At 54.3% G+C, this 57,671-nt stretch carries 51 protein-coding genes and 1 pseudogene (1 of these 52 running past the window's edge); 24 read left to right on the forward strand and 28 right to left on the reverse strand.

The annotated features are described in order from the left end of the window. Window positions 1-93: 93 nt before the first annotated feature. Window positions 94-540: pseudogene (locus tag H4684_RS15410) on the forward strand (integrase core domain-containing protein); the annotation flags it as partial. A 150-nt stretch (window positions 541-690) separates the two neighbouring features. Here the strand turns inward: H4684_RS15410 and H4684_RS15415 are convergent. The 8 genes from H4684_RS15415 to H4684_RS15450 all read right to left on the reverse strand — a co-directional run bounded on the left by H4684_RS15415 (window position 691) and on the right by H4684_RS15450 (window position 5,385). After that, on the reverse strand, window positions 691-1,362 hold the full coding sequence (locus H4684_RS15415) for an ankyrin repeat domain-containing protein (RefSeq protein ID WP_192624435.1): 672 nt from the start codon (window positions 1,360-1,362) through the stop codon (window positions 691-693). Window positions 1,363-1,377: 15 nt separating this feature from the next. Then, window positions 1,378-2,241 (reverse strand): metallophosphoesterase family protein, encoded by an 864-nt coding sequence (locus tag H4684_RS15420; RefSeq protein WP_192624436.1) that lies wholly within the window; start codon window positions 2,239-2,241, stop codon window positions 1,378-1,380. Next, on the reverse strand, window positions 2,238-2,921 hold the full coding sequence (locus H4684_RS15425) for a metallophosphoesterase family protein (RefSeq protein WP_192624437.1): 684 nt from the start codon (window positions 2,919-2,921) through the stop codon (window positions 2,238-2,240). Before H4684_RS15425 ends, H4684_RS15420 begins: the two co-directional genes overlap by 4 nt. Next, entirely contained in the window at window positions 2,918-3,208 is a 291-nt protein-coding gene (locus H4684_RS15430) for a nucleotidyltransferase family protein (RefSeq protein ID WP_192624438.1), read from the reverse strand. The genes H4684_RS15425 and H4684_RS15430 overlap by 4 nt, the downstream gene beginning before the upstream one ends. Then, entirely contained in the window at window positions 3,205-3,459 is a 255-nt protein-coding gene (locus H4684_RS15435; RefSeq protein WP_192624439.1) for a hypothetical protein, read from the reverse strand. Before H4684_RS15435 ends, H4684_RS15430 begins: the two co-directional genes overlap by 4 nt. Beyond that, entirely contained in the window at window positions 3,449-4,246 is a 798-nt protein-coding gene (locus H4684_RS15440) for a DUF6088 family protein (RefSeq protein WP_192624440.1), read from the reverse strand. Before H4684_RS15440 ends, H4684_RS15435 begins: the two co-directional genes overlap by 11 nt. 72 nt (window positions 4,247-4,318) lie before the next feature. Further along, window positions 4,319-5,041 carry a metallophosphoesterase family protein gene (locus H4684_RS15445; RefSeq protein ID WP_192624441.1) on the reverse strand — a complete coding sequence of 241 codons (723 nt, stop codon included), beginning with the start codon at window positions 5,039-5,041 and terminating at the stop codon, window positions 4,319-4,321. An 8-nt stretch (window positions 5,042-5,049) separates the two neighbouring features. After that, window positions 5,050-5,385, reverse strand: coding sequence for a hypothetical protein (locus tag H4684_RS15450; RefSeq protein ID WP_192624442.1), 336 nt, complete (start codon window positions 5,383-5,385; stop codon window positions 5,050-5,052). Between the two features lie 139 nt (window positions 5,386-5,524). Here H4684_RS15450 and H4684_RS15455 point away from each other — a divergent pair, with 139 nt between their 5' ends. Continuing rightward, window positions 5,525-5,752: a helix-turn-helix domain-containing protein gene (locus H4684_RS15455; RefSeq protein WP_192624443.1), complete on the forward strand. Its 228-nt coding sequence runs from the start codon at window positions 5,525-5,527 to the stop codon at window positions 5,750-5,752. A 119-nt stretch (window positions 5,753-5,871) separates the two neighbouring features. Here H4684_RS15455 and H4684_RS15460 read toward each other — a convergent pair whose 3' ends face one another. Genes H4684_RS15460 through H4684_RS15475 form a run of 4 tightly spaced genes read right to left on the reverse strand, consistent with a single transcriptional unit; the run spans window position 5,872 to window position 12,290 of the window. Continuing rightward, on the reverse strand, window positions 5,872-7,353 hold the full coding sequence (locus H4684_RS15460; protein ID WP_192624444.1) for a site-specific integrase: 1,482 nt from the start codon (window positions 7,351-7,353) through the stop codon (window positions 5,872-5,874). Next, the gene (locus H4684_RS15465; RefSeq protein WP_192624445.1) at window positions 7,346-7,933 is read right to left on the reverse strand and encodes a hypothetical protein; all 588 of its coding nucleotides are present in this window, start codon (window positions 7,931-7,933) and stop codon (window positions 7,346-7,348) included. The genes H4684_RS15460 and H4684_RS15465 overlap by 8 nt, the downstream gene beginning before the upstream one ends. Beyond that, complete coding sequence (locus tag H4684_RS15470) at window positions 7,930-10,149, reverse strand: hypothetical protein (RefSeq protein WP_192624446.1); 2,220 nt, start codon at window positions 10,147-10,149, stop codon at window positions 7,930-7,932. The genes H4684_RS15465 and H4684_RS15470 overlap by 4 nt, the downstream gene beginning before the upstream one ends. A gap of 2 nt (window positions 10,150-10,151) precedes the next feature. Then, window positions 10,152-12,290 (reverse strand): hypothetical protein, encoded by a 2,139-nt coding sequence (locus H4684_RS15475; RefSeq protein ID WP_192624447.1) that lies wholly within the window; start codon window positions 12,288-12,290, stop codon window positions 10,152-10,154. A 111-nt stretch (window positions 12,291-12,401) separates the two neighbouring features. Between H4684_RS15475 and H4684_RS15480 the strand changes: the two genes are divergently transcribed. Genes H4684_RS15480 through H4684_RS15505 form a run of 6 tightly spaced genes read left to right on the forward strand, consistent with a single transcriptional unit; the run spans window position 12,402 to window position 20,941 of the window. Further along, window positions 12,402-12,890 carry an N-6 DNA methylase gene (locus tag H4684_RS15480; protein WP_192624448.1) on the forward strand — a complete coding sequence of 163 codons (489 nt, stop codon included), beginning with the start codon at window positions 12,402-12,404 and terminating at the stop codon, window positions 12,888-12,890. Next, window positions 12,880-14,172, forward strand: a complete 1,293-nt coding sequence (locus H4684_RS15485) for a restriction endonuclease subunit S (RefSeq protein ID WP_192624449.1) — start codon at window positions 12,880-12,882, stop codon at window positions 14,170-14,172. Before H4684_RS15480 ends, H4684_RS15485 begins: the two co-directional genes overlap by 11 nt. Before the next feature lie 20 nt (window positions 14,173-14,192). Beyond that, the gene (locus H4684_RS15490) at window positions 14,193-16,457 is read left to right on the forward strand and encodes an ATP-binding protein (protein WP_192624450.1); all 2,265 of its coding nucleotides are present in this window, start codon (window positions 14,193-14,195) and stop codon (window positions 16,455-16,457) included. Next, a complete protein-coding gene (locus H4684_RS15495; RefSeq protein WP_092194659.1) occupies window positions 16,454-16,693 on the forward strand; it encodes a hypothetical protein in 240 nt (79 codons plus the stop codon). Before H4684_RS15490 ends, H4684_RS15495 begins: the two co-directional genes overlap by 4 nt. After that, window positions 16,650-17,762, forward strand: a complete 1,113-nt coding sequence (locus H4684_RS15500; protein ID WP_225940482.1) for a virulence RhuM family protein — start codon at window positions 16,650-16,652, stop codon at window positions 17,760-17,762. The genes H4684_RS15495 and H4684_RS15500 overlap by 44 nt, the downstream gene beginning before the upstream one ends. Window positions 17,763-17,764: 2 nt before the next feature. Beyond that, window positions 17,765-20,941 (forward strand): type I restriction endonuclease subunit R, encoded by a 3,177-nt coding sequence (locus tag H4684_RS15505; protein ID WP_192624451.1) that lies wholly within the window; start codon window positions 17,765-17,767, stop codon window positions 20,939-20,941. A 144-nt stretch (window positions 20,942-21,085) separates the two neighbouring features. Here H4684_RS15505 and H4684_RS21280 read toward each other — a convergent pair whose 3' ends face one another. The 6 genes from H4684_RS21280 to H4684_RS15535 all read right to left on the reverse strand — a co-directional run bounded on the left by H4684_RS21280 (window position 21,086) and on the right by H4684_RS15535 (window position 24,206). Next, window positions 21,086-21,364, reverse strand: coding sequence for a type II toxin-antitoxin system RelE/ParE family toxin (locus H4684_RS21280; RefSeq protein ID WP_192624452.1), 279 nt, complete (start codon window positions 21,362-21,364; stop codon window positions 21,086-21,088). 1 nt (window position 21,365) lies between these two features. After that, a complete protein-coding gene (locus H4684_RS15515) occupies window positions 21,366-21,611 on the reverse strand; it encodes a CopG family ribbon-helix-helix protein (protein ID WP_192624453.1) in 246 nt (81 codons plus the stop codon). A gap of 341 nt (window positions 21,612-21,952) precedes the next feature. Further along, on the reverse strand, window positions 21,953-22,426 hold the full coding sequence (locus tag H4684_RS15520; RefSeq protein ID WP_192624454.1) for a hypothetical protein: 474 nt from the start codon (window positions 22,424-22,426) through the stop codon (window positions 21,953-21,955). 4 nt (window positions 22,427-22,430) lie between these two features. Then, complete coding sequence (locus H4684_RS15525; RefSeq protein ID WP_092194370.1) at window positions 22,431-22,793, reverse strand: tlde1 domain-containing protein; 363 nt, start codon at window positions 22,791-22,793, stop codon at window positions 22,431-22,433. 284 nt (window positions 22,794-23,077) lie between these two features. Continuing rightward, entirely contained in the window at window positions 23,078-23,494 is a 417-nt protein-coding gene (locus tag H4684_RS15530) for a DUF2062 domain-containing protein (RefSeq protein ID WP_192624455.1), read from the reverse strand. Between the two features lie 181 nt (window positions 23,495-23,675). Beyond that, window positions 23,676-24,206 (reverse strand): chalcone isomerase family protein, encoded by a 531-nt coding sequence (locus H4684_RS15535; protein WP_192624456.1) that lies wholly within the window; start codon window positions 24,204-24,206, stop codon window positions 23,676-23,678. 519 nt (window positions 24,207-24,725) lie between these two features. Between H4684_RS15535 and H4684_RS15540 the strand changes: the two genes are divergently transcribed. From H4684_RS15540 to H4684_RS15570, 7 genes are all read left to right on the forward strand, one after another. Then, window positions 24,726-25,559, forward strand: a complete 834-nt coding sequence (locus tag H4684_RS15540; RefSeq protein ID WP_192624457.1) for an ion transporter — start codon at window positions 24,726-24,728, stop codon at window positions 25,557-25,559. Between the two features lie 288 nt (window positions 25,560-25,847). Beyond that, window positions 25,848-27,158 carry a hemolysin family protein gene (locus tag H4684_RS15545; RefSeq protein WP_192624458.1) on the forward strand — a complete coding sequence of 437 codons (1,311 nt, stop codon included), beginning with the start codon at window positions 25,848-25,850 and terminating at the stop codon, window positions 27,156-27,158. A 349-nt stretch (window positions 27,159-27,507) separates the two neighbouring features. Further along, entirely contained in the window at window positions 27,508-27,807 is a 300-nt protein-coding gene (locus tag H4684_RS15550; RefSeq protein ID WP_143077956.1) for a hypothetical protein, read from the forward strand. A 193-nt stretch (window positions 27,808-28,000) separates the two neighbouring features. Next, window positions 28,001-28,630, forward strand: a complete 630-nt coding sequence (locus tag H4684_RS15555) for a LysE family translocator (RefSeq protein ID WP_092194378.1) — start codon at window positions 28,001-28,003, stop codon at window positions 28,628-28,630. Window positions 28,631-28,721: 91 nt separating this feature from the next. Further along, window positions 28,722-29,681 (forward strand): ornithine cyclodeaminase family protein, encoded by a 960-nt coding sequence (locus tag H4684_RS15560; RefSeq protein WP_192624459.1) that lies wholly within the window; start codon window positions 28,722-28,724, stop codon window positions 29,679-29,681. A gap of 198 nt (window positions 29,682-29,879) precedes the next feature. Then, complete coding sequence (locus H4684_RS15565) at window positions 29,880-30,341, forward strand: cytidine deaminase (protein ID WP_192624460.1); 462 nt, start codon at window positions 29,880-29,882, stop codon at window positions 30,339-30,341. A 132-nt stretch (window positions 30,342-30,473) separates the two neighbouring features. After that, entirely contained in the window at window positions 30,474-31,037 is a 564-nt protein-coding gene (locus H4684_RS15570) for an LOG family protein (protein ID WP_092194354.1), read from the forward strand. An 87-nt stretch (window positions 31,038-31,124) separates the two neighbouring features. Here the strand turns inward: H4684_RS15570 and H4684_RS15575 are convergent, their stop codons facing one another. Together H4684_RS15575 and H4684_RS15580 are read right to left on the reverse strand one after the other, a co-directional pair. Further along, window positions 31,125-31,520 (reverse strand): response regulator, encoded by a 396-nt coding sequence (locus H4684_RS15575; protein WP_092194352.1) that lies wholly within the window; start codon window positions 31,518-31,520, stop codon window positions 31,125-31,127. Between the two features lie 54 nt (window positions 31,521-31,574). Then, on the reverse strand, window positions 31,575-32,966 hold the full coding sequence (locus H4684_RS15580; protein ID WP_161949238.1) for an HD domain-containing phosphohydrolase: 1,392 nt from the start codon (window positions 32,964-32,966) through the stop codon (window positions 31,575-31,577). Window positions 32,967-33,257: 291 nt separating this feature from the next. Here H4684_RS15580 and H4684_RS15585 point away from each other — a divergent pair, with 291 nt between their 5' ends. From H4684_RS15585 to H4684_RS15595, 3 genes are all read left to right on the forward strand, one after another. After that, window positions 33,258-36,077, forward strand: a complete 2,820-nt coding sequence (locus H4684_RS15585) for a PAS domain-containing sensor histidine kinase (protein ID WP_192624461.1) — start codon at window positions 33,258-33,260, stop codon at window positions 36,075-36,077. Then, window positions 36,070-37,278: a response regulator gene (locus H4684_RS15590; RefSeq protein ID WP_192624462.1), complete on the forward strand. Its 1,209-nt coding sequence runs from the start codon at window positions 36,070-36,072 to the stop codon at window positions 37,276-37,278. Before H4684_RS15585 ends, H4684_RS15590 begins: the two co-directional genes overlap by 8 nt. An 88-nt stretch (window positions 37,279-37,366) precedes the next feature. Beyond that, complete coding sequence (locus H4684_RS15595; RefSeq protein WP_092194344.1) at window positions 37,367-38,497, forward strand: HD domain-containing phosphohydrolase; 1,131 nt, start codon at window positions 37,367-37,369, stop codon at window positions 38,495-38,497. A gap of 63 nt (window positions 38,498-38,560) precedes the next feature. Here the strand turns inward: H4684_RS15595 and H4684_RS15600 are convergent, their stop codons facing one another. Then, complete coding sequence (locus H4684_RS15600; protein WP_192624463.1) at window positions 38,561-41,314, reverse strand: PAS domain-containing hybrid sensor histidine kinase/response regulator; 2,754 nt, start codon at window positions 41,312-41,314, stop codon at window positions 38,561-38,563. A 667-nt stretch (window positions 41,315-41,981) separates the two neighbouring features. Here H4684_RS15600 and H4684_RS15605 point away from each other — a divergent pair. The 3 genes from H4684_RS15605 (at window position 41,982) to H4684_RS15615 (ending at window position 44,426) form a co-directional block, all read left to right on the forward strand. Continuing rightward, window positions 41,982-42,254, forward strand: a complete 273-nt coding sequence (locus tag H4684_RS15605) for a winged helix-turn-helix domain-containing protein (protein ID WP_225940483.1) — start codon at window positions 41,982-41,984, stop codon at window positions 42,252-42,254. Then, on the forward strand, window positions 42,251-43,480 hold the full coding sequence (locus tag H4684_RS15610) for an MFS transporter (RefSeq protein ID WP_192624465.1): 1,230 nt from the start codon (window positions 42,251-42,253) through the stop codon (window positions 43,478-43,480). Before H4684_RS15605 ends, H4684_RS15610 begins: the two co-directional genes overlap by 4 nt. Before the next feature lie 259 nt (window positions 43,481-43,739). Then, window positions 43,740-44,426, forward strand: a complete 687-nt coding sequence (locus H4684_RS15615; protein ID WP_192624466.1) for a tellurite resistance TerB family protein — start codon at window positions 43,740-43,742, stop codon at window positions 44,424-44,426. Between the two features lie 136 nt (window positions 44,427-44,562). Here the strand turns inward: H4684_RS15615 and H4684_RS15620 are convergent, their stop codons facing one another. Continuing rightward, window positions 44,563-45,492 (reverse strand): ketopantoate reductase family protein, encoded by a 930-nt coding sequence (locus tag H4684_RS15620; RefSeq protein ID WP_192624467.1) that lies wholly within the window; start codon window positions 45,490-45,492, stop codon window positions 44,563-44,565. 422 nt (window positions 45,493-45,914) lie between these two features. Between H4684_RS15620 and H4684_RS15625 the strand changes: the two genes are divergently transcribed. Beyond that, window positions 45,915-46,238, forward strand: a complete 324-nt coding sequence (locus H4684_RS15625; protein WP_092194336.1) for a sll1863 family stress response protein — start codon at window positions 45,915-45,917, stop codon at window positions 46,236-46,238. Between the two features lie 117 nt (window positions 46,239-46,355). Here H4684_RS15625 and tsaA read toward each other — a convergent pair whose 3' ends face one another. Then, window positions 46,356-46,850: a tRNA (N6-threonylcarbamoyladenosine(37)-N6)-methyltransferase TrmO gene (gene tsaA / locus H4684_RS15630; RefSeq protein ID WP_092194334.1), complete on the reverse strand. Its 495-nt coding sequence runs from the start codon at window positions 46,848-46,850 to the stop codon at window positions 46,356-46,358. A 682-nt stretch (window positions 46,851-47,532) separates the two neighbouring features. Then, window positions 47,533-47,913, reverse strand: a complete 381-nt coding sequence (locus H4684_RS15635; RefSeq protein WP_192624468.1) for a hypothetical protein — start codon at window positions 47,911-47,913, stop codon at window positions 47,533-47,535. Window positions 47,914-48,007: 94 nt separating this feature from the next. Between H4684_RS15635 and H4684_RS15640 the strand changes: the two genes are divergently transcribed. Together H4684_RS15640 and H4684_RS15645 are read left to right on the forward strand one after the other, a co-directional pair. Continuing rightward, window positions 48,008-49,930 (forward strand): SLC13 family permease, encoded by a 1,923-nt coding sequence (locus H4684_RS15640; protein ID WP_192624469.1) that lies wholly within the window; start codon window positions 48,008-48,010, stop codon window positions 49,928-49,930. A gap of 123 nt (window positions 49,931-50,053) precedes the next feature. Beyond that, window positions 50,054-53,167 (forward strand): PEP/pyruvate-binding domain-containing protein, encoded by a 3,114-nt coding sequence (locus tag H4684_RS15645; RefSeq protein WP_192624470.1) that lies wholly within the window; start codon window positions 50,054-50,056, stop codon window positions 53,165-53,167. A gap of 80 nt (window positions 53,168-53,247) precedes the next feature. On the opposite strand, the gene H4684_RS15650 is transcribed toward H4684_RS15645, so the two are convergent. The 4 genes from H4684_RS15650 to H4684_RS15665 all read right to left on the reverse strand — a co-directional run. Next, entirely contained in the window at window positions 53,248-54,597 is a 1,350-nt protein-coding gene (locus H4684_RS15650) for a dihydrolipoyl dehydrogenase family protein (RefSeq protein WP_192624471.1), read from the reverse strand. Between the two features lie 475 nt (window positions 54,598-55,072). Then, the gene (locus H4684_RS15655) at window positions 55,073-55,732 is read right to left on the reverse strand and encodes a response regulator (protein ID WP_192624472.1); all 660 of its coding nucleotides are present in this window, start codon (window positions 55,730-55,732) and stop codon (window positions 55,073-55,075) included. A 586-nt stretch (window positions 55,733-56,318) separates the two neighbouring features. Further along, a complete protein-coding gene (locus H4684_RS15660; protein ID WP_092194324.1) occupies window positions 56,319-56,987 on the reverse strand; it encodes a response regulator in 669 nt (222 codons plus the stop codon). Between the two features lie 53 nt (window positions 56,988-57,040). Next, window positions 57,041-57,671, reverse strand: the end of a protein-coding gene (locus H4684_RS15665; RefSeq protein ID WP_225940484.1) for an HlyD family type I secretion periplasmic adaptor subunit. It continues 821 nt past the right edge of the window; the window shows 631 of its 1,452 coding nt (coding positions 822-1,452); the start codon falls outside the window, past its right edge; its stop codon occupies window positions 57,041-57,043.

Raw genomic sequence — 57,671 nt, forward strand, 5'->3', positions numbered from 1 at the left:
TTTGTCGAGATGAGGAGCGAGACCGGCGAAGAATTCGTCGGAGCGCAGATTACCGTAGAGCGGTGTTAATCATGAATAAATCAACGGGCTGTTAGGACTTTCAACGTCCTGGACGACTTCAGCCGTGAGTGTTTGGCGATCGAAGTCGATACTAACTTGCCCGCAGCAAGGATTTTACGGGTTTTGGATCGCATAGTGGCATGGCGCGGGTTGCCTGCCAAGTTGAGAATGGACAACGGGCCGGAGCTGATTTCCGTGCTGCTGGCCGACTGGGCTGAAAAAAACGGCGTGGCATTGGAATTCATCCAGCCAGGCAAGCCCACACAGAATTCGTACATTGAGCGATTCAACAAGACCTACCGGGAAGAGGTCCTGGACTTCTACCTGTTCAAGTCCCTCACGGAAGTGAAGGAAATTACGGAGAATTGGCTGAGGCAGTACAACGAGGAGCGGCCCCACGAGTCTCTTGGCCATTTGCCCCCGGCAGAGTTCCTCATGAAAAATTCACCCAAGGAAGTCTCTACTTTTGGATGGCACTAACTTGGGGAGGTTTACACTACGGTCTAAACAGACTGCACCTCCAGTTCTCCTTCTGGGCAAGCCTAGTGAAAAATAAAAAATTAATTCTTCATGTAATTATTTTGATTGATGTTAACATTAAGTGTTGTTCTGGTCGTAGTTTTGCGTATTCTAGCAATCCTCCCTAGCGTCCTCCTTAGAATCCAACTCAGCAACCGCATCCTTGGTGGCGTGGTAGCCCTTGGCCATCAGATATTTTCGCAAGATCAGGCGCTCCTCTGGCGTCACCTTGAGTTCTGGGTGAAGCCGTATGCGGTCGTCTTCCACTTCGTACGGATATTGCCGGAGTATCCGCCTAACCGTAGCCACCTCCTCGGGGTCAATCGGATTCTTTGGAGGCCTCACCTTGGAAAAGTCATAGACCATCGTGCGCATGGAATCTTTGGGCTTTTGCGCCGGTTCTGTGTTTGCCGGTAATGTACTCATCTTTTTCGCGTAAACCTTGCCCACGCTCAGTCCGTCTATATCGACCCAGTCCATGTGCGGAAAATCGGGCGGGAGGTGCCCATGTTCGGCGGCGGTGTGGGCCACGGTGTAGCCGTCGAAATCCGCCAGGTCCCATTTGTTGAAATCAGGGGGGAGGGAGCCGTGCATGGCCGCTTCATGGGCCACGGTCCATCCGTCCGCGTCGCGGATCTCCCAGCGGGTGAAGTCAGGAGGCAAGTGTCCGGTTCTGGCGGCCTCGTGGGCCACGCTCCAACCGTCTGGATTTTTCAGGTCCCACTGGTCGAAGCCTTGGGCCAGACGGCCTTCGCACGCCAGATCGTGATAATCGGTATCCATTGCTGCTCTCTCCTGTTATCGACATTTGGGTCTTTTCAAGAACGTTTCAAGAATCAGGGAGCCTTCTTCCTGCAAGTTGTTCAGGTCGGGGGCCATAAAACTTGTGCACCCTTCCAGGCCGACGAACTCGCCTCGGTACATCTTCTTTTTCGGATCGTATCCCATTGCAAGCACGTTGCCGCCAGGAAAGGCTGCAAGCCAGAAGAGCCCATCCCTTGGCTGGAGCCATTCGATCATCATGCCCGACATCCCAACCCCGGCAACCCGGACGCCTCCATCAATCATGGCGTCATAACGCTCGTGGTGATGGCCGTGAATTTGAATTCTGGCTTTGAGGGCGCGGGCCACGTCACCCAGAATCCGGTAGCCGAGCTTGTGGGACTCTGGAGCCTCGTGGGCCACAAAGACATCAACCCGGGTCTTGCTGGCAAGGCGGGCCATCAGCGCAAGATCTTCCGGGAAGATGGATGTGTGATCCTGCGGTGCGAGCTTTTTGTCTTTTCGGATCATTGCCAGACTCTGGCGCGTGTCTTGGGGGCGGACGTGGGCCAGGTCACTCAAGGTCGTCTGGCGGTCCACACCCAGGACATTGGACCGGAAGGTGCCTCCGAGCCCGGCGATGCGTAGGCCATCAATCTCCACCACACGGCAATGCAGGTTTCTGTCGGCCATGGCGGCGTGGCGCGTCAGGTATTCGGCATCGTCGCTGTCATGGTTGCCGAATATCCACCACGTCTTTTCAGCGATCTCCGGGCCGAGGATGGACGCCAAATCGTCAAGCGGTTCCTGGTCGCCCAATAGGATAACCGCCGTGGTTCCGGCCGCAGCTTCCAGCATGGGTTCAAAGTCACCGTGACAATCTCCGGCGAAGAGTATCATGCCCGCTCTCCCAGACCTTGACCCAGCCAGAAAAAACCTTCGGCTGTTCTTGCCATTCCGATGCCCTCGACGCGAATCCCGCCTGCGATAGTGGCGCTGTAGCGCTCGTGGTGGTGCCCATGAATGAGCATCTTGACGCCCATGGCGCGGGCGAGGTCGCCGAGGAGTGGAAAGCCGAGAACATGGCTCTCCGGAGCCTCGTGCGTGGCCAGCACATCGACCTGTCCCTTGAGCGCCAACAATGCCTTTATGTCGTCGGGAAAAATACTCGTAAAGTCAGCCGGGTATGCCCGACCACCTCGCCGCAGTTTGATCCATGCCTCCCGGGTGTCCTGGGGGCAGTCAAGATCCACCTCGTCCAGGCGCGTGGTCTGGTCAATTTCGAACTTCTTTGCGCGGAACACCCCGCCTAGGCCCGCAATCCGAACGCCCTCAATCTCGATCATCTGGCAGTGCAGGTTCCGGTCGGCCATGGATTTGTGGTTTTCAAAGTAGTTCAAATAGTCGCTGTCGTGGTTCCCGAATATCCACCATGCCTTCTGGGCCAAGCCAGGCCCTAGTTCCACTGTCAGGTCGCTCAGTGGTTCCTGGTCGCCCAGCAAAATGACTGCCGAGGCCTCGCTGGCCTCCTCGATGAGGGGGACGAAATCCCCATGCGCATCCCCCGCAAACAGAATCATATCTTCCGAGCCTCCTCGATGACTAAATTTCTGAATTTCTCTGGCAAGTCGCCAGGCGTGACGAGGTCAACAGGAATGCCCAAAAGCTCTTCCAAGTCGATCTGTAGCCCTCCGAGATCAAACAGCGATGCCCCGGGTAGGAGGTCAACGAGGATGTCGAGGTCGCTGCCCTCGTGGTCCTCTCCCCGCAAAACAGAGCCAAAGACACGGGCGTTGCAGGCCTTCCGTGCATTGACGGTCTTGAGAACGGCGTCCCGGTGTGTTCGAAGAGCCTCAGATGGCTTCACATGCCCCCGCAGTCTTTGAAATTTGGCCCCCAGGAATCCCGCTCTGGGTCCTGCACCCATCTCCACCATTCCTGATAGCACAGGGCATCAAAGGGGTTCTCAAGGTTCTTTTCATAGCCCGCGATCTTGCGCAGATTCTTCAGGACATCCGGATCATCGAGGGCGGCCTGGCGCAGTTCGTCCCAATCTTTCTGGTCCCCCCTGGTGATACAGGAATCGATGCCCGCCGGGGTCCACGCTTCATGATTCAAGTGCCTGTGCTTCATTTCGTCTTTTTTCCCATCTCCGCTCCCACGCTCTATAAGAGCGCCCAGGCCCAACCAATTTCCATTTTTTAAGATTAGGCAGGGAATCTTTAAGACCTACAAGGTATTCAGTTTGTGGGTTCAATGTCGCCTTGAGGACAGATCGAAGCCTTTTGTGCCGTGCATGCTCCAGAATTGCACCTAGGATGGCCCGCACTCGTGGCGGGTAGTGCAGGGCGTACTCAACGAGTTTTTCGACTTTCTCTTTCTCAAACCGCTTTATGATCCACAAGAGCCGATTCACCGCGTCATCTGGTGACGCATCAGCGATGTGTTTAATATTTTTTATTGCGTCGAGAATCATGAGCAATAAATAATCAGCGTCGTCAGGAATTTCTTTCAATGTTGAGCGCACAAATCTGACATTGAGGTATTTAAGCTTTCTCTTGTGGTGCCAAGTCGGATGCGCAACTTCAATAACAAAGGGCACCTGTGTTGAAATCCCGAGGGCATTGTGCGCGTCGTGCCCGGCTCTATATACATTCCCAAGCGACCTGATCAATTCTCCTTCACCGACCCCTAGCGCTCCATACTTACACCAGCGCGGCCTGTAGAACGTCCCTCGATACGCCCGCTCGATCTCTTCATGCTCCACCAGCCGCGCCAGCGCTCGGGCGAGCGCCCTACGCCTGGTGACTGCCAGCTCTCCGAAGACGTCGTAGCCGAAGATTTTTCCTTCCGGGATTTCTGCTACTCGCTGTCTTACGACCTCGATGACGCTTTGCTTTTTCACAATACCGCCCCTGTAACCTGCCTTTCAGCGTTCTCTCGTCGTACCGAAGCCTCAAAAAATGGCGCGACGGTACTACGAACCCAGCTCAACCCACCAATTCCCCCCAAGGCCTTCCCCGCTCAAGGCTTGCCATGCGCAGCCCTGGTCTTCGCCTTTGGTATGCAAGTGGAAATGCCCAAAGAACCATTGTCTAGGGCGGGCCTCATCCAAAATCACATCCAGAAGGGCGACAGTGGGGTCTTCCAGTCTGGATTGGTCAATCTTGTTCTTCGGGAGCTGCCGCAAGAACGCCGAGGGGGCCGTGTGCGAAATGACGATGTCCACGCGCCCGCCGCGGGCCTGTACCTGCGCCCTTGCGTGCTCCAGATCCGTCTGCGTGGGGACTTCCCCGGCCCACCAGGAATCGCCTTCGGTGCGATCCTCCTTGTCGGTCGACATGGCCCCACCAAAGAAGATGGCGGTTCTGCCGTCGGGTAAGTTAATGACTGAGCCCCTTGGCATGTAGAAACAGCCGGGAACCGGGATTTCCAGGGGCTGCCCTGGGGCCGCCTTCATGCGCTCTTGCAGGTCGGCATGGTTTTCGTGGTTGCCGTCCGCCCAAAAAATTTTAGTGCCCTGCAGCTTGATGGCGTACTGATCGAAAAAGTGATTCCTGCCGATCCGCTCGACCAAGTGGCGATGTGGCCACCAGCCGAAGTCGCCGCATTGCAATATGATTTCGGGCCGCTTCTTGTTGATGAATCTGTTGAGCGCTCGAAAATCTGCGTGTATGTCGCCCATGACGATGATTTTCATATTACGATTTATTTTTTTAGTAATTTCAAATATCCGAAATAGTGGGCATGATATGCATCGTGCAGTTTATTCATATCTTCTTGTATTTTTATATGATAATTCCCTTCTATCATATTTTTAATATTATCAATGCAGTACTCAATAGCAGTATTCAATATTTCAATTTCTTGATGCAATTTATCTAGTTCAAGCCTTGGATTTATATAAAGACTTAACAACGAATTGAGTCTCCAATAAACTCCGCCGAGTTCGGTTCCACCGGGATTATCCCTAATTTTTGGGTACAAAATACGCAACGACTGCTCAATCATATCTGCAGCTTCGCTTGTTTTCATAGCCTCCATAACAATACCTCCAATAACAATAACCCATCAAAAACACTGCCCACTCCGTCCAATTACACGTTAACGTAATATATTACGATGGGCTAGTCAATAAATTTCCGTTATTCTTACACCAAACATTCAGGATGGTGGTAAGATTATGTCGATTTACGATGTTCGAGCCGAAACAAAAGGGATCACAAGCAATGTTAAAAAAATTATGGAAGACAAAGCAGTGTCAATTGTGACGCTTTCAAATGAGACAAAGTTGTCAACAAAAATTATTGAGAGGGCGCGTACAGATAAAATTAAACTGTGCAAACTTGAAACACTTGCCATAATCGCAAAAGGACTAAAGGTAAAAGTAAAGGATCTATTTAGCGAATAAAAATAAGATAAATAGAATTGAATATACAAGATGTAAATAAAATTAAAATATTAAATTCTTAAATTTTGTACACAATAAATTATATTTATGAAGTTGTTTAGCTGGCAGGAGGTGTTGATTCAATCAGCGCTTTGAGTCTGCAATCCAGAGTTTCTTGCGTCTCGGATGATATCAGTGAGTCTCGTGCTAACCATGTCGACTATTTGTTCTGCAGCCAGTCTATTAGTGTTAATTTGCCGTAAATCTCTTTTTAATATCTCCAATTCTAATTTAAGATTCTCTGCTGCATGGAGACGACCAACTGCTCTGTCAATATTTCCCCATGCACCATCCATTTCTCTAGCTATATCAATATAGTGCCATAAAGAATCGACATTGCCATGCCCAGTTTTTTTTCTAACTCGTTCAAGAATTGTTCTATAATCCTGCTCATTCACCATGTTACCGTGATGATTTTCCCACTGTTTAAGATGTGACAGCACTTCGTAAGTTATAAATCGATGTCTAAACATCGAAAAGCATGCTTGTTTATCTTTGTATCCAGCTAACCGTGAAAGTTTTTCAAAGTCTTTTTCTAGACCAGTTTTTCCGATATTAGCGCCACATTTTCCAGGCTCAGTGCTTAAAAACATAGAGTTTTGCTCTTTATATTCAGAAAATTTTCCTTTACAAACTTCTATCCACCTTTTTCTTGCAGATAAATACCTCAAAACTACTCGACCATCTTTGAGGGTTATTGGAAAAGAGCGGTAGGGGGCAATTCGTTTGCGTCTTTTTAAAGTCGGTAAAGTTAATATTTGTTTTGCAACAGCCTGTTGGTTCTCTTTGACAGGCATGCGTATTAACTCTTCAGGGCGCAAGCCCGTGCGTTTCAGCATCCAAATCATGAAAATACGTCGCTCATATAAATAGTTTAGTAATTCTTGATGAAATACAGTATCATTTTTAAAGCGGCGAAGAGCCGGCTCCGGATAAGCTGAGGGGTCTCCAAGGCGATCAATTACATCTTCAATATCTTCAATAACCCGTAATCCTATCGGTATTTTTGGCTCTGTACTGTGGGCTTCAGGAGCACATCTATGGCTCCAATAATAACGGCCATTGTGAGGGTTCTTTTTTTTCTCACAAACAACGGAAGGAGAATCTTTTCGTTCACCTAAAAGAGGTTTCGATCCATGATGGAGATTATTTGAATACCAATTTAAGAAATCTAAACATCTTTGTAGAATTCGTCTAACCGTATTGTCGTTACGAACTCGCTGATGCTTGTCCGTCACTTGAGATTTTGAGCGAAGTTGGTCGACAAAAGCATATACGTCGCCATCATCTATTTGATTGAAACCCTTTCCTGCCCGAGCGCAGTAACGAATTAATTCTGATAATTCGCTAGCGTAAGTTACAGCTGAGTTGCCTGTCCAAAGATAGCTATTGTCGATCAAATACATGTTAATTGGCAAGCAAGGCCTTCCATTTGGCCAGCAAACATATGCAATACTATTTATTTTTTGATAATAAATAAATTTTTTTTCTTTAGTTTTAGAAATACAATCAGATATAAATACGTCATTTAATCTAGTGTAAAGTTTATAATTTCTATTCATGTATTTTTAATTTTATAACTTTGCTTTGTGACATGTTTGGCGTAAATAAATCGCCAAAGAGTTCGTCATGGTTTGTAATGAGGTTTTTAAGTCGATGCTTTGTCGAATCATCAATGGTATGGCTTTTTGAAAGCCCGAAGACTTCTTTTAAAATCCATAAATACGCTTTCGTCTGCGCCATCATTGTTCTTTGCAATGCTGAAAGTTCTTGCTGAGCACGGTTTAGCTTTTCAGCCATAATTAATTCGCGAGATTTTTTGTTTCTTGCTAGTGCCTCTTTTTTGGCTAAGTCCTTCACTTCATTCCTTAGCCAATCTATATATTTCCATCCGGTCTCGCCATTAGGGGTATAGTGATCTGAAAAAAGAATATCTGAATATTTAAAAAGTGTATTTCGAGACCCGAGTCTGCATATGCCTATTTCTGGTAAATCAAGTGACGCAAGAGCAACGGAGGAATTACATGCTGTAGTCAGTGCTTTTGGAGCTGTTTTGATAGATTTTATAGCTTGTTTAAGAGCCTCGTGCCTCGCAAAAACACTGGATCTGCATTTTTCTTCTGTGAGCCTTACTTTTTTCATAACTTATTTCCTATATAAGTTGAACGAAATGCCACACATATTTTTTGTCGTCCTTGGTTATCAGTAATCGAGTATGGCTCCAGAACGAACTCCCCGCTTTCACGTAGCGTTTGTACGTATGTCTCCCATGATCGTTCTGAAATAAGCTCTAGCTGATCCACAGAAAAATGTTTGAGAACTTTTTCGTAAAGTTCATTAAGACCAATTTCTTCTACACCTTGAGCGCGTGATTTGTCATAATGCCTTAGTCTGTCTGCTGCATATTCTCCTTCAAGCTTTGTAAATTCGACTCCAGGAAATTCACGTTCTATGTATGCGTACAAATGTTGAATATCTGTGTGTCCAGCAATTTCACGTGCTGCATCTAAAACGTCAAATCGACCTGACCAAAAAAGTAATAACAAAAACCACTTTCGCATTTCATGTATGCGAATGTACCACCTGCGTCCATAATTGTCTGGCTGAAGATTGACGTGATCGCAAAAAGCATCAAGACAATAATCAAGTTCTTGAGTGCGGGGGATAGTGCAATGTCCAAAAGTGTCAAACCTCGGTAGGTAAAATAGTCTACTTTTTTTGTATTCATCAAGTTCATTGAATATTTTTACAAGGCCATCTCCAAGTCTTTGCATTTGAGATATGGCTTTCGCTGTGATCGTCGGTATAGGTTTTCCTCCTGTGCCGGCCCGATATTCTCGAACAGTACGTTTTGCTAGATCGGATTCGATCCAGTAGGGGCCTGTGCCAAGCAGGCAGTTGCGAGGGAGTTGTGCTATTTCTGTTTCACGGGATGGTTTAGTCATTCCTATAACGACTATGACCGCACCTGCCCAAATTTTTAGTGCGTGATGGATTGTCGGTACTGTTGAAAGAAAACCAGATGGTTTTTTCTTACCTCCCCACAAAAGATTAGTGAAAGTAATGCCTGACTTTTTAAGATTATGCGACATCTGTATTTGCTGAATAATTTCATATACACTATCTAAGTAAGATGAAGATTTATCTTCTGCACTTTCCTTTATTTTTTTTACTTCCGTCAGTTTTTCTGCAAAAGTAAGATAATAATCTACTAACTCATCTCCATAGCGATGGATCCACCGAAGAGATTCGTTTAAATATCTTAATCCCGTATCAATAGGTATAAATGGTGTTGGAGTAAATGTCTTTCCATGATTGAGGCCAATTTTTCTAGCTTCAACAAGGTTAAGTGTTGAAGGATCAGGAATCACATCAGGAAGATGCCTGTAGAGAGTAAACAATGATTTTAAAGTACAGTATAGATGGTTTGTCGAACTATGTGATGCTGGTTGATTTAAAGCCATATCAATCGTAAGTGTTTTATGGCTAGGGTATTCGGTTGTTTGTCCCCCTGCAATTAATAATTTTTGAGGATGGTGGAGGTCAGGTTCAAATTGTCTCAAAACTGCATTAAGACTTGAAGATGCTCCTGCAAGTTTTTTGGGAGGCAAGGAAATGAGTCCGGCTATAAAAACGCGAGACAGCATCTTCTTTCCGGTTGCGTTTGATACAGTATAGGCCTTTTGCGACTGTAGCCATCTCACCATCTCAATAAGCATATTTGCTGGAAGTTTTCCGGGATTTTCAAGAATTTCAGGAGGGCATTTAGATCCAAAGACTCCTTGATGGATTGAATCGATGATTCGCTCAGCCATAAGAAGAGCCTTTGTCCAACCATCTTGGCCGAGTGCTGTAAAAAGCTGCCTCATTCCATCTTGGTCAAGAAGAGCAAAGGCGTATTTATTTCCCAAATAGCGGTCGTTGCGTAGTGATATCCATGAACAAAGTAGTATAAGGTTACAGCAGAATACTTTCCATGTAGATACGGCTGGGGGAGTACCATCGCCCATTCCTTCTCGATATAAAAATGCAGCACGTCGACAAGATTCAAGCATTACGCGATTATCGGTATCAGTCAGATGGCTTCCGTTTGGCAAAATTTGATCCCAATTAATATCAACGGTTCCAGTCCAAGTCATATTTTTAACAAGTCTAGTTTTTTTGCCACTATAAGTATTCCATACTGGTGAATTCCAGTCATTTAAAAGCCAAGCAGCTTGATAATTACCCTCGAAAGGTTTCATCATTTTAGCGCAGCTTGCTATTCGTTTAAAAATCTCATCGCGATCGGCTTTGTTAAGAGAAAGGTTATTCTCCGGCATTATATTGTCTAGCGATGAAGATAAATTTTTATCCATAGTCAGCTCCAAGAGGAAGATATTCGCAACTTTCTAAATTTTTTAACTAAAACAGGGAGTATTTTAATAGCTGATTCGTGAGATCTCCGCAGTTTAGAAATTTCGAGGCTTTCTTTTAACGCTTCACCGATTATCTCGCTTTCTGCCGCGTGTCTTAATAATTTTGACAAATCAACAAAATGTTTTGGTGAGAGACCTGTATTTTTTTCTATAGTACACATAGATTTAAAAGAAATTTTTTCACGTGTAATTTGATCGAATGCATAAAGGAGAGCGAGAGCGTTGCAAGAAGTATTTAGAGTAAGTATAGAGTTAGAATTAATCTGAGAATTGTTATATAGAAACGTATTGAAACGTTGGTGGAGACTCTCACCTATAGGAGAGTGTCCACAAGGGTTTTCTTCTAATATTTGAGCTAAAAATGACATAAGCTCGTCGTAGTCATGCATATCAGTTACATCAACAAGATAGTCCTCACTTGAGGCTGCGAGTGCAATCAGAGTATTCTGAAATCTTCGAATAATTCGTTCATTCCAGAGTCGAATCAGTGGTTTTGGTATATAATGTTCCATCACTACATTGTAGCTGTTTCCGAGTTTTCTGGAGACTTTATGGATCGAACCAGAAGAAAACCACTCCAAAACTCCTTGTGTCGAGCGAATTTTTGAAAATGAAAGGGTCCCTTTTTTTAATCCGCTTGCAGAAAGCTCTGGGTATAGCTGTGCCAATGTTTGTTTGTTGTCAGCAATTAGAAGAGATGATCTAATAATAGGATGGCCTAATATATTCCAAGCGCCGCCACTATATCCGATAAAAAGGTATTTCCAATGTTTTGAGTTTCCTCTGCGTAGAAGTTGGCGTACAATTTCAGTGCTTCTTATAACGTGTTTAATTATTCTTTGGGCTCGGCGCGATAATACTGCGTATTTTCTGGATTGAGTCCGGGGCTTGTCTACAGAAAAAATTAACTGAGATTTGTTGTCAGTGAACAACAAGAACGACTTGCCTCTTGAATTCAGAAGACGAGCTTCTGCCAATGACTCAGGATTTAAATTGGGATGTTCTTGAATTAAGATAGCCAAGGCAACGGCCATGTCGAGGGGTGTTAAAATGCCTAAGAAACGGGCAAACAAAGTTCTTCTATCAGTCTTTAATATCTGATTAGCACGTAACGAAGTTGTCTTAATGATATCGGCGATTGGTGTGTGTTTTTCTGTATGTAGAAAGCGATCCATGAAAGCTTTATTTGTTTGAAGTCGTTTTGTAAAAAAACAACTTTCATCTTTATCTTTTTTGAGAATATATTCAAGAATCTTCAAAGCCCAAGCGCTACTGTCTGGAACACGAGGGTCAGTTACTCTTCTATAAGTTGTAGAGCGGATACTATAGTCGCAATCAACTTTGCGTCTCCAATTCACCATGCGAACTCTGTCAAAGAATTCGTCCTCTGGTACTCTTCGTAGCAATTTTCGCCCTTGGCGATAATCTTTTGTCAAGCGAAGCCAATAATCATCAGTCACTTGTTTCAAAAGTTTATTTCTAGAATGAAGCGTGTCTTCGATTTCTCTAAGATATTCTAGGTCGTTTCGCCAAAAAATTGGGCCAGCAATAGTTTTATTGATTGGATGGCGCTCAGAATCAGTTTCTTTTACAGGTTCTTCTCCCATAAGTTCGGAATTGCGAGGAGATGTTGTTGGGATGGTTTCCTGTCGAAATTTGTTTGTTGGAACGACCAGCCCAATTGGCAAAAGCCCTTCGTTGATCAAATCTTTCAGCCAAGGAACAACAAAATTGTCCCATTGTGAAACCCGTGTCACGATTGAAGCTTTAATTGTGTCACTACTTAAATACCAAGCGTACCAATCTAAAATTAACACTTGCCATTCGTTAAAGTTCTGTGGAAAAAAATTTATTGAACGTATTTGTAGATATTTTCCTAGACGCGATAATGTTGCTTGTAAGTATGCACGTTGAGTTGCGTATTTTTTTGGTAATAAAAATTTTTTTGTAGGTAAGATAATTTTATTTACATCGTTACGAAATAAAATCATTAAATTTGAAAGGTTTAGTTGATGGGGCTTGCGACGTTTCGGATCATCAAGTAGAGCCGTGAGAGTAGTTTCTGTGATATCAAAAATCAATGTGTAGACTCCTTGCCCCTGGGATTAGCTTTAGACACGGCAGCGTTCTTTTTTTATTTATATTTGTTCATTATTTCAATAATGATTTTATAAATAATTTCAAGGAATATTATGATGTTATGTTGCTATGAACAAGCCAGTAGCTCGATAAAAACCGGCATTCCGGTCTGCTTGTGGTTCCTGACAAAAAACAAAGGAACCGACACCAAACGCGGGTTCCGCGACCGCCGCAAACACACCCTGTTCATAGACGCCCGCAAACTCGGTACCCTCATCGACCGCGTCCACCGCGAACTGACCGACGTCGATATGGAGAAAATCGCCGGCACCTATCACCGCTGGCGAGGAGACAACGGCGCAACCGAATACGAAGACATCGCCGGTTTCTGTAAATCCGCCACAACCGCCGATATTGCCGCGCATGGTTTTGTGTTGACGCCGGGGCGTTATGTTGGGGCTGAGGTAGTTGAAGATGATGGGGAGCCTTTTGAGGAGAAGATGACGCGGTTGGTGGCGGAATTGAAGGGACAGTTCGAGGAATCTGCGCGGTTGGAGTTGGCTATTAAGGCGAATTTGAAGGGGTTGGGCTATGGCGGGTGAAGAAATCACCATCGGTACGCTTCTCGACGAAACGGGTGGAAGCATTAAGACGGGGCCGTTCGGAACGAAGCTCAAAGCCTCGGAATACACTGCCACTGGCGTTCCTGTGATTTCAGTGGGAGAAGTCGGCTTTGGGCGCTTGCGCATTCACCAAAATACGCCGCGAGTCGATGATACCGTTTCCAGTAGGATGCCTGAATTCTTGTTAAAGGCGGGCGATATTGTGTTTGGTCGAAAAGGCGCGGTCGAACGCAGCGCCCAAGTTCAGCCTGAAGAAGACGGGTATTTCTTGGGCTCTGATGGGATTCGTATCCGTCTCAATATTGACTCGTGCGACCCGAAATTCATCGCGTATCAGTTTCAAACAACGGCACACCGAAACTGGATGATTCAGCACTCTGCAGGAACGACGATGCCCTCGCTCAATGAAGGCATTATCCGGCGTATCCCGATTGTCCTGAAACCTCTAGCCGAGCAAAAAGCCATCGCGGCGGTGCTTGGGGCGCTAGACGACAAGATCGAATTGAATCGGCGGATGAACGTGACGCTGGAGGCGACGGCGCGGGCGCTGTTCCAGAGCTGGTTCGTGGATTTCGACCCCGTTCGTGCCAAACTTGATGGACGCCAGCCTGTGGGGATGGATGAGGCTACGGCGGCGTTGTTTCCGGATTCGTTTCAAGATTCTGAGGCTGGGCACATTCCAAATGGATGGGAGCCGTTGCGTTTGCCTGACGCTATAGAAGTGAACCCTCGTCGTTTGTTGAAAAAAGGCTCTGTCGCGCCTTATCTCGACATGAAAAACCTCCCGACACAGGGGCATTCTGCTGAGGAGGTAATTGACCGGGTATTCAGTTCAGGCACTAAGTTTCAAAACGGAGACACGCTCCTCGCCCGCATCACACCATGCTTGGAAAATGGTAAAACCGGATATGTGGATTTCCTTGATGATGGTCAAGTCGGATGGGGGTCAACAGAGTACATCGTTTTTACTCCGAAGTCACCGCTCCCCCCGCAGTTTGGCTATCTCCTCGCCCGTTCCGACGCGCTGCGCTCCCACGCTATACAAAATATGACCGGAACCAGCGGGCGTCAGCGCGTTCCGTCCGAGTGCTTTAATACGTTTTGGCTAGCTGTCCCGCCGTCTGAAGTTGCCCGGCGTTTCGACGAACTCACCTCGCCACTGATGGCGAAAATCAAAGCCAACTCCACAGAATCTCGTACCCTAGCCACTCTGCGCGACACGCTGCTGCCGAAGCTGCTGAGAGGGGAGTTGTCGATTTAAGAACTCAACATAGAGGCATCATGATTGAATCCATCACCATTGCGAACGTTGCGACCTATGCAGGAGCGCCTGAACAACTCGCCGGGTTGTCCCGATTCAATTTCTTATATGGCTCGAACGGGACTGGGAAAACGACTGTCAGTAGAGTTATCGCAAAAGAGACGGATTTCCCTTCCTGCCAAGTAAAATGGAAAGGCGGAACGAAGCTTCAACCAATGGTCTATAACCACGATTTCGTGGAACGAAACTTCCATCAGCTCCCCGAACTCAAAGGTGTTTTCACATTGGGCGAGAAGCAGAAGGACACGCTGACGAAAATTGAAACGGTCAAGGCAGAACAAGGCGCACTCACTGCAAAGATTGAAAACCTTACCCAATGTTTGACGAGCGCAGACGGCACGGCTGGCAAGAAGGTAGAGTTGGCAGCTCTCGAATCTGCTTTAAGAGAGAAGTGTTGGACGCTGAAGCAGAAGCTTGATGGACAGCATGTACAAGGTGCTTTCAAAGGCTACATGGGAAGCAAGGATAGTTTTAGATCGAAAATTCTTCAGGAACACGCCTCTAATGCGGCCACGCTCCTGCCGCAGACCGATTTGGAAAAAAAGGCGGCGAGCATCTTTGGTCCAACACCAATAACGGAGGCGTTTGTTGCCGCCATTGACACGACGAAGCTTCTTTCATGTGAAGCAGACCCGATTCTAAAGAAGCGTATTATTGGAAAGGATGATGTCGATATCGCTGCGATGATCAAGAAGCTCGGAAACAGCGATTGGGTTCGCGCTGGACGGGCGTTCTATGATGTGAATGAGGAAGTCTGTCCGTTCTGCCAACAAAAGACGACCGCAGCATTGAGGCGGAGCTTGGACGAATACTTTGACGAGGCATTTGTAAATGACAGCAAGGTAATCGATGATCTTGCCACTGACTACGCCACAGAGGCGAGGCGGTTACAGCAGCAGCTCGCCACAATCATCGCGTCTCCGTCAAAGTTCCTCGACGTTGAGAAGCTGAAGGCAGAGAAAGAACTCCTCGACACTAAAATTACGCTCAACAACCAACGTATTGCTGGAAAGAGGAAGGAAGCGAGTCAGGTAGTTGAATTGGAATCGCTGACTAATGTGACGACGGCAATCAAGGCTGTAATCGACGACGCCAACATTCAAGTTGCAGCCCATAACAAGGTGGTCGCAAACCTCGTGACCGAACGCACAATCCTGACATCACAAGTTTGGAGGTTTGCGCTAGAGGAGCTGAAGGCAGATCTCGACGCATTCAAGACGGCCAAAGAGGCTTTGGATAAAGCCATCACTGCAATGAAGGACCAGATTGAAAATGCGACTGAAGAACGAAGGATTAAGGCCGCTGAAATTCGTGAGTTGGAAAAGCAGACAACGAGCGTTCAGCCCACTGTCGACGGCATCAATGAGTTACTCATTTCATTTGGCTTCCAAGGATTCAATCTCACCAGAACCGTGAGCGGGACATCTTACAAATTAGTACGCCCGGACGGTTCAGATGCAAAGGCGACGTTGAGCGAAGGAGAAAAGACCTTCGTCACCTTCCTTTACTTCTACCACCTACTTAAAGGCAGCGAGTCAGAGAGCGGGATGACGAACGACCGAATCGTTGTTTTCGACGACCCTGTCTCCAGTCTCGATAGCGACATCCTCTTCATTGTTAGTAGTCTCATCAAAAATGTCTTTGATGAAGTCCGGGAAGGAACAGGGTACATTAAGCAAGTTTTCGTGCTCACGCATAACGTATATTTTCATAAGGAAGTGACCTTCAATCCAGACCGTCGGAAGGTGGCGATGGGCGAGGAGACGTTTTGGGTGGTTCGTAAATCGGATCTAGTTTCTAAAATCGAGAAGCATAATACCAACCCCATCAAAACTTCTTATGAGTTGCTATGGTCCGAAGTTCGCAGGACAGACCGCTCGAACCTGACGATTCAAAATACTTTAAGAAGGATTCTTGAGAACTACTTCAAGATTCTCGGCGGCGCCGATCCCGACAAGATTTGCGGAATGTTTGAGGGTAAAGAGAAGCTCATCTGCAAATCGCTCTTTTCGTGGGTCAATGACGGTTCGCATTTTGTCCTCGATGATCTCTATGTTTCAATGGATAGCTCAATGGTAGAAATTTACCTCAAAGTTTTTCGTGAGATATTCAAGAAATCGGACCACCTTGCTCACTACAAAATGATGATGGGTGACGCATTCGTGGATGATGCTCCAGTTTTCGAGGCTACAGCTCCAGTAGCATTTCCAATTGCACAGCCATGAGTCTCAACGAATCCATCATCGAAGACGCCGTACTCGAATGGTTCGAGGAACTGGGTTACGCAACCTCCCACGGCCCGATGCTCGCGCCCGACGAACCTGCAACGGAACGTGATTCGTTTACTGACCTGCTGCTTATCGCACGCCAGCGTGAAGCCATACGGCATCTGCACCCGGCCATGCCCAAAGAGGTGCATGCAACTATTCAGCGTTTCAAGTTTGGTTGGGGAGGAGTCTGAATTCATGAGTAAAAAAATATCCAATCCCGGTGGTCGCGCCAAAAAGGACACCGCAACCTCCTTGGTCCGTTCTTCGGCGGCTGAATACCTCACCTTTGTGGCTGCCGGAGGCGACTCGGATGTCAGTATCGAAATGCGCTACGAGGAAGAGAACATCTGGCTGACGCAGAAGATGATGGCCGCTCTTTACGATGTCTCCATCCCCGCCATCAACCAGCACCTGAAGCGCATTTTCAGCGACAACGAATTGGAGGAAACGGCAGTTGTTAAGCAGTACTTAACAACTGCCGCCGACGGCAAGGGCTACCAGACGAAGCACTATAGCTTGCAAGCGATCATCGCCGTGGGCTTCAAGATCGAGAACGAGCGTGCCGTCCAGTTCAGGAAGTGGGCCAATCAGATCGTCAAGGATTATACGATCCAGGGTTGGACCATGGATGTGGAACGTCTCAAACATGGCGGCACCCTGACGGATGAGTTTTTCGAGCGCCAACTTGAAAAGATCCGGGAAATCCGGCTCTCCGAGCGGAAGTTTTACCAGAAGATCACGGACATCTACGCCACCGCGCTGGACTACGATCCGTCGGCTACGGCAACGAAGCGGTTTTTCGCCGCGGTTCAAAACAAGATGCACTACGCCGTGCATGGCCAAACAGCAGCCGAGGTCATCAAGGCTCGCGCGGATCACGAGCGGGAAAACATGGGGCTGACTAACTGGGAAGGTGCGCCCAAGGGGAAAATCCATCGTTACGATGTTTCCATCGCCAAGAACTATCTCACGGAGTTCGAGCTTGGACAAATGCAGCGCATCGTTTCCGCCTATCTCGATATGGCTGAAATGCAGGCCATGCGCAAAATTCCGATGACCATGGAGGATTGGGAAACACGCTTGAGCGGATTTCTTCAACTCTGGGATCGGGAAATTCTTCAGGATGCGGGCAAAGTGACAGCCGAATTGGCAAAGGCCCACGCGGAAAGTGAGTTTGAAAAATACCGCATCGTGCAGGACAGGCTGTTCGAATCGGACTTTGACCGGTTGTTCAAGAAGCTGCCGGAAAAAGGGGATTAGCCGTGACCCTCAACGAATCCCTCATCGAAGAAGCCACCCTCCAATGGTTCGGGGAACTGGGCTATGCCGCCCTGCACGGGCCGATGCTCGCGCCCGGTGAGCTTGCGGCGGAGCGGGATTCGTTTGGTGATGTGGTGCTTTGTGCACGTCTGCGTGATACTATCAGACGTCTGAACCCGGCCATGCCCGAAGAGGCGCGGGAAGATGCCCTGCGCAAGGTTTTACTGGTGGCAACGCCGTCAATGACTCAGACGAATCGCGCGTTTCACAAAATGCTCCGTGACGGAGTGCCGGTGGAGTATTCGCGGTCCGATGGCAGCATCGCGGGTGACCATGCGCGACTGGTAAATTTTGAAGATGTGCATGCCAATGATTGGCTGGCGGTGAACCAGTTCACGGTCATCGAAGGCCAGCATAACCGCAGGCCCGATATCGTGATCTTCGTCAACGGGCTGCCACTGGGCCTGATCGAACTCAAAAACGCGGCGGATGAGGACGCAACGATCTGGAGCGCTTATGCACAGCTCCAAACCTACAAGGCGCAGATTCCTTCGTTGCTGCATTACAACGCGCTGCTTGTGGTCAGCGACGGCTTGCAGGCTCGCATGGGCTCGCTGACGGCGAATCAGGAGTGGTTCAAGGTCTGGCGCACCATTGACGGGGAAACAGATGCGCCAAAGTCGGCTCTTGAACTGGAAGTGCTGGTGCGTGGAGTGTTCGAGCGGCAGCGGTTTCTTGATCTGCTCCAGCATTTCATTGTTTTCGAAGAGGACCCGGACTCCGGTGCGCTGCACAAGATCATCGCGGGCTACCATCAGTTCCACGCTGTGAACGCGGCGGTGGAAGAGACCATTCGCGCCTCGCTCACTCCGCATGATTTCGTGGGAACGGGCGCGACGTTTCGTGAGAGTGCGGGCACATACTGGGCTGGCCGTATGCATGGCGGCAAGCCGGGCGATCGGCGTGCGGGAGTTGTCTGGCACACTCAAGGTAGTGGCAAGAGTTTCACCATGCTGTTCTTTGCCGCTCGCGTGATCCGCGAGAGTGCGATGCAGAACCCGACCTTGGTAATCCTGACCGATCGCAACGACCTTGATGACCAGCTTTTCGGCCAATTTCAGCGCTGCCATGACATTCTCGGTCAGACTCCGGTGCAGGCTGCAAACCGTGAGAAGATGCGCGAATTGCTGGCCGTGGCGAGCGGGGGAGTGGTCTTCACCACGATCCAGAAATTTTTGCCCGAGCGGGGAGAGCGGATGCCCTGCTTGAGCGAACGCCGGAACATCATCGTCATTGCCGACGAAGCGCACCGCAGCCAATACGACCTTATCGACGGCCTGGCCCGGCACATGCGGGACGCCTTGCCAAACGCCTCCTTCATCGGTTTCACCGGCACGCCCATCGAGAAGACCGATGCAAACACGCGTGCGGTCTTTGGCGATTACATTTCCATCTACGACATCCAGCGTGCCGTTGCCGACAAGGCCACGGTGCCGATCTACTATGAAAGCCGCATCTCCAAGCTTGGCCTGAACGCCAGCGAACTGCCGACGCTCGATGCGGATTTTGAAGAGATCACCGAAGGCGAAGAAGAGACGAAGAAGGAAAAGCTCAAGTCCAAGTGGGCCGCGCTGGAAGCGTTGGTGGGAGATCCGAAACGCGTCGCTCTCATCGCCGCCGATCTGGTGGCGCATTTCGAGAAACGCGTGGAGGCCATGGACGGCAAGGCCATGATCGTGTGCATGAGCCGCCGCATCTGCGTGGATTTTTACGAGGCGCTCATCAAGCTTCGACCCGATTGGGCCAGCGACACGAATGACGACACCGAGGCCGAGAAAGGCAAAGACTGCGTGGTGAAGGTGGTGATGACCGGCAGTGCCGAAGACGGCCCGGACTGGCAGCCGCATATCCGCAACAAGGACAAACGCCGCAAACTGGCCAACCGTTTCAAGGACAGCAAAGACCCCTTCCGGATCGTGATCGTGCGCGACATGTGGCTGACCGGTTTTGACGCGCCATGCCTGCACACCATGTATGCCGACAAGCCCATGCAGGGGCACGGCCTCATGCAGGCCATCGCCCGCGTGAACCGTGTTTTTCGCGACAAGCCGGGCGGTCTGGTGGTGGATTATCTGGGGCTTGCCGATCAGCTCAAACATGCCCTCGCCAATTACACGGAGAGCGGCGGTAAAGGCGACCCGACGTTTGACACGAGGCAGGCCATCGCCGTGATGCTGGAAAAGCACAATATCGCCTGTGACATCATGCACGGTTTCAAATGGAAATTATGGACTACCGGCAAACCCTCCGAACGCCTTGCCCTCATCCCTGCCGGTCAGGAACATATCCTGAGCCAGGAAGATGGCAAGAAACGCTGGGTGCAGGTGGTGACCGAACTTTCCCGCGCCTTTGCCCTCTGCGCCGCGAGCGATGAAGCGACGGAGATCCGCGAAGACGTTTCCTTCTTCCAGGCCCTGCAAGCCGCGCTGAACAAGCAAAGCGGCACCAACCGCAAGACCCCCGAACAGGTCGACGCGGCCATCCGCCAGCTCGTCTCCAAAGCCATCACCACCGAAGGCCAGGTCATCGACGTCTTCACCGCCGCTGGACTCCCAAGGCCCGACATATCCATCCTGAGCGACCAATTCCTGGCCGAAGTGCGCGGCCTCAAACATAAGAACGTCGCCGCCGAGTTGCTGGAAAAACTGCTCAAGGATGAACTCAAAGTCCGGTCCAAACGGAACATCGTCCAGAGCCAGGTGTTCAGCGAAAAGCTCAAGAAGACGCTCAACGCCTATCATAACCGTGCCATCTCGACGATGGAGGTTATCGAAGAGCTCATCACGTTGGCCAAGGAAATGGAATCAGCGACAAAACGGGGTGAAAACCTCGGTCTAACTGATGACGAAATTGCGTTCTACGACGCACTCGCCGCCAACGAGTCCGCCGTGAAGGCCCTGGGTGACGACAAGTTGAAGGTCATCGCTACTGAACTCATCACCCAGATTCGCAAGAGCGTGACCATTGATTGGACGTTACGAGAAGGGGCGCGGGCGAAGATCCGCGTGATGGTCAAACGCATCCTGAACAAATACGGCTATCCACCGGACCTCCAGGCAGAGGCGGTCAAGACGGTGCTTATGCAGGCGGAGCTATTGTGCAAGGAGTGGGCGGCGTAACGGTGCACACAATTTCAGATCGCTCAGTGATGCGTAACTGGACTTTGAGAGGACTCTTATTTTGATGAGGGTAATGAGCCTTCCGCATATACATATAGAAACAGCTGATGGTGTAGGTCAGCCGCTTTTCTTGTGCCTTCTAAATCATGTTACAGGCCATTTTTGACGTGAATGAAGAAGTCTTAAAATTTGGATTGTGGGGCCTTGCTGGCGATAGATCAATATATACGGCAGTCCAGGTACTACGAGTTCCTTTGTGCTCATTTCGGCTCCATTCCGGCCCATCTGGGGGAACTGGTCCAGGCGTTCGCTGGCTGACCGGATCGCTTGGGCGACTCGCTGGGCAGACTCGGCATCATCGGCGGCGATGTACTCAAGCACGCTGTCCAGGTCTCTTATGGCGAGTTTCGTCCATCTGGGCATTTTAGGCCCCGTATTTGTTGAAGATCGCCGTCACTTCATCCGGGGATGCGAGTTCGCCTTTATCGGCGGCCTCAATGCCTTTTTGAACCTCTGCCACGAACCAGGCCTGATGCTCCAGAATGTCGTCCAACGCTTTGTTCAGGAGCCAGTTGCGGCTTCTACCCATAGACGTGGCGATCGCGTCGATACGCTCAATTTTGTCTTTTGATGCACGAAAACTGGTGGATACGGTTTCTGCTGTGCTCATGGTGGTTCCTCCATGCAGTCAGAGTAACTACAAATGACTGCGCTGCCAAGTAGGGATAGCGGAGTTGAAAAGTCGACACCTTTTGTTGTTTGCCGAAGAACCACTAAGAGGCATTGAAAGGCTGCACTGCAAAAAGCCACCAAAGAACCTGAGTGTCATTCCCGCGAACGTGTGCCCAGCATGGGTAGGCGGGCTATGTCGGCAATAGCGCGAAATCCATTTTTTTCAGATAGTTAAAAGGAATGGATCCCCTTCTTCAAGGGGATGACGGCTTTTTGCAGTGACGTGATTAAGGATTTGAGTCACGCCACGTCCAATCGGCAGTGATTTTTGGCATCCCACTATTTTACTTTTTCCGCCTCCTCGATCATCTTTAGGTAGATAGCCTCGATATTGCTCAGACATGCTCTACGCATTTGTTCTTCCTTTTCGCCATTCATGGTGAAAGACTGAAGAGCATCGATTGATCTGCGGCTCCATACGATGGCCGTTTCGATGTCCTCTTCGATGAATGGAGGACTGCACTCGTCCGTCGGATCACTTTCAAGTATCGTATAAAGGCTTATTGCAGCCACTGGCTGGCTTGGAATCTTGCGCGCAACAGAGAATTGCCAGATCAGGCTGAAAGCCGCGTCGGATTCTTTTCGTGTCGCAACTAAAATATCTGTGTTTGCAAAAATATCTTTGCAGGCTTGATGCACAATGTACTCGAATTTTTTTTCCTCGATGGTCTCGTCCACAAAATGTTTATCCGCGAATGCCGGCAACGCCATGAAAATAAGTAGCGATGCAAGGATCAAGGAGAAGTTTTTCACGTTCCTATCTCACTTCAAGAGTGGTTTCGCCGCTTCTGACAATGGCTTTTCGAACTTCGCGGCTCAAGACTATGCACCCTTTGGATGCGGTGCCCAAGGCGCCTGCCTTGTCTCCGTGAATTCTGAAATGGGTTCTTCCGTGCGCAGAGTGGCCGACAGGACTGAGTTTCAGCACGAAAGGTCCCAGAGTGGCGCTGTCGTAATGGTCGGGATTGATGCGCCATGTGCCGCGGGGAATCGGGCCGGAATCGACTATCGCTTCGGATCTTGGCTCATTCTTGTGGACTCCGCGCCCGCTGTATCCCTGATAATCTTCTCCACCGGGACCGACGATTTTGCCTGATCTTTGATTGTAATGCCATGGCATGGTTGATTCTCCTTGATTGGCGTTTTGGTTTTCAAAGTTTGAACCGTGCCAGATTTCAGAGGCCGGGGATATTGGGGGGAATCTGTATCGCTTCGAGGCGTTCCGACGCGCCCCCTGCGGGCGAGTTCTTCAGGCAGCGTCTTGTTCCCGTTTGTGTCGGCGATAGGCAGGAATTTTCACGGCAGGTATCTCGCGAAGGACCGACAACGAAACCGAGCGGTATCGCGGGTGCAACGTCAGCATCTCAGGTGTTGGGGGCTGTCAAACGGCATTGCAAAGTCAGGTCAAGAAACTCGGTTTGATATCCGTCGCATGAGCAGGCGCGTCGGGAAAAACAGGGCCGGGCCGACCAGGGCCCAGGCGCAGATCCAGCCGAGTATCGCATGGAGAAGGGGGATGCCGAGAATGGCGAATGAGCCGATTGGATCCGTAAATACGATTCTTATGATGTCGGGAACCGTTGTCTCGAAATGTTCGACGTCAAGGATCGTTTCGCCCACGCGCAGGAAGGGGATCATGAGGGCGTATTGAAACGGGGTGAACACCAGTGAGATGCCGCTTGTGATCGCCTTGTTGCATTTGAACGACCACGAAAGAATGAGGGCCATGATCGGGTTTGTGCCGATCTGGGGCCAGGTGGAAGATACCAGCCCGACGATGACCGCCAAGGCTACGCGCTCCGGCGAAACGCCCAGCTTCAACTCTCGAAGAACAGGGCCTCGTACCCTGGTTCGCCAGAGACGTATGGGCCATATGGGAGGTTTTGGTTCAGAATTCAGCGTGATATCCTCTTGTTTGATGGCACAGCAACAAGGATGGCGAGAATGCCGAAAAGGGTGATTTTTCGAGTCTCGCGCTGTTCGATCTGTTCTCTTATTCGGTCTATCTTGCCTGCAGACCGAGTAGTTTTTTTCGCAATTCCGGCTTCTGTGTCTTTTCGTTCAGCCAAATTCCAAAAAACCAGTCGGCAAACGCAGGGTCCGTTATGGTTCCTGCAATCTGATCGTTATTATAGAAAATTGTCTCGCCTTTATCGTTTCGTACTCCGATCAGTGTCGTGCTCTCGTCAACATCAGGGAATATCCTGAGCATGCTTCCATACCAGTCATCAAGGATTTCCTCATCTGAAAATCCGAGATCCCGGATTGCTTCCGCAGAGGTTTTTGCTATCTCAGCGCCTTTTATTTCGCGGAGGTAGGATATGGAGAGTGCGTAGGGCTCATGGGCGCTCCACTGCGCTTTGGGAGCATACAGCGTGGCGTCGTAAACATTCCAAAAAAGGAGGGTGAGTCTGCCTGAGCCGACTTGCTGAGCTTGCGGAACATACCGGGAGATTGTGTTTGTGTCCGCCTGGGCATTGGATATTACCAAGACGATGAGAGCACAGATTGGAAAAATAATTTTTCTGCACATAGTATTTAACCTGAATCCTGCAATTATGCGATTTTGTCATCAAGTAAAATATTGGACATCATCTAAGATTTGTCATTTTCCACAAAAAGCGGGGCATTCGAGACTAATCTGCAAGAGATTCGAACGTCCGTTCCGTTTCTCAGGTTCCATGTTCCGTTGGTTATATCGGGACGACAGGCGAAGTCGTATGCACTCAAGAAAATGATAATGCGACACAATTCTATCAAGTCAACCGAGATGCAACAACTGGCCAAAGGCCAACAAGGTCCGCCGTCCAGTCCCGAAGGTGGTCGGAGTGGGGACGGTCACGATTTCAGACGTGGCAGTGGATGGACTTCATGCTCCTGGCGGGATAAATTGAAGCGTGACGGTCGTATTTCGGGCATATCGTTCAGCAGGGCGGCACACTGCCCTGTTTCGGAAATGCAGCCAAGGTGTCGATTGAGTCTGTTTTTGCAGTAGTCCGGAACAAAGGGGAGATCATGATTTTGGTTGCGATTTCAGGAAACGGGTTTTGGCATGAGGCATGAACCGAACGGTCTGCAGGCCCCGGATAGGCCCTGGCGCTCCAGATTGCACGAGGTGATCTTCGAGGCGGACACCTTTGCCGGCAAGGCCTTCGACCTGATCCTCATTCTGAGCATCGCCCTGTCCGTGCTGGCTGTGGTTCTTGACAGCGTGGCCTCGGTACATGCCCGCTGGGGCGACGAACTTCTGATCGCGGAATGGGCGTTCACCGTGCTCTTCAGCATCGAGTACGCCCTGCGCATCGTGTCGGTCCGCAAACCCTTCAGATACGTGTGGAGTTTTTTCGGCATGGTGGACCTGCTGGCCATCCTGCCGACCTACATCTCCCTGGTGGTGCCTGGGAGCCAGTATCTGCTGGTCATCCGGGTGCTGCGCGTGCTCCGAATCTTCCGGGTCCTCAAGCTGGCCAACTATCTGAACGAGGCCAGGCAACTGACTGCCGCCATGCGCAGCAGTCGGCGCAAGATCACGGTGTTCCTGTTCACGGTGCTGACGCTGGTCGTCGTCCTGGGTTCGCTCATGTACATGATCGAGGGCGAGGAATCGGGTTTCACATCCATCCCCCAGTCCGTGTATTGGGCCATCGTGACCCTGACCACGGTGGGTTATGGAGACATTTCTCCGATCACACCCCTTGGAAAAGCTCTGGCCGCCGTGGTCATGATTCTTGGTTACGGCATCATTGCGGTCCCGACCGGAATCGTCACGGTGGAGCTTTCCCGTGCTTCCGCAGGGCGCATTTCGACCCAGGCCTGCGAATCATGCGGGGCGGAAGGGCATGACTCCGACGCGGCTTACTGCAAACACTGCGGCGCGAGGCTCTGACTTTTCCTCCATCCGCACCTCCTGCTTTCGCCTTGCCGTGTCCGCCGGTTTCAGGTCGTAGCGGCTCCAGGCGAACTTTCGGAGCCGCAAAGGCGTCCGCCGTCCTGCTCCACTTTTTCGATGTCGAGGTGAAGTCCTCGAATTCGGATATGAACTGCCGGCGGCCAAGCGGTTCACAATCGCCTCCCTCGTGATCTTCAGAGGATGCCTGCTTTTCGTAATGGACTGAATGCGGTATGTTCATGTTGGTCCGTGATTCATGAACATTGCAACAGGTCGGGAGTCGTCATGGCCATACTCGCGCTTGAGATTTTCGTTATCTTCCTGCTCATAGCGGTCAACGGTGTCTTCTCCATGTCTGAAATCGCCGTCCTGACATCCAAGCGGCATGTGCTTCGGCGGGAGGCCAAAAGTGGGAACGTTCGGGCGCGTCTGGTGCTGGGCCTGGCCGGTCATCCCGAGAAATTCATGTCCGCCGTGCAGGTAGGCATCACCCTCATCGGCATATTCACCGGCGTTTTCAGCGGCGCCACGATTTCAGGGGTGTTGTCCTTGAGAATCGCCGAGGCGTTCGATGTGTCCGCCGAGGTGTCCGAGACCGCCGCCGTCTTCATCACGGTCTCCGTGATTACCTATTTCACGCTCATATTCGGCGAACTTCTGCCCAAGAAGCTCGCCCTCTCCAATCCCGACCGCTGGGCCAAGGCCATTGCGCCCGTCATCACGTTCGTTCAGGCCGTGGCCCATCCCGTCGTGGTGCTCGTGTCCCGAAATGTGCACCTCCTCGCGAGGCTACTTGGGATAGGCGAAGGCAGAAGCGGGCTGACGGAAGAGGACTTCAGATCGGTCATTGACGAGGCTCGGGTCAGGGGCATCATTGAACCGCAGGAAAAGGACATGCTCAACCGCGTCATGCACTTCGCGGATCAGCGTGTTTCGGCAGTCATGACGCATCGGTCGCGTGTGGTGCAGATCGACGTGGCCGACGGCGAGCAGAGGAATGCCGAGGTCCTGCGCCAGGCAAACCACTCGAATTATCCGGTGGTGGACGGTTCGGCGGACAATCTGATCGGCTTCGTGAGCGTGAAGGACCTCTACGCAAAGAGCCTCAGCGGACAGAGCATCCGTAGCGTGCTCCAGGAACCGATATTCATCCAGGAAACGTTTTCGGCCATGTCCCTCTTGAGCGCGTTCAAGGAAACCGGAAACAAGATCGCCATCGTGGTCGACGAATATGGCGACATCCAAGGGCTCGTCACCCTGACGGACATCCTGGAATCCCTCGTCGGCGAGATCAGGGAGGACGCCCTGGAGGTTCCGCTCATTGCCGGACGCGAAGACGGTTCATGGCTGGTGGACGCCCACGCGCCGCTCTATGACGTCTTTCACAGGCTGGGCATCGACGTGCCGAGGGCTCAGTCCTTTCCGGGAATCAACACCATCAGCGGATTCATTCTGCATCATCTCGGCGACATACCCAGTGAGTCGCAGTTTTTTACCTACCACGGGTTCAGATTCGAAATCGTGGACATGGACGGGCAACGGCTCGACAAGATTCTCATTTCCCGGCTTGAAGGAGACGATCCTGCTGGGTCGTGATGGCGGCAGTTGTCGGTTCGACTTGCCGGATGGCCATTGAAAACCAGGCCCTTTTTCATGCGGCAAAATCAATGTTCCGGCGGAGGCTTTGGACTTGGCCGTCCGGGGCGATAATCTTCATTTTTGGCTCTGATGACAGTTTTGTTCCTTGATAATGTGGCATGTCTTCGCATTTATCCGGCATTGCTCTTTCCCGATGTCAGTTTTCAATTTCAATATATTGAAATAAAATACTTTATTTTTCAGGCCGAGGGGCTTGTGCGGACCGGCTGTGTTGGCACGATTCCGGAAAAGGAATTTTCCAATGGAACGTGACATCATCGGTCATCACAACGCACAAGGGGGATATATGGCTAATCGACCGCTCGGCCTGGTCAGGGACATGCTCGCGGGCATGGGCCTGGGGCTTACGTATGCGTATGAGGATCTGGTGTTTGTAGAGCACAACGCCTTTCTGTTGCAGTTCGGGGACACGGATGAAAGCGTGGGGCTGCATGTCAATGCGGACTGCCCGGATGACCAGTTGGCAAGCCTTGTGGCCAAAGCGGTGCGTGCCGGAGCGGGCGTGGGGCTGACGGTGGCCATGCGCGGCCGCTACGAGATCCGGGCCAATGACTCGGACGGGACGTTTTCCGTGAATTTCCACTGACATCGGCCGCCTTCCCACGCCCTGCAATAAATTCGGCCGTTCGTTCCTGCGGCGACGCTGCGCCGGAACGGCCGGTCGGATTGCGCGCCGGCTTGTGTCTTTCAAGGATGCGAACTATGTCCTCGGGCTTCACGGCCCGGGGCCTGTTTCGTGCGGCCTTGACCGGGTCATCCTTTTCTTGCGCAGGATCGACATGGGATACTATCTGACAATCGGAGCCGTTCTGGGGCTGTCCGCCGGGTTCGCGCCGGGGCCGCTGCTTACGCTGGTCATTTCGGAAACGCTCCGGCACGGCATCAGGTCCGGGATCAGGGTCGCCCTTGCCCCCATCATCACCGATTTTCCGATCATCCTTCTGACGCTCCTCGTGCTTTCGAAGCTGTCGGCTTTTCACGGCATCCTTGGAATCATCTCCATCGCAGGAGGCGTTTTCATACTGTTCATGGGGTATGAAAGCGTGCGCGCCAAGGGCTTCGATCTTCAGCTCCCAAGTGCGGAGAAGCGGTCGCTGCGCAAGGGCATTCTGGCCAACATGCTGAGTCCACACCCCTATCTTTTCTGGTTCAGCGTAGGGGCGCCGACGATGACGAAGGCCCTGGTGCAGGGCCCCTGGGCTCCGGCGGCGTTTGTGGCGGGCTTCTACGCCTGTCTGATCGGGGCCAAAATCGCCCTGGCCATTCTTGTCGGCTCGTCGAGGTCCTTTTTCAGGGGCGCGGTGTATGTCTGGACCATGCGCGCGCTCGGCTTCGTGCTGATCGCCTTGGCGCTGCTGCTTTTCCGTGACGGGCTCAGGCTGCTTGGTTTCGGTGGCGCGTTGTTTTGAGGTTCCGGAGGGCGCGGGCATTGGCAAAGAGGCGCAACGCGCGGCCTGAGCCTTGATGGAGTGAATTTTAGATGAATTTTCGGGGGTATGCATGAAATTCGTCAGCGAAGATGTTGCGGCCCGGGTCGTGACCATGGCCGAAGCCATAGAGGCCGTGGAGGCCATGTTCAAGGAATACGGGTGCGGTCTGGCCACGGTTTTTCCGGTGGCGCAGGGGCACGGACCCGACGAGGGGACCTCGTTCAGTATCAAGAGCGGCCTCATCGGGGCCAGCCGGAAAGTGGGCCTCAAGGTCGGCAGCTACTGGCCGGGGAATCGTGCGCGCGGGCTGGCCGCCCATGCCTCCACGACCCTGCTGCTGGACCCGGACACGGGCTACCCCGAGGCCCTCGTGGCCGCCTCGCATCTGACCTGCCTGCGCACCGCGGCCTCGGACGCCGTGGCCGTGCGCCATCTGTCCCGTCCGGACAGCCGCGTCCTGGCCCTGTTCGGGGCGGGGCACCAGGCCTGGTTCGAGCTGCTGGCCGTGCGCGAGGTGCGCTCCATTGGCAAGGTTTTCGTGGTCAACCGCTCCCCGCAGGCTGGAGATGCGTTTGCGCGGCGCATCCGCGAAGAACTCGGGATCGACGCCGTGTGCGTGAGCGCGCAGGCGGCCCTGGCCGCCGCCGACATCGTCGTGACCGTCACCGCCTCGCGCGGCCCGCTCTTCGATGCGGCATGGGTGCGGCCGGGCACGCACATCTCGGCCATGGGCGCGGATCAGCCGGGCAAGCAGGAGCTGGACACGGCCCTGGTGGCCGGCGCGTCGCTTTTTGCCGACGTGGTGCAGCAGTCCCTGGCCATCGGTGAATACGAGGCGGCCCACAAGGCCGGGCTGGCGGATTCCGGCCGCATCACGTCCATCGGGGCGGTGCTGAACGGGACTCCGGGGAGGACTCGCGTCGATCAAATCACCATTTACGACAGTTCGGGCATGGCATTGCAGGACATCGCCATCAGCTCCCTGGCGTTGCGCAAGGCCGATGAGCTTGGCCTGGTGCTGACGCCCTGACGCTGGCGATCTGACGCTGGCGACCTGACGCGAACGTGGCAGGCCCGCTTCCAGCTCTCCTGAAACAAGGCTAGTGGTCCCGGCTGTGCCGTAGTTGCAATAACGGATCAGCATGTGCAGGAAAGGATGACGGAGCCACCGTGCGGCCGAAGGTCGACAGCGCGCGGACATGCTTCCAGCGCATAAGGGAGGTCACGAATGAAGCAGCACGATCCCGATAAGAGTCTCGACATCGTTCTTCGCGACAAACTGCTTGCCGAGGCCGCATCGGCGGCGGAGCAGGCGTACGCGCCGTACTCTGGGTTCCGCGTCGGCGCCGCCGTGCTGTGCGGGCGGGGCGCGATATACAGGGGCGCGAACATCGAGAACGCCAGCCTCGGCCTTTGCACCTGCGCCGAGCGGGTGGCCCTGGCCTCGGCCTATGCGGCCGGGGAGAGAGACATCATCGCCATCGCCGTCGCCTGCGTGGATGCGCCGCAGGACGCGCCGCTTGAACAGCGCATGCCGTGCGGCGCATGCAGGCAATGGATTCGGGAACTGGCCCCGCACGCGGCGATCATCATTCCTGGCGCGGAGCGTTCCTTTTCGATCCGGGAGCTGATGCCGCTGGCGTTTTCCCTGGACTCCGGACTCCCGGGAAGACGTGACGGGCACGGCTGACGCCTGCAGGACCCGGCCTGAACTTTTGCGGTTGAAGCGCGGCTTTGCTTCGATAGGCATGCGCCGCGGCTGACCGTTTCGTCACGACTGGACAACGGCGCGTTTTTGGGCGTCGCCAATTGGAGATATGCCATGAAATCAGTCTGCGTGTTCCTGGGCTCAAGCTCCGGGAACCATCCGGCCTACATGCACGCCACCGACGCCCTGGGTCGTGAACTGGCCAGGCGCGGGATCACCTGCGTCTATGGCGGTTCCCGCACTGGCCTCATGAACCGGCTTGCCGAGAGTGTCCTTGAGGCCAAGGGAGAAATCGTCGGCGTCACGGTTCAGGCCTTGAAGGACAAGGAGGAGTTTCACAGAGGGCTGACTCGGCTTCATGTCGTGCCGACGATGCACGAGCGCAAGACGCTCATGATCGACTTGGCGGACGGGTTCATCGCCCTTCCGGGCGGCATCGGGACATATGACGAGTTTTTCGAGGTTTACACGCTTCGGCAGCTGGGATTTCACTCCAAGCCCTGCGGACTCCTGGACGTGAACGGTTTTTATGAGCCGCTGAAGCTGATGCTCGGCATGGCCGAGCGGGAAGGGTTCATGAAGCAGCCGTATCGTGAAGCCATCACGGTCTCATCAGACCCGTCGGAAATTCTGGATCTCATGGCGGAGCAGTTTCGTGACAGGCTGGCGGCCGGTTGAGGGATTGCCGGACGGATATGTCCGGTGAGTGCCCGGCGGATGCTCGGGGCAATCTTGTTCGAGGCGTCGGCCCCGGAATGATGCCTTTTAGATGATGCCAAGCTTCTTCATTTCATTGATGATGCTGTGCCCATATATCGGTTTGACCAGATACCCCGAAGCCCTGCCTTCGTAGAAGGCCTGGCTCACGCTTTCGGCGCTGTCGAGGGCGGTGGTCATGATGATCTTGACTTCCCTGATCTGAGGCAGGCGCAGAGCCCGCTCCTTTTCCCGAAGGACTTTGAGCACCTCGTGTCCGCTCATGTCCGGCATCATGATATCCAGAAAGATCACGTCATAGGGCCTGCCCTCCGACCAGGCTCCGTCGAAGGCCTCGATGGCGCCGGGTCCATCGTTCACCTCGTCGACGTCTCCATATTCGGTCAGGATCATCCTCAGCAGTATTGCTCCGGCGGGGTCGTCTTCAACGATCAGGAATTTCATAACGTTGGCAATCCTCCGGCAAAAGAGTCATTGGTACAGCGTTTCTTCAAGGAGTCAGTCACTGTTGTCCATCGCTCGGGTGCTGCTTAAAAAATCCGGGTGCTCCTCCATGATCCCTTCCAGAGTGTCGACCGCCGTCGGGTCGAACGCAATCCCTTTCCCAGTGCGTAATTCCCGCATGGCCGCTTCCGGCCCCAGTCCCGGCCGATACGGACGGTAGGACGACATGGCCTCAAACACATCGGCTACGGCCAGGATTCTGGCCTCCGGAAGGATTTCTTCTTCCTTGAGGCCCCCCGGATAGCCGGATCCGTCCAGTCGCTCATGATGTTGCAGGACGATGTTGGCGACGGGCATGCTGAAGGGGATGTCCTGGATGATCTGGTGACCGATTTCCGGGTGGTACTTCATCAGGTTCATTTCCGCTTCGCGCAGCGTTCCGGGTTTGGTCAAAAATTCCGCAGGCACGTAGATCTTGCCGATATCGTGAAGTTTGGCTGCTGTTTCCAGCCCTTCCAGACACCTGGAATCCAGTCCCATGCGCCTGCCCATCTCCTTGGCCAAACGGGCGACACGGGCCTGATGGCCGGCCGTGTAAGGGTCCCTTATCTCGGTTACGCGGCCCAGGGCTTCCACGGTCTTGCTCAGTGTCGCCTGCAGCATGACCATGCGTTCCGCCAGGAGGGTCGCCTTTTCCTTCTGGTCCGTGATGTCGCGAAGCATGCCGAAAAGTTTCCAGACCCTGTCGCCATCCCGGAAAACATCCATGAATTGGATGACCCAGCGCACTTCACCATCGGGTGTGACGATGCGGTGTTCGGCTTCCCTGGTTTGTGCGTTGTCGCGGCAGTTGTGGATGATGGAGAGGAGTTCCGCGCGATCTTCGATATGGACGCTTGAAAAAAGGGAAGGGAGTCGTGCGTTTCCTTCGTCCAACCGGGTGTGCATGATGCGTGCGAAACTCTCGTTCCAGCTGCATGTGTCTTCAAGGATGTCCCATTCCCAGCGCCCGACGGTGTCGGTCCGGCTGTTCAAGGCCGTTTTGGTGTCCTGCAGGCGCAGGGCCGTGAGGTACTCCTCGAGTATCTCCACAAGCTGTTGCGTTTCGATGGGTTTGGTCAGAAAGCGATGGATCTGTCCGTTGTTGATGGCAGCGATGACGCGTTCAAGACTCGCGTGGCCGGTGAGGATGATGCGGATGATCCGGGGCTGTCGGTTGCGGACTATGGCCAGAAAGTCGGAACCGGACATGCCGGGCATCTGTTCGTCGGCAACCACGATGTCGATGTCGCCCGAGTCGATAAGTTCCAGGGCCTGAAACGCGGACCCGGCGAAATGGCGTCGGAAAGTGGCATTGTGGAGGGAACGGTTCAGTCCGAGCAATACTGCCGGTTCATCATCGACGAAGAGGACTGCCTGTTCGCGATGCTTCTGGTTTGTGGTCACGCAAAACCTCTGTTGTTGCCGTATTGGTAAGGTCTCATGTCGGCAATTCCCTGTCGACATGCACGTTCGTATCGGAAAATTTCCGCTTCCCGGATTGGGATGCCGTTATTTTTGGTACGTTCTTGCAGAATCCTGACGCTTGCAGTATTTTGCCGCTCGACAACACACGTATGGCATGGGCGTGAATAATGACAAGTGAAATTTGATTTATGCCCGTAGAACATGCGTCGCGCGCTTGCCGCCCTTCTTTTCGCGGATGGACGGGATTTGCGTTCAAAGCAAGGAACTCGCATGGAAAATCCCGTTGACCTGCTCCGGGCCAAGGAAGATTGGCTTGTCGAGCGCATTCTCTTCTATGCCCAGAAGCACGGTTATGCCCAATACACATCCACGCTTCCCGAAGCGTGGCGAATCTCCATTGCCGGGTTGATTGACGCCCTGTCTCCGGCCTTTGCGGAAGGATCGGCGTCTGACATCGAGATCAAGGTGCATACCGACTGGAGTTCGGATCCTGTGGCAGAATTCGGGCTTCAGGCGGCCCAAAGGCACCGGGGGCGCGGTGTCGATCTTGGCATGTTTCTGGGGCTTTTCGTTTACTACAGGCAGGCATTTCTGGACTGCATCAGGCAGTTCATGCCTCCTGGAGAAGGAAGGGAAGGCCTCGAATATTCCATGATTCGTCTTTTCGACCGCATGAGCACGGCGTTCTGCTCCGAATGGGCGGGGCACGGGGAGCAGGATTCCAACGCTCGCCTGGCCGCAAGCCTGCGGAAAATGACTAACGAGAAGAATCGTTACCTGACTTTTTTCGAAAGTCTCGTTCATCCGGTCATCTTTGTTTCTCACGATGGGGCCATCGAGAACCTGAATCGCGCCGCCGCCAGGCTGCTTGAGGAAAATGCAGCGCATGGTCGGGATTACTACGCATGTCGCACCAAAGGAGCAATGGCGAGCCTTTGCGGGGAGAAGGCATTGAAGGTTTTTCCCTGGCTCGCTGAGGCATTGAGTCCGGAAGAAATGGAACCGGACGAAGCGAAGGAGCGTCTGGTTACTTTTCCGGTTTCCGGTGGTGAACGGCTCTTCCAAACTTGCACGTGCAAGGTGCCCGGCGTGTCCGGACAATTCGCGGGTACTTCGATTTTTCTCCAGGATGTGACGGAGTCCTTGAGGGATCAGGAAATGATTCTGACAGCCAAGGAGGAACTCGAACGCACCTTCGACACAATTTCCGACTTGGTGTTTCTGGTCGACGACTCGGGCGTCATTCAGCGGGCCAACAGGGCCCTGGCGGACAAACTGGGGCTGTTACCCAAGGACGTGGTCGGCAGAACGTGCCGGGAGATTTTGGGCTGCACCGAGTGCAGACTGGAAAACACGGGGCATTTGTCGCATGAGACGTCCGTGACGTATCCCAATTTGCCGGGCAGATTCATGGTTCGCGCCAGCGAGTTGCTGGGCAGGGACGGTAAACGTATCGGCAGGGTTGTCGTATCCCGCGACGTGACCTCTTCGGACAGAATCCGGGACACCCTGGAGTCCATCGAGAGCAAGTACAAGAGCATTTTTGATCATGCGCCGGTGGGAATATTCCAGAGCACCCCCGAAGGCGTCTACCTGAGCGTCAACGAGACCATGGCCGACATGTTCGGTTTCGGTTCGACCAGCGACATGATCAGGTATTACATGGATATCGCCCGTCAGATGTATGCCGAACCGGCGGACCGGGACGCGTTGATCGCAGAAGGCCTTGAGCGGGATATCGTTCCAGCCAGGGACGTGAATCTGGTTCGGCCGGACGGATCGACATTCTGGGGCCGTCTGCGTGGGCGCCTGGTGCGTGATGCGCAGAGCAGGGTCATGTATTTCGAGGGGTTCGTCGAGGATGTCACCGGCCGCCGAAGCGCCAGGGAAAGCCTGGCGCGCAGCGAGCAGCTTTTCCGGAGTCTGGCCGAGAACATGAGCCAGGGACTGGTGCATGTGGATTTGGCGGGCATTGTCGAATATTGCAACGACCACTTCTGCGACCTCGTGCGGCAGAGCAGGGATGTGCTCATGGGCATGCCCATAACGCCCCTTGTGCATGAAGAGGACAAGGCGCTTTTCCGCTCGATATTCGGCCAGGAGGCCTGTTTCCTGCCGGGGTCCCGGTTCGACCTGCGCCTGCAGGTTCAAGGGGACATCCGCTTTGTCCTGGTCACGCCCGTGGCGCAGCGTTCAGGGGGGAGGCATCCGCTGGGCTACTGGCTTTTGTTTCTGGACATCACCGAGCGCAGGATGCTCGAATCCCAGCTTCTCCAGACGCAAAAGCTCGAGGCCATAGGTCAGTTGGCCGCCGGGATCGCCCACGAAATCAACACCCCGACTCAATATGTCATGAACAACATGTGGTTCATCAAGGAGGGGGTTGAAAACCTGAAATTGGCCCTCGAAGCCTGCCGGACTCTGACCACGGGAAGCGAGGCCCTGGAGAAGTTGACGACCAGGGAAACGGATCTGCAGGTTCCATTTTATCTGGAAGAGCTCCCACCGGCGATTTCCGAGACGATGCAGGGGCTGGACCGGATCTCCGCCATCGTCAATTCGGTCAAGCAGTTCGCTCACCCCGGCCACGACCAGCATCAGGAGGTCGATTTGAACGAACTGATCGATAAAACGGTGACTCTGTCCCGCAACGAGTGGAAGTACGTGGCCGAAATGGCTGTCGACCTCGATCCGAATTTGCCACGCGTTGTATGCTCTTCCCAGGCCATAGGCCAAGTGCTCTTGAACCTGGTGGTCAATGCCGTGCACGCGGTCATGGATGTGTCCAGGGAGGCGAACCGGTTGGGCAAGATCACGATCGGCACGCGAAACCTGGAAGAGCGGGTCGAGATTCGGATCAAGGATGACGGGACGGGTATTCCAATGCATGCCAGGGACCATATTTTCGAACCCTTCTTCACGACCAAGCCCGTGGGCAAAGGGACGGGACAGGGCCTGTTCATCGCCCATCGCGTGGTGGTCAAGGAGCATGGCGGCGCTATCGGCTTTGAAACCGAAACCGGCAAGGGAACCACGGTCATCATCTCCTTGCCTGTTGAGGGCGTGGGCGAAGGTGTGCGCAATGAATAAGCTCAAAGTGCTCTTTGTTGATGACGACATCCATGTGCAGCAGAGTCTGAGGCGCATCGTCATGGCCAGAAAGCTGCCCATCGAGCTGCTGTTGACGACGTCCGCCAGTGAGGCGGATCGGATTCTCTCCTCCATGGCCTGCGACGTCATCGTGACCGACGCCAGACTGTCCGACATGGGCGGCAAGGAACTGTTGACGTATGTCAGGGAGCGCTGGCCCATGACCATGCGCATCCTGATGACGTCCGAAGCCGAGGATGGCATTGTTTCAAGCCTTCTCGTCGTCGCGCATCAGTTGCTGAACAAGCCGGTCGGTCCGACGGAACTCCTTGAGGCGGTCCAATCGGCTTCGCGGCTGCGTTTTTTGCTCATGAATGAGCGTTTGCGAACGGTCGTGCACCGCATGGAACATCTGCCGGTGGTACCAAATGTGTATCGGGAACTGACCCGGGCGCTGCGCGATGAAAACACGTCGAGCCTGACCCTGGCCAAAATTCTTTCCCAGGACATGAGCCTGACGACGGGTATCCTGAAGCTCATCAACACTCCGTATTTCGGGCTTTCCCGCAGGGTGAGCGACATGCTCCAGGCGGTGGGCATACTCGGCGTGAATCTGATCAGGGGATTGGTGATCGCCGATCGAGTTTTCAAGACCCTGGATCCGGACATGTACCCCGGATTTGATACCGAGAAGCTCTGGACTCACTGTCTCGACGTGGCGCGTTGCTGCCGGGCGGTGGCGCGGAGCGACGGGGCGGATGGCAGGGCGGTCGAGGACGCGTTTCTGTGCGGTCTCCTGCATGATGTGGGCAAGATCGTTCTGGCCGAAGGGTGTCCGGGAGAGTTTGTGCGGATCCTGCTTCTGGCTCAGGCGCGGAATATTCCCTTGGCGGACATCGAGGCGGAAGAGCTGGGGGTGACCCATGCGGAGGTCGGCGCTTACCTGTTGGGATTGTGGGGATTTTCCGAGGATGTCGTCATCGCCATCGCCCAGCACCACGGAAGCAGGCAGGGGCCTGCCTGGTCGCATCTCTCCTTCGTTGTGCACATGGTGGACGTGGAAATGCACAACCGCTACGTGCGGCAGAGCGGACACGCTCCGCATTCATTTGCGTCAGCACTTCTTGATGTTGAAGACGGGGAAGTGACGCTCGCGAAATGGAAGGCCGTGATGATGACCGAACTCGAATCACCGAGCTGACACGACTCGCGAAGTATGAATTTACGGACGAGGCGCCCTTGGGCACATGAGGGCCGCGATGTATCGGGACAAACAACGGTGAGGGCTCATGAGCGAACGGATTCTTTTTGTCGACGATGAAAAATTCGTGCTTGAGACGTTTCGGCGCAACTTGCGCAATCGTTTCGAGATCGAGACCGCCGGAAGCGGCCTGGATGCCTTGCGGCTCATGGAGTCGAGCGGGCCCTTCGCCGTGGTTGTTTCCGACCTGAAGATGCCTGTCATGGATGGGGTGGAGCTTCTGGGCGTCATCAAGAATCGCTGGCCGGACACGGTCCGCGTCATGCTGACCGGCCACGCCGACCTCGATACGGCCATCTCGGCTGTGAACAAGGGCGCGATCTTCCGGTTGCTGACCAAGCCTTGCGCCCCGGACGCCCTCCTTTCGGCGGTGAACGACGGCGTGCAACAGTACCGGCTGATAATGTCCGAGAGACAGCTTCTGCACGGCACCCTGCGCGGATGTATCCAGGTCTTGTCGGAACTTCTCGCGCTGGTCAGTCCCAAGGCCTTTGGGCGTGCAGAAAAAGCCAAACCCCTGGTCGCGGGCATTGTCCAGGTTCTCGGCCTGGAGGGGAGCTGGAAATACGAACTGGCGGCCATGCTTAGTCAGATCGGGTGCATATCCCTGCCCATGGATATCCTTGAACGGAAGATCTCCTGCAAGGCTCTTTCGAAGGACGAGCAGGAAATATTCTTGATGCATCCGGACATCGCCGGCAATCTGTTGCGGCACGTTCCCCGCCTGGAGAGCGTGGTCGAGATGATCTCGGAGCATGAGCTGGCCGTGGATAAAAATCCTTGCGCGGGCGCAAGGATACTGAAGGCGGCGCTGGATTTCGCGGATCTCGACAATGTCGGAATTTCCGCTGCTGAAGCGTTGCAGCGCATGCGGGAGATGCCGGACGTGTACGACGTGCGGGTCTTGTCTGCCTTGGCTGAAGTCGTGGAAAGGCGGCAGCAAAGCGAGATCCGCAGCGTCCTGATCGACGATCTGCGCGAGGGCATGCTGCTGATGGATCCGGTGTTGAGCGGAAAGGGCGCGGTCCTGATGGACAGGGGACAGAGCATCACCGTGGCAGGGCTGGAACTGATCCGCAATTTCGGAACCATCCTGGGGGTCAAGGAGCCGCTCTACGTGCTGGCCAGGAAAGAACAGAAGCAGGCGCCGGAACTGTAGGCAGCGTCCGGAATCCGACATTTCTTCCTTTGGCCCTGGCGCACGGATTTCGTGTGCGCCTCCTCAGCCGACGAATCCTTGGGCTACCTTTGCGAGTTCCGACTGCAAATCCTTCATGGTCACCGGTTTGGCCAGGTATCCGTTCATTCCGGCATCAAGGAATTTGTCCTTGTCCCCGCGCATGGCAAAAGCGGTCATGGCGATGATGGGAATGTCTTTATTCGATACCTGGCTTGTTTTCGCGCGGATAGCCCTGGTAGCCGCGATCCCGTCCATGACGGGCATTTGGATGTCCATGAGGATCAGGTCGAATCCCTGCTTTTCGAGCAGATCGAGGACTTCCTGGCCGTTCACCGCCAAGGATACCTTGTGGCCGCTTTTTTCCAGGAGTGTCTTGGTGGCGAAGGCGTTGGTCCAGTCGTCTTCGGCCAGCAGTATGCGCATCCCACGCACAGGTTTATCCTGACCGTTCTCCCGGTCTCGGGCGTTCAGAAGTGCCGGTGGCAGCTTCAGGGGCAGGATGACATGCACGCTGGTTCCCTCGTCCGGCACGCTGTCCATGATGATGTGGCCGTTCATGAGTTCAACGAGCCTGCGCACGATGGACAGGCCGAGTCCCGCGCCCTGGTATTTCCGGGTGTAGGACGTTTCGACCTGGGAGAAGGGCTGGAACAGTTCGTCCAACCGCTCGGTCGGGATTCCGATTCCGGTGTCGGTCACGCTCATGAGCACGAGCGGTTGCCCGTTCTCGAACCGCAGCGGCGTCATCTCCAGTGTTACCGAACCCGTATCGGTAAATTTCACCGCATTGCCGATCAGATTGAAGAGAATCTGGCGCAGCCGCGATTCGTCCCCGAGCAACATCGGGGGCAGGGCGGGGTCAAGGGAACTCTCCAGTCTGATGCCTTTCTCCCTGGATGCGACAAGGAAAAGCTCGAACACGGACTCGCACAGTTCCCTGGCCCCAAACTCCTCCTCGCGCAGGATCATCCTGCCGGATTCGATGCGGGAGAGGTCGAGAAGGTCTGTCAGAAGTCGGGCAAGACGGTCCGAGGACGTCATGGCCATGGAGACGTACTTGGCTTGTTCCGGGTTCAGCGGCGTCATCTCCAAAACTTGCATCATGGCCATGATGCCGTTCAGCGGCGTGCGGATTTCGTGGCTCATGTTGGCCAGGAACGAACTCTTGGCGCTGTTGGCGGCTTCGGCGTCTTCCTTGGCCTGAATGATAGCCTGCTCATTGTGCTTGCGTTCGGTGATGTCGTAGCAATGGCCAATGTAGCCGATGAACGCTCCCGCGCTGTCGTGGCGCGGGTTGCCGAGATCGAGGATCCAGCGGTAGGAGCCGTCGGCATGACGCAACCGGTACTCGATCTCGAACGCTTCCCGGAGGTTGAATTTCGCAACGTAAAAGTCCAGGCAGCGGTCATGGTCTTCCGGATGCACGCCTTCGGCCCAACCGTTGCCAAGCTCCTGCTCAAGGGTGCGGCCCGTGAAGTCCAGCCAGGTATCGTTGAAATAGTCGCAGAGCATGTCCGGGCCTGATGTCCAGATCAGGGCCGTTCCGGCGTTGGCCAAGGTTCGGAAGTGGTGTTCGCTCTCCCGCAGGGCCGTTTCCGCCCGCTTGCGTTCGGTGATGTCGCGGGCTGCTGCGATGATCCTTTTCTGACCGCCGATGAGCGAGTGCCTGAGCGTGACCTCGACCGGAAAAACAGTGCCGTCGTGTCGCTTGGCCTGCCAGTCGAACTGGAGGCGCTCCCCGTGAAACGCCGCGGCGATTCTCTTCTGAGCCTCCGCTTCGGTGAATGGTTCCTCGTTTGAACTCAAGTCCCCTATGTTTCCCGCCAGAACTGCATCCTTGGAACGGTAGCCGTACATCGAGAGCATGGCATCGTTTACGTCGAGCAGCCTGCCGGTGTCCGCTTCGCTGATGAAAATGGCTTCGGATGTTGCGTTGAAGATCTCTCTGTAGCGCTGTTCGCTCTCCCGCAGTGAAATTTCGGCCTTCTTCATCTCCGTGACGTCCTGAATGACACCGGCGATTTTCACGACCTGGCCGTCTTCCACCACGGGCCTGCCCACGGTTCTGACCCATTTTTTATTCCCGGCGGCGGTCAGCATCTCCAGCTCCAGATCATACGGAAGCGCCAGGTCCACGGCGTCCTGCACCGCACTCGCTATTTTTTCCCTGGACGTTTCGATGTAGAAGCTCAGACCCTGTTCGGCGCTTACCTTTTCACTGGGCGCCAGGTCGTGGATTCTTGCCACCTGGCTCGTCCAGGTGCCTTGCAGGGTCTTCACATTGAACTCCCATCCCCCAAGTCCGGCAATTTCTCCAGCCTGCTCCAGTAATTCGCTTGCCCGTTGGATCTCCTGCTGCGATTCCATCTGCTCCGAGATGTCCGTAATGACCCCATCCCAGATGATCCGGCCGTCGGCCAGACGGCGGGGCCGCGAGCTGATCTGGAACCAACGCCAGACACCATCGGTGCGACGCATGGAGAGTTTCATGACAAAATCCGAGAGGTCCTTGATACTGGCGACCTGGTTGGCTTTCATCTCTTGAAATTGGGCTGGAGACACTTGGTCATACAGAAGACGTCCATCTCGCATCACGTCTTCCGCGCTGAGTCCGTGGAGACGTTCGATGCCGGCGCTGAGGAAAAGAAAACGGGGTGTGCCGTCCGGCTCCAGGGTAAATTGGTACACATAGCTGTCGGGAAGATTGTCGCACACAAGACGAAATCTGTCTTCGCTCTCTGCGAGACGATTCAGAAGTTCTTCGCGACTGGCCGAGTGGAGGCGAATGAGTATCATCAGGAGGGCCGCAGAGACGAATACGAACCCCCATCCCTTGTAAATGGACCAGCGAACTACAGATTCTGCATCAAGTCGAAGTGTGGCAAGAATATTGTCGGAGATGAGAATCCACAGACATGCGAAAATGAAATATGGAAGAACGATGCCAAATATGCTTTTTGAAAATAGTGTTGCTTTGTGCACGTCAGGTCCCGCTCATGCATTTATATTATTGTTAACATTCTTGCTCGGTGCCAGATCGGTATGATGTTTTTCGATCCGGAAGTGGTCCACTGTGTTTACAGAACCACCGTACCGGCGGCGTCCGTTCGCTCACGTTCCGCTTCTGTCCGGCAGTGGCATGGAAGCCTCTCAAGCACTCCCCGCCTACTCGGCAAGCTTATTGTCGCGTTGACTTGCCGGAAAAGTTCGAACTGTTCAATCCTTGAGATATTTTACCTCTTGCAAGCCCCCCCGCGCTTTTCACGGACGTCCAAGGCCAAATCTTGGCTGGCTGGTTCCAGCTTGACACGAACGGATATGTCAAGCAAAAGGCTGTTTGATTCACGAATTTTATTTCGTGAATTACGTGGCGCATAGTTTTTGTCTCGGACATCAAACCTTACTCAACTCTCACGGAAGATTGATAATGACCACCACACCTCAAACGTCCTCATGGACTTTCTTGACCAATCACACACACGTAATGTTCTGCCTGTCCCGGGATCCGGGCATGCGCATGAAGGACATCGCCGGCGAGGTCGGCATCGCGGAGCGGGCCGTCCAGCACATCGTCGCCGATTTGCGGGCCGCCGGTTATCTGATCGGGGAGCGCGAAGGCCGCCGGGTCAGATATACCATCCTTCGCGACCAGCGCCTGCGGCATCCCCTGGAAAGCGGATGCTGCATCGGCGACGTCCTTGAAGTCCTGGAACGATTGACGGGTGCTTCAAGATGAAATGGATCGTTCTTTGCGCAGGGTGTCTGACCCAGATGATACTTGGCGGCATTTACGCCTGGAGTGAGTTTGTTCCGCTTCTGAGAGCGGAGTATGGTTTGACGTCAAGCCAGTGCGGCATCATTTTCGGCGCCACCATTGCGGTCTTCACCTGTGTCATGATTCCCGCGGGGCGGTTTCTGCAGCGTCGCGGCGCGCGTTTGACGGCGCTGGTCGGAGCGCTTCTTTTTTGTGCGGGCTATCTGACGGCGTCTTTGTCGCAAGGCAATTTCCTTCTGCTGTTTCTTGGTCTCAGCGTGGTCACGGGAGCCGGAATCGGCTTTGGATACATCTGTCCCCTGACGGTCTCCATGAAATGGTTTCCGGATAAGAAGGGACTCGTGACCGGAGTCTCGGTCGCCGGTTTCGGTGCCGGAGCCATCTTCCTGAGCGTCGTGGCCGAACACCTGCTTGTGACCCGCGCCAAGGACGTGATGCATGTGTTTCGCTTTATCGGCCTTGGCTCCGGCGCCATCGCGATATGCAGCGCCCTGCTCATGCGCGAGCCGTCCTCGGACGATCACGCGCGAAACCTTCAGGGCAGGGACCGGGCGGCCTTGCCGTTAAGCTTGCTGACCTCGCGTAATTTTTTGCTCCTGTGTCTTGGCATGTTCAGCGGAACCTTCGCCGGACTGCTGGTGGTGGGCAACCTCAAGCCCGTCGCCTTGTCCCTGGGCCTCGGGAACTCGGCCGCCACTCTGGCCATATCGGTCTTCGCCCTGGGCAACGCCATGGGCCGGATAGGCTGGGGGCAGGTTCACGATCGGCTCGGTTCACGGCTGACCATCCTTCTTTCCCAGGCTTTTCTTGGACTGAGCATGCTCCTCTTTCTGCTTCCGTCCGCGCCAGGGCTCGTGCTGGCCGCCGTTCTGTTCACGGGTATCGGTTTTGGAGGATGCTTCGTCGTCTACGCCGCCTCGATCGTGGAGCAGATGGGGATAGAGCTGTTCCCCCGCCTTTATCCCATTTGTTTCCTCTGGTACGGGCTGGCGGCGCTCATCGGGCCGCCCTTGGGCGGCATCATGGCCGACGCCACCGGATCATACGGGGTCTCCATCGCCGTGAGCGCGTTGCTCGTTCTGATCACGGCGCCTTTGAGCTGGGTTTTGTTTCAGCGCAAACAGATCACAAGAAATGTAATGGATTACAGAGGACCGTTGTGCAATCGCTTTGGTTCATGCGAATGAGGGCAACTCTTGATCTGGATTAGGTGCGACGCAACGCATTTTTCAATGCGAAGCCGATACGGATTTGAACTCTGAGTCTGATTTTTCGCGAATAGTAACTTCAGACGCACCTGCAAAAAGTCGTGGATGAACCTGAACGTCATTCCCGCGAAGGCGGGAATCCATTCTTTTCAGATATTTAGAAAGGCGTAGATCCCCTTCTTCAAGGGGATGACGACTTTTTGCAGTGACGTCATTTCATCTTATGTGGAGGTTTTCAATGAGTATAATGAATCTTCTGGATCAAATGCTTCAGTCGGGTCAGGGGGCATTGCAGAATGCCGGGAACCGGGCAAATGCCGCGACAGGGGGAAATCCCCTGGGCGCACTGCTCACGGGAGCGGGAGGCGGCGCTCTGGCCGCGGGTACGATCGGGGTGCTCATGGGCAGCAAGAAGGCGCGCAAGATGGGCGGTACGGCTCTCAAGTACGGCGGCCTGGCGGCGCTCGGACTTGTGGCCTACAAGGCTTTCAGCACCTGGCAGCAGAACAGCGCCTCCGCGCCCCAAGTGCCGCAACCCCGGACGGAGGACAGGGTTCCTGCCCTGGAAGCCGAATTCCACGGAAAGGCGGTTCTGCGCGCGATCATCGCGGCGGCGAAGGCGGACGGCCATATCGATGATCGTGAACGGCAGTTGATCGACCAGAGTATCGCGCAGTTGACCAGTGACCGGGAACTGCAGTCCTGGGTAGATCAGGAACTGCGCAAGCCCATGGATCCTGCGGAAATCGCGACTTCGGCCACGACTCCGGAGATTGCCGCTGAAATGTATCTGGCCAGCCTCTTGATGGTGGACGAGGAGAATTTCATGGAGCGTGCCTATCTGGACGAACTGGCTCGCAAGATGAATCTGGATCCGTCTTTCAAGTTGGAACTGGAACGTCAGGCCAGACAGGCACAACTTTGATTTGATGCGTTTGGGCATCCCTGACAGACAAGCCGCTGAAATGCATAAGTTTCAGCGGCTTGTCTGTTTAAGCAAGGCCTCGGGATTCGGGAGCAGAAATGGCAAGAATTGATTGGTCTGATAAGGGCCGGTGAGTTCAATTGATTCGTTGCGCGGTGGTGGCTTCCAGCGCCTTTATCAGTTCCGTCAGCATCTGGTTCACAGGGGTGGGGATGCCGGTCTTGGCGCCTTCGCGGACGACCGCGCCGTTGATGACATCGATTTCGGTGGGTTTGCCCGCGAGGATGTCCTGAAGCATTGAGGACTGGTTGCCGCTGGTCAGGGCGCAAACCGCCCGGACTTTCTCCAGTGGAGCTTCGTCCGGCAGTCGGACGCAAAGGGCCCGGGCCACGGCCATGGCCTCGGTTACAGCATCGGCCATGAGGGATTCGCATTCCGGGATTTGGGCCAAGGTGCCGTTTGGGACCCGCAGCAGCGCGGTCAGGGCGTTGATGCCCACGTTGACGATGAGCTTGGACCAGAGCAGGGCCGCGACGTCTTCGGTGACGGTGGTGGCGATGCCTGCCTGGTTGAACAGGGCGGCGACGGCGGCGATCTTCTTTTCCTGTCCGGGCCCTGCGCCGAGCACCGTGGGGCCGCTGCCTGCATGGCGCACCTGTCCGGGGCCGAGCAGGGTGGCCGCCTGGGCGGTGATTCCGGCGGCGGCGCGGGAGACGCCGACAGCGGCCTGGATGAGTTCGAGGTTGCCGAGCCCGTTCTGGAGGGTCAGCACCAGGCCGTCCCGGGCCAGCAGTCGGCTTGCGATTTCGGCGGCCTGGCCGGTCGAGCGGGCCTTGGTGCAAATGAGGATCAGGTCGGCGCGGCGGCCGTACCGGTCTGGATCGGTCAGTGCGCAGGCCGAAGAGCGACGGACCTGGCCATCCATGCAGATGAGGGCCAGCCCGGTTCGATTGATGGCCTCGGCGTGCCCGGCATTGGTGGTGAACAGGGTTACAGGAACCAGCGGCGTGAGCAGGGTTGCGAACAATCCGCCCATGGCACCGGCGCCGATGATCAGTGTCTCCATCTATTCTCCTGGTTGTCGGCATTGCCGCCGAGTGGTGCCGCGCGGGCAGACGCGGGAAAGTCCGAAAAATTATAAACCCTGCGCGAAAAGGTCAATTCGAATCCGCGATTTCTGTTCGTCTATCCGTTCAAAATTCACCGGACATAGTGGCCAACACGGATGGCGTGGATGCGCGGCCTTGGATCGCCTTTTTGGAAATGGTGAATTTTCAGATCGGTTCGACATTTTTTGCATGGCCCGAAAGTGGCGGACATGAAGCAATTGTGCCAAGGTCCTGCTTCAGACCTATTCTGGCTGGAGCAGATTGTCGTGCGTTGCCAGCGAGCCTCAAAATTGGCCGTAAACGGTAAATTTGGCCGAGATGCGCGTTAGGGGCATGGCAGGAAAAGCTTGATCCGTAATTTTGTAAGGAGTGGATTTTTATGCAGGAAAAAAAAGATGCCTATGTGCAGAAACTTAAAGCCAAAATTGATGAATGGAACGCCGAGATCGATCTGCTGGCCGCAAAGGCGAATCAGTCCAGGGCCGATCTGAAGCTTGGCTACCTTGAACGCATCGAGGAGCTGAAGGGAAAACGCAATGAGCTTGAATCGAAAATGAAGGCGTTGCAAGAGGCCGGCGGATCTGCCTGGGAGGAACTCAAAGATGGCCTGGAGGAGTCGCTTAAGGTCTGGAAGGACAGTTTTTCCAAGGCCAAGGCCGCGTTTGGGCAGGGGTTCAAGGAAGGCAAAGAGGACAAGGACTGAAGTTGTCGCGGGCTTGACGCTGCCCTTGGCGGATGGCTTTTACGGGATCGCCGGATTGGTCATGTCCGCGCATCGATGCACGCGGCGTGGTTATTTCCGGGCCGGTTTCGTCCCCGATCATTTCTTGGGATCGACGAAGCGTTTGTCGGAGCGGACCCGGCCCGCTTCGCTCTGATGGCTTTCGGCCCAGCCTGAAATGGCTTCAGGAAAGGCGTCGAAGGTTTTGAAGTAGGGCTTGATGTCCAGAAGCGGTGTGCCGTCCAGGACATCCACATCGAGGATGTGCAGGATGTTGCCCTCAATGCGTTCAAGCCTCACGATGGACATGCCGATCTGGTTGGGGCGTCTGGGAGCGCGGGTGGAAAAGAGTCCGCGTTCGGCCGGTTCCATGAACGGGACGACGGTCAGGTCGAAACCCCGGCTCATGTGGAAGTGATAGAGCAGATAGATGTGGGAAAATCCCTCCAGATCCGTAAGGCCAGGGGCCAGGGCTTCCTCCAGGACTATCCGGCCGGCCACGTCGCACGCGCCGCAAGGCTGGATGGGCATGTCGGCCCTGTCTGTGAAGGGGGAGTTGATGACGCCGATGGGGCGCATGCGGATATCATCCATGACTTGCTCCGGTTTTGTTCGTGCCTCTTTGCCGCGAAGACGAGACGCATCGGCGAATCAGCCGGAAAAGTCCGCCTTTCGTCCCGGGATCGCGTATTTCGTCATCGATCCCGATGTTCCATGTCTTTCAATTGATCAAAGCTGACATTGATCGAACGGCCGGTTTTTCCCAATCTTGGTCTTGTCCCTGCCCATATTGCGATTGCCGCTGCCATGACGAGGGTTATTGTGATAATGAGAGTCGTTTTCATACGAAAAATGGTAGCATGTGAAATATGGAACGATCAAGAAAAATACGTAAGGAAAATTACTTAGAGAGCCATTGGTTTTTCTCAGCATAAGTACGGATATACCCAGTTGTTCGGGATGTGGGCGTCCGGCATTCTCGTGTTGGCCCCATGTTAGCCTAGTGTTGATCGGTCAAAATGACGCAGCATCATGGGCGCTTGTTTTAAAAATCCGGCATGTTGTTTTGCTGCGAACCGGAACCTCCGAAATTTTTGAAGTGGAATTGAGCGGCAGCCGACACCCGCATCGGAACCGCTCAATCGTTGTCTATCTGTTCGGATCCGGGATCGCGGGAGGCACGATCTTGGCGGTCGCATCCTTTTCTCCCATGGGGATTTGGATGGTTTGCGTCGCTGGGGTTATTTTCTCAATGATTCGTGCGTGATAGTCTTCCTCAAGCAAGCCTTGCGCCGAGAATGAACTCGCGCGCCATTTCAATGGCTTTGCGCTCGCAGGTCGGCTCGCGTCTCTTTTTTTTGGCCTTGTCCACGAATACCTCCACTGTTCGCTTTCCAACGGGTCGATGAAAGCATGAGAGGCTGAAACAAAGCATTCTCGCACGGAAACATTCAGAAAAAAGCATGCCGCAGCGGATGACTGAATCAATCTTTGAAATGAACGAGGAGGTTGTCAGCTCTGTTCCGGGTCGAAGCAACACCGCTTGAAACGGCATTTCCGGTTGAATTTTCCTGACAATCGCGGCAGATTCCGTATTGATTGAGGCTTCCGTCAAGTCGTCGGGAATTGGGCATGACCAGGCAAATATTTTCAGCACCAACAAATGCTTAATTTATTGATGGTCTGCCCTGGTTGTTTCATTTCGAAGCCTGCGCCGCACATGACGTGGACATCCCGCGGGAGGGGTGAATATGACCTACGATCAAGCTCTCATCATGATGATCATAGCCGCTGCCATCGGCATGTTCCTGTGGGGCAGGTGGCGGCACGACATGGTGGCGATGGGGGCGCTGGTGCTTTGCGTGCTGTCCGGCCTGGTCGAGCCGCAGGCGGCCTTTGCCGGTTTTGGTCATCCCGCCGTGGTTACCGTGGCTTGCGTGCTGGTGCTGAGTCGCGGCCTGCAAGCCTCGGGTGCGGTCGACGTGCTGACCAGGACTGTATTGCCGTCCAACACCGGCCCGACGCTCAGTATCGCGGCCCTGGCCGCCCTGGGTGCGGTGCTTTCGGGCTTCATGAACAATGTCGGCGCACTGGCCTTGCTCATGCCGGTCGCGATCCAGGTCGCGGGGCGTCTTGACCTGCCTCCGGGCAAGGTCCTGATGCCTCTGGCCTTCGGGTCGATTTTGGGCGGCACCACGACCCTGATCGGCACCCCTCCCAATCTCATTATCGCGGGCTTTCGCGCGGACCGGCCGGACATGAGCGCCTTTAAGATGTTCGACTTTTCGATGGTCGGCTTGCCGCTGACCGTGGCGGGGGTCGTCTTTATCGCTCTCATTGGCTGGCGTCTTGTCCCGGCGCGCCGACAGGCGGGAGCCTCGGGTTTTGAGACGAGCGCCTACATCACCGAGGTCCGCGTGCCGGAGGGCAGCGCCAGCGAAGGCAAGCGGTTCCAGGAAATAAAGACGGTTCTGCAAGAGCTCGATGTCCAGATGCTGGATCTTGTACGCAACGACCTGCACGTCCGCTCTCCCCGTCCCGGCAAGATCGTGCGCGCCGGAGACATCCTGGTTTTGGAGGCCGACGTGGGGGCCCTGAGCGAAGTGCTGTCCCGGCTTGATCTGAAGCTCGAAGAGGACAAGCAGCAGGGTGCGGCCGTGCAGAAAGATGCCGGGGCCGACGAGGAAGAACTGTTTGACGATTCGGAGTTGAAGAGCCCGGACGCAAGTGAAACCCCGTCGATCGGGCTGGAGGGCGGTTCCGAAGATCTGGCCGAGCTTGCGGCGACCGAGGCGGAACCCGAGGAATCGGGGCGCGAGGAATCCGCGCTGATGGAAATGGCGGTGCTGCCGGAATCCAGAATTGTCGGGAGTTCGGCCAGCGATCTGGCGTTGCGGACCCGGTACGGCATAAATCTGCTCGCTGTTGCCCGTCAGGGCGAATGTACCATGGCCCGCTTGCGGTCCCTGCTGATCAAGCCGGGCGACGTGCTGCTGATGCAGGGGCGGCTTGACAGCCTGAACGGCTTCGCCGGCAACTCGGGCTGCGTGCCCCTTGCCCAGCGGGATCTGCGCATTTTCGACAAGCGCAAGGCGCTCATGGCCACGGGCATCATGGTGATCTCCGTGGGCTTGGCCGCCTTCGGGCTGCTTCCCGCAGAGGTGTCTTTTGCTGCCGGAGTGCTGGCCTCCATGGCGCTGCGCACGTTGCCCATGCGTTCGGTCTACGAGGCGGTGGACTGGCCGGTGGTTGTGTTGCTGGGCGGGCTGCTGCCCGTTGCCGAGGCCATGCGCAACACGGGCGCGGCCGATCTCATCGCGCGCCTGCTGCTTGAAAACGTGGCTCAGGGCAACCCCTTTGTCGCACTGGCCGTGGTCATGCTCACGACCATGATTCTGACCGATCTCATGAACAATGCCGCGACGGCGGCCGTGATGGCTCCCATCGGGCTTGGAACGGCGATTCAGCTCGGCGTCAATCCGGACACGTTCCTGATGGCCGTCGCCATTGGCGCCTCCTGCGCCTTCCTGACGCCCATTGGACACCAGAACAATACCTTGATCCTCGGACCCGGCGGATTCCGTTTTGGGGACTACTGGCGCATGGGCCTGCCCATGGACGTGGTCGTCATCGCCCTTGGGCTTCCGCTTCTGGTTTGGTTCTGGCCGCTGTAGCATGAACGTCCGGCAGGATGGCGCACGTTTCTGCCCGGTTGCGAAATCGAGTCGGCTGTAGCGCCGAAGTTTTGATCAAGGTGAAAGTCCATACATGTGACATTGTTTCTTGAGGAGAACTTCATGCCGTTTTTTTTTAAGCAGGATTCTTGCAAGCTGTTGGCCGACCAGGACGGCCCGGCCTCCCGACGTTTTCGGCACTACAATGACTTTCTGGAGCACAATCATCGCGCGCTGCGCATTCTGGCGGAGCTTGAAATGCTGGACCGTGGTGCCGGATTGGCCACTATGGCCTTCATCCAGCGGCGCGGCGCGGAGCTTCTGGATCATGTCAGGGAATTGGTGGGCTCCCTGAACCAGCTTTCAGGTCATCGCTATGACGGGATTTTGCCCGTTTTTGACACCGTGGCCGATGAGCTTCACGCCTTGATCCAGCGAGAGCGGCCCGTCATCGAAGGGCCGCTCTCGCTGCCTTTTGCGCAACTTGGCGAGAAGGACACGCTCCTGTCCGGCGCCAAGGCCACCAACCTGGCGCAGATCACAAATGTGCTCGGACTGTCGGCGCCGGATGGGTTTGTCGTCACGACCGCGGGCTTTGATCTTTTTCTGCGCGAAAACGGCTTGCTTGATTCCGTGGAGGAGATGCTGGCCGATTTCGATCCGGGCCGGCCCGACAGCGACGAGGCGTGCAGCCAGATCCGCGAGAAAATTCTGGCCGCTCCGTTGCCGAGCGCCCTGGAGACGGCCATGCAGGGTGAATTTCGTGCCCTGTCCCGTCGTCTTGGCCGCAAGCCGCGACTGGCCGTGCGCAGCAGCGCCGTGGGCGAGGACACGGCAGCCTCCTTTGCCGGACAGTATGCAAGCGTGCTCCCGGTTGAAGAAGAGGATTTGCCCAAGGCCTTTCGCACTGTCCTGGCCAGCAAGTACACTCCTCGTGCCATCCTGTACCGGCTTCGGTATGGGCTGTCCGACGCGGCCACGCCCATGGCGGTGGCCGTCGTGGATTTGGTCGACGCCAGGGCCAGCGGCGTCCTTTACACTGTGGATCCTTCCATGCCGCAGGCGGGTCAGGCGCGCATCGACGCGGCCCTTGGCCTGGGGGAGCAGGTGGTCGGAGGGTCCGCCTCGCCGGATGTGTACAGGGTTGACCGCGACACGTTTTCAATCGCCTGGCGCGCAATCCAGCCCAAAGATGAAGATCCGGAAAACGCAACGCCCGCCCTGAAGGATTCAGCCGTCATTGATTTGGTGCGTTCCGGCCTTCGGCTTGAAGCGCATTTCGGCGCGCCGCAGGACATCGAATGGGCAGAAGATGCAAAAGGGAGGATTATTTTTCTCCAGTCGCGTCCCCTGGGTATCTCCAAGACCGCCAAACCCTCGGCAGCCTTGAATACCGAAAGCATGGAGCTGCTCTTGTCGGCCGGACAAACGGCGTCGCCTGGCAGGGTTTCGGGCAAGGCGATCCTTGTTTCGGCTGAACTGAAACCGGAGCAGACCGAGAACGCCATCCTGGTCGCCCGGACGGCAGCCCCGGATCTGGCCCCCTACATGAGCCGGGTCCGAGGGCTGATCACCGACCTTGGCGGGGTGGCCAGTCATCTTGCCTCCGTGGCGCGGGAGTTCAATGTTCCGGCCCTCATGGATACCCGCGAGGCCACGACGAAAATATCTTCCGGCCAGGAGATCACCCTGCTGGCTGAAGAAGGGGAGGTCTATCTGGGCCTTGTACCAGAATTGAGCCGAAAGCTTCCTGCCCGGGACGAAGATGAAGGGCTGGGGCCCATTGGCAGACATCTGCGAAAACTGCTGGAGCGCATTTCCCCACTCAATCTGACCGACCCGAAATCGCCGGACTTCACTCCCGAGGGGTGCCGCACCCTGCACGACCTGATCCGCTTCGCCCACGAAAAGGCCATGGAGGAAATGTTCAACATCTCCCGCCTTGCAGACGACTCGGTGGTGTCGCGTAGCATGAGCGCCAACATCCCTCTGGCCATGCACTTCATCGACTTGGGCGGTGGCTTGGCCGAAGGGCTTGATACCTGCGCCGAAATTCTTCCGGAGCACATCCGCTCCAGGCCCATGGTCGCGTTGTGGCGAGGCTTGGCGCATCCAGGCGTGACCTGGGCCGGAAACGTGGACCTGAGCGGACGGAACTTCATGGCCCTCATGTCCGGGAGCATGGGGCCCGGCGGTGCCATGCCGCCGGAAACGAAATCCTATGCCCTGGTCTCCGCCGATTACCTGAACCTGAGCGTCAAGTTCGGATACCATTATTCCAATCTGGACGCGCTCTGTTCGGATGACCCGGATGCCAACACCCTGACCCTGCAGTTTGCGGGCGGAGCCGGCACCGGCTCCGGCAAGGCCCTGCGCATCGAGTTCCTGTCCAATGTGCTGAAGCGGCTGGGCTACGAGGTGAACATCAGCGGAGACATGCTGCAGGCGGCTTTGCGGGGGCTCGACTGCCCGGCCATGGAAGAGGTGCTGGATCAGACCGGCCGTTTGCTGGGCTGCAGCAGGCTGCTTGATCTGGCCATACCGAACCGGGAAGAGGTGCAGACCCTGGCCGAAATGTTCTTCAGGCAGGAATATGATTTTCTGGATCGTTCCGAAAAGCGGCTTCCCGGTTTTTATGCGTCTTTTGGTCAGTGGTCCCTTGCCGAAATGGATGGCCGGGAGGTCATCATGCAGGATGGAGCGCACATGGGGCAGACGGTTTCGTGCGCACTGCATTTTGCCGCGAGTTCGGTCCTGGGCGGTCGGTACCGGAAATTTCTGGAGAAACGGCATGCCCGGCACTACTATCCGACCGCCGTGAAACGCGACAGTCGGCACGAAGACGGGCGCATCCGGGTCGATGTGCGCATCGAGGCCGGATGCGTGGACCTCGCCGCCGGGCTGGCTTTCGGCTTGGGCAATGTCGGAAATTGCCTGGTATTGGCCGTGGATGCCGCCGCAGGAGAATTGCAACTACTTGAATTCGTGAACAATACCAGAAGTTTTTTGGCGCGGGTCGACATGCAGGTGCCTTTGGGGCGTTGGGTTGGCCTTGAAGTGACGGTGGCTGGAAAGGAGATCACCGCCGTCGGCTTTAGTGGACGCGGTCTAAGCTTCACCGCCTCCAGACCAGTCTGGGGTTACGTCGGCCTCTGGACCAAGGGAGACACCACTGCCTATTTTCGGGATCTGGAAACGGCCGGTGCCACGCAGCAAGAAAAAAAGGCAGGAGAATAGACCTTTTTTTATGAAAATTGCAGGAGCGGCCGATGGACCGCTCCTGTTGGGAATCCTGTTTTTTTGGGCGTTACTTCAGGTTACCGGAACATGTATTTCATTGCGTAGCCAAAAGATGGGTATGCCCACAGCATGGAACGCAATTCATCGACATCGACCTTCTTGCGCATGGCCAGTGCGAAAAGGTTGATTGTCTCTTCTGCCGCGTCGCCCAGAACGTGCGCCCCCAGCAGCTGCCGCGTGTCTTTTTCGACCAGCAGCTTGAATCCCGCGCACGTTTGCCCGATACGCTGGTATTCCGACCATCCTGCCGAATCTCCTTGGATGACATCGAAGCGCATCCCCTGCTTTTGCGCTTCCTCTTCAAGCATGCCCACGGTCGCCAGCGGTGGATAGGTGAACAGGGAGAATGGCGTCACGTCAGGGCTCATCGTGTGCTTTGGGCCTTCGATGATGTTTTTGGCCACGACTTCCGCCTCCACGCTGGCCACCGGGGTCAGGGGCATGGTTTCGGCGATGACGTCTCCGGCAGCGAAGACGCAAGGGTTGGAGAGACTCTGCATGTAGGCGTTGACGGCGACTCCGCCATTGCGCGTGTCGACGTTGCCGGCGGGCAGGTCGAGGCCGGCCAGGGCCGGAATGCGCCCGGCCGCATTGAAGATCGCATCCGCCGTAAAGCTTTGCCGACCGTCCTCTCCAGCCTTCAGCAGCAACGCTCCTCCATTTTCTTCAATGGAGTGGGGCGGACAGTTCCGATGAAATGTTACGCCCAGTTTTTCCAGATGCCCGGTCAATCGTTGCACCAGGTCGGCGTCGAATTTTTTGAGGAAACGCTCGCTGCGATGAACGATTGTCACCTGGGCCCCGGCCGCTGCCGCGATGTGAGCCAGTTCAAAGGCGATGAATCCGCCTCCGATGAAGACGATTCTTTCCGGCAGGGTGGGCATGGCCAGGAAATCGTTGCTGGAAGAAAGATGTCCGTGCCCCGGGATCTGCAACTCCCTGGGAGTCGAGCCGGTTGCAATGCAGACATGGGCGGCTTCAAGCAGTTCATCCCCGCTCACGATGGTATTGGGACCGGCAAATTTGCCGGCCGTGGTGAATGTCTGGATGCCCAGGTTTTGATAGTGCGTCCGGATTTTGTCCGGCAAATCGTCGGTGAACGTGCGCTTGAAGCGCATGAGTTCGACCCAGTCGAGTTTGGCGGAACCGGTCGGGCCTGTCCCGGAGGTGTTGTTGAAACGCTCCATGGTCTCGGCGGCGTCGGCCATGACTTTCTTGGGTTCGCAGCCATGCAGTGGGCAGGTGCCTCCAAAACCGTGACTTTCCAGCAGCGCCACGCTCAGACCGGCCTTGCGGCAGCGTGAGGCGACATGGCCCCCGGCGACTCCGGAGCCCAGAACGATGACGTCGAATTTTCGAGTTTTCAAAAGCAACTCCATGTGTTCAGATTTCAAACCCCGGGACTGCGGAAATGCGGCATCCAAGCGGACTTGGAACGGTAAGCATGGTTGACCGGGTGCCTGGTCGAGATTTCTTTCGCGGCGGAATTTTGCGGCATGCGTCCAAAATCTCGAAAGATGGATTGTCCGGAATGAACGGTACATGTAATTGTGCCGCTTTTCAAATCATGAAGAATAAAACGTCGGATTCGAGAAGATTTGCATGCGCAAGCCCGCACAAGATGCATTGGCATTGGGAAACGAAGCGGGGCGTTCCGTGCCCCTCGGATTATCGTCCGTCAGGGCCGTTTGCCTGCATCACTGGAAGGCTAAAGCGCAGATGGTTTGAATGATCGGGGAATAGTTGTGAGGGCTGAAGCCCGCAGGACGTTTCTTGCCTGCCTTGCGGACATGGCATGCCGGTAAGCGATGTTTCGCGAGGCCGCCGTTTGAAGTGTGAGTCTTAATTCTGGTTCAGTATATCAAGGAAGTATATTCCACCGTGTCGCAGTTCGTTAAAGGTGTGGATGCCTATCTTCTGGAGGATGTTCGAGCGGTGCTTGTCGACGGTTTTGATGCTGATGGCCAGAATTTCCGCGATCTCCCGGCTTTTCCTGCCGTCGAAAATCAGTTTTACCACTTCGATCTCGCGAGCGGTGAGGTTTTGCAGGGAAGACAAGCCCTTTCGTTGCCGTGTGGCGATAATATAGTCCTTGACGATGTTTTTGGTGAGTTTGGGGCTGATGAAGATTTCATCGTTCAGAGCGTATTTTATGGCCATGAAAATTTCTTCGGGGTTCTCGCTTTTGAGAACATATGCGTTGGTGCCATATTCCAGGGTTTCATAAAGGAAGTCGTTGTTCTCGCAGACGGTCAAGACGATTATCTTGACCTGCTTGTCGATCCTGCGCAGTTTTCTCAGCACTTCCATTCCTGTCATGTCCGGCAGCAACAGATCCAGAAGGACGATGTCCGCAGGTTGCTTCCTGAAGGAACGCAACGCCTCCCTGCCTGTCGCCACGTCCGAAGCGCATGTGTACTCGTCATGCATGTCGATCATGGATTTGAGTCCCATGCGTAAAAGGTGATCGTCTTCAACCAGAAGAAAGTTGTTTTTTTCCAAGGTGTGTCACTCCCGGATTTTTCTCGATGATTGCAGGTTACGAAGCCCCTTTTGTGTTTTTTTGACGACATTGCAAAAAGTCGCAAAAGAACTCGAGTGTCATTCCCGCGAACGTGTGCCCAGCATGGGTAGGCGGGCCATGCCGGGCAATAGCGCGAAATCCATTCTTTTCAGATAGTTAAAAAGGCATGGATCCCTTCTTCAAGGGGATGACGACTTTTTGCAGTGACCTTTTTTTTATCGAATGTTGAAGATTGTGGACTTATAAAATTGTTCATGAATATTATTTTTTTAACATACTATGCGAAATGCTTCGCTATTTGTTTCTTTGTTCTTTATGTTTTATAGAGGATAATCGTGAATTATTTTAAAGTGACAGTTTACGGAGTAACTATGACATGCATCTTGAAACACTACGCAATGTCAATGTGTTACGTAAGAACTCGCTGAGAGTTTACTTGAAGGCGGAGAGCTTCAGCAACGGAAAGTGCTGTGTATTTTGGATAAATTTGACTAAAACGTGGTAAGTATAAAATTAAGATTCCACGTCCGTATTTTTCTCAAAGGGAAGGTTGTGGCGGTTCGGCTATTTGTTGATGTCCTCTTCGTACATTTCGGTGAGGACATACATTTTTCGCTGGCGCAGGTCGGCCAGGTTGCTGAGGCCCAGTTTTTCCAGGATGTTGGACCGGTGTTTGTGAACGGTTTTGACGCTGATAAAGAGCGTGTCGGCTATCTCCTTGCTCTTTTTCCCGTCGATGATGAGTTTGACGATTTCCCTTTCCCGCGCCGTGAGTTCGTTCAAGGGCGGCAGGGCCTTTCGCTGGCGATTGACGAAGAGATAGGCTTCCACGATGAGCTTGGCCAGTTTCGGACTGATGAACATCTCATTCAGCAGTGCGTAATGAATGCCCAGGAACAATTCTTCCGGCCCCGCTCCCTTGAGAACATAACAGTTCGCGCCCCATTCCAACGCTTCAAAAAGCAGTTCGTTCTCTTCATGGGCGGTAAGCACCACCACTGGAACTTTGGGAGCGACCCGTTTTATATGCCGCAACACCTCGATGCCGGAAATGTCGGGCAGCAGAAGATCGAGAAGCACTATATCGGGATGGTTTGCGTCAAAAAGGCGCAGGGCCTGTTTCCCGCTCGCCGTGTCGGCTTCAATGGAATATTCTTTTTTGGCCTGAATTATGGACTTCAGGCCCAAACGCAGCAGATCGTCGTCTTCAACCAGCAGAATTCTTTTTTTCATGGCATACTTCTCCCAAATTGATGCATGCCACGCAATTCGCTGGAGTTCAACCCTTACCTTTCACGAAGCGCGCCTCTGGCAGTCTTGATGATGGGTTTCAAGATGTATTCAAGCACCGTTTTCTTGCCGGTCAGCACATCCACTTCGGCCACCATGCCCGGGATGATGGGCAGTTCCTTGCCGTCTTTGCTTGTCAAAGAAGCACTGTCGGTGCGGACCTTGATGAGATAGTAGCTGGTTTTTTGCTGTTCGTCGGTGATGGCGTCGGCGCTGATGTGTTCCACTTTTCCCTTCATGCTTCCATAGATGGAATAGTCGTAGGCCGTGATCTTGACGTCCGCATCTTGGCCTGGATGCAGAAAGGCGATGTCTTGCGGGGGCACCCTTGCCTCGACCAGGAGGGTGTCTTCCCGGGGCACGATCTCAAGCATCTCCTGGCCCGGCCCGACAGCCTCCCCAATGGTCGTCACGAAGACCCGCTTTACGGTGCCGTCCACGGGAGAGCGTACACTGGTGCGGTTCATCTGGTCTTCAAGGGCCGGGAGCTTTTCCTTGCGGCCCTCCATTTCGGTGCGAATCGCACTGAGTTCCTTGAGTATTTCAGTGCGATGCTTGCTTTTTTCCTCCTCGATGCGGTGCGTGGCGGCTTCCAGGGCGGCGGCCACCTTGGGGATGGCGATACGG

This window comes from Desulfomicrobium macestii (assembly GCF_014873765.1).
Taxonomy (GTDB): Bacteria; Desulfobacterota; Desulfovibrionia; order Desulfovibrionales; family Desulfomicrobiaceae; genus Desulfomicrobium; species Desulfomicrobium macestii.

What these genes read in the sequence shown, in the direction of transcription:
- H4684_RS15415 (WP_192624435.1), bottom strand. Translation starts at nt 1,362, where the DNA reads ATGGATACCGATTATCACGATCTGGCGTGCGAAGGCCGTCTGGCCCAA.
- H4684_RS15420 (WP_192624436.1), bottom strand. Translation starts at nt 2,241, where the DNA reads ATGATACTCTTCGCCGGAGATTGTCACGGTGACTTTGAACCCATGCTG.
- H4684_RS15425 (WP_192624437.1), bottom strand. Translation starts at nt 2,921, where the DNA reads ATGATTCTGTTTGCGGGGGATGCGCATGGGGATTTCGTCCCCCTCATC.
- H4684_RS15445 (WP_192624441.1), bottom strand. Translation starts at nt 5,041, where the DNA reads ATGAAAATCATCGTCATGGGCGACATACACGCAGATTTTCGAGCGCTC.
- H4684_RS15450 (WP_192624442.1), bottom strand. Translation starts at nt 5,385, where the DNA reads ATGGAGGCTATGAAAACAAGCGAAGCTGCAGATATGATTGAGCAGTCG.
- H4684_RS15455 (WP_192624443.1), top strand. Translation starts at nt 5,525, where the DNA reads ATGTCGATTTACGATGTTCGAGCCGAAACAAAAGGGATCACAAGCAAT.
- H4684_RS15460 (WP_192624444.1), bottom strand. Translation starts at nt 7,353, where the DNA reads ATGAATAGAAATTATAAACTTTACACTAGATTAAATGACGTATTTATA.
- H4684_RS15465 (WP_192624445.1), bottom strand. Translation starts at nt 7,933, where the DNA reads ATGAAAAAAGTAAGGCTCACAGAAGAAAAATGCAGATCCAGTGTTTTT.
- H4684_RS15470 (WP_192624446.1), bottom strand. Translation starts at nt 10,149, where the DNA reads ATGGATAAAAATTTATCTTCATCGCTAGACAATATAATGCCGGAGAAT.
- H4684_RS15480 (WP_192624448.1), top strand. Translation starts at nt 12,402, where the DNA reads ATGATGTTATGTTGCTATGAACAAGCCAGTAGCTCGATAAAAACCGGC.
- H4684_RS15485 (WP_192624449.1), top strand. Translation starts at nt 12,880, where the DNA reads ATGGCGGGTGAAGAAATCACCATCGGTACGCTTCTCGACGAAACGGGT.
- H4684_RS15490 (WP_192624450.1), top strand. Translation starts at nt 14,193, where the DNA reads ATGATTGAATCCATCACCATTGCGAACGTTGCGACCTATGCAGGAGCG.
- H4684_RS15495 (WP_092194659.1), top strand. Translation starts at nt 16,454, where the DNA reads ATGAGTCTCAACGAATCCATCATCGAAGACGCCGTACTCGAATGGTTC.
- H4684_RS15500 (WP_225940482.1), top strand. Translation starts at nt 16,650, where the DNA reads ATGCAACTATTCAGCGTTTCAAGTTTGGTTGGGGAGGAGTCTGAATTC.
- H4684_RS21280 (WP_192624452.1), bottom strand. Translation starts at nt 21,364, where the DNA reads ATGCCCAGATGGACGAAACTCGCCATAAGAGACCTGGACAGCGTGCTT.
- H4684_RS15515 (WP_192624453.1), bottom strand. Translation starts at nt 21,611, where the DNA reads ATGAGCACAGCAGAAACCGTATCCACCAGTTTTCGTGCATCAAAAGAC.
- H4684_RS15525 (WP_092194370.1), bottom strand. Translation starts at nt 22,793, where the DNA reads ATGCCATGGCATTACAATCAAAGATCAGGCAAAATCGTCGGTCCCGGT.
- H4684_RS15535 (WP_192624456.1), bottom strand. Translation starts at nt 24,206, where the DNA reads ATGTGCAGAAAAATTATTTTTCCAATCTGTGCTCTCATCGTCTTGGTA.
- H4684_RS15540 (WP_192624457.1), top strand. Translation starts at nt 24,726, where the DNA reads ATGAGGCATGAACCGAACGGTCTGCAGGCCCCGGATAGGCCCTGGCGC.
- H4684_RS15545 (WP_192624458.1), top strand. Translation starts at nt 25,848, where the DNA reads ATGGCCATACTCGCGCTTGAGATTTTCGTTATCTTCCTGCTCATAGCG.
- H4684_RS15550 (WP_143077956.1), top strand. Translation starts at nt 27,508, where the DNA reads ATGGCTAATCGACCGCTCGGCCTGGTCAGGGACATGCTCGCGGGCATG.
- H4684_RS15555 (WP_092194378.1), top strand. Translation starts at nt 28,001, where the DNA reads ATGGGATACTATCTGACAATCGGAGCCGTTCTGGGGCTGTCCGCCGGG.
- H4684_RS15560 (WP_192624459.1), top strand. Translation starts at nt 28,722, where the DNA reads ATGAAATTCGTCAGCGAAGATGTTGCGGCCCGGGTCGTGACCATGGCC.
- H4684_RS15565 (WP_192624460.1), top strand. Translation starts at nt 29,880, where the DNA reads ATGAAGCAGCACGATCCCGATAAGAGTCTCGACATCGTTCTTCGCGAC.
- H4684_RS15570 (WP_092194354.1), top strand. Translation starts at nt 30,474, where the DNA reads ATGAAATCAGTCTGCGTGTTCCTGGGCTCAAGCTCCGGGAACCATCCG.
- H4684_RS15575 (WP_092194352.1), bottom strand. Translation starts at nt 31,520, where the DNA reads ATGAAATTCCTGATCGTTGAAGACGACCCCGCCGGAGCAATACTGCTG.
- H4684_RS15585 (WP_192624461.1), top strand. Translation starts at nt 33,258, where the DNA reads ATGGAAAATCCCGTTGACCTGCTCCGGGCCAAGGAAGATTGGCTTGTC.
- H4684_RS15590 (WP_192624462.1), top strand. Translation starts at nt 36,070, where the DNA reads ATGAATAAGCTCAAAGTGCTCTTTGTTGATGACGACATCCATGTGCAG.
- H4684_RS15595 (WP_092194344.1), top strand. Translation starts at nt 37,367, where the DNA reads ATGAGCGAACGGATTCTTTTTGTCGACGATGAAAAATTCGTGCTTGAG.
- H4684_RS15600 (WP_192624463.1), bottom strand. Translation starts at nt 41,314, where the DNA reads ATGATACTCATTCGCCTCCACTCGGCCAGTCGCGAAGAACTTCTGAAT.
- H4684_RS15610 (WP_192624465.1), top strand. Translation starts at nt 42,251, where the DNA reads ATGAAATGGATCGTTCTTTGCGCAGGGTGTCTGACCCAGATGATACTT.
- H4684_RS15615 (WP_192624466.1), top strand. Translation starts at nt 43,740, where the DNA reads ATGAGTATAATGAATCTTCTGGATCAAATGCTTCAGTCGGGTCAGGGG.
- H4684_RS15620 (WP_192624467.1), bottom strand. Translation starts at nt 45,492, where the DNA reads ATGGAGACACTGATCATCGGCGCCGGTGCCATGGGCGGATTGTTCGCA.
- H4684_RS15625 (WP_092194336.1), top strand. Translation starts at nt 45,915, where the DNA reads ATGCAGGAAAAAAAAGATGCCTATGTGCAGAAACTTAAAGCCAAAATT.
- tsaA (WP_092194334.1), bottom strand. Translation starts at nt 46,850, where the DNA reads ATGGATGATATCCGCATGCGCCCCATCGGCGTCATCAACTCCCCCTTC.
- H4684_RS15640 (WP_192624469.1), top strand. Translation starts at nt 48,008, where the DNA reads ATGACCTACGATCAAGCTCTCATCATGATGATCATAGCCGCTGCCATC.
- H4684_RS15645 (WP_192624470.1), top strand. Translation starts at nt 50,054, where the DNA reads ATGCCGTTTTTTTTTAAGCAGGATTCTTGCAAGCTGTTGGCCGACCAG.
- H4684_RS15660 (WP_092194324.1), bottom strand. Translation starts at nt 56,987, where the DNA reads ATGAAAAAAAGAATTCTGCTGGTTGAAGACGACGATCTGCTGCGTTTG.